This window comes from Thermogemmata fonticola (genome assembly GCF_013694095.1).
In the GTDB taxonomy this organism is placed as follows: domain Bacteria; phylum Planctomycetota; class Planctomycetia; order Gemmatales; family Gemmataceae; genus Thermogemmata; species Thermogemmata fonticola.
Map to the genome: position 1 here is coordinate 1 of NZ_JACEFB010000019.1, position 57671 is coordinate 57671.

The 57671-nt window shown below is 59.5% G+C and carries 40 protein-coding genes (1 of these 40 running past the window's edge); 16 read left to right on the top strand and 24 right to left on the bottom strand.

Translation table 11 applies throughout. The features are described from left to right. The first annotated feature begins 303 nt into the window (after positions 1-303). Complete coding sequence (locus tag H0921_RS16515) at positions 304-2271, top strand: hybrid sensor histidine kinase/response regulator (protein WP_194539632.1); 1968 nt, start codon at positions 304-306, stop codon at positions 2269-2271. Between the two features lie 185 nt (positions 2272-2456). Here H0921_RS16515 and H0921_RS16520 read toward each other — a convergent pair whose 3' ends face one another. Beyond that, positions 2457-3416 carry a DUF1571 domain-containing protein gene (locus tag H0921_RS16520; RefSeq protein ID WP_194539633.1) on the bottom strand — a complete coding sequence of 320 codons (960 nt, stop codon included), beginning with the start codon at positions 3414-3416 and terminating at the stop codon, positions 2457-2459. 449 nt (positions 3417-3865) lie between these two features. Here H0921_RS16520 and H0921_RS16525 point away from each other — a divergent pair, with 449 nt between their 5' ends. Next, a complete protein-coding gene (locus tag H0921_RS16525) occupies positions 3866-4717 on the top strand; it encodes a hypothetical protein (RefSeq protein ID WP_194539634.1) in 852 nt (283 codons plus the stop codon). 96 nt (positions 4718-4813) lie between these two features. Further along, complete coding sequence (locus tag H0921_RS16530) at positions 4814-6097, top strand: BBP7 family outer membrane beta-barrel protein (RefSeq protein WP_194539635.1); 1284 nt, start codon at positions 4814-4816, stop codon at positions 6095-6097. Between the two features lie 144 nt (positions 6098-6241). Here the strand turns inward: H0921_RS16530 and H0921_RS16535 are convergent, their stop codons facing one another. Continuing rightward, entirely contained in the window at positions 6242-7537 is a 1296-nt protein-coding gene (locus H0921_RS16535) for a serpin family protein (RefSeq protein ID WP_194539636.1), read from the bottom strand. Positions 7538-7931: 394 nt separating this feature from the next. After that, positions 7932-9374, bottom strand: coding sequence for a PDZ domain-containing protein (locus H0921_RS16540; protein WP_194539637.1), 1443 nt, complete (start codon positions 9372-9374; stop codon positions 7932-7934). 538 nt (positions 9375-9912) lie between these two features. On the opposite strand from H0921_RS16540, the gene H0921_RS16545 reads away from it, so the two are divergent. Together H0921_RS16545 and H0921_RS16550 are read left to right on the top strand one after the other, a co-directional pair. Beyond that, positions 9913-11823 (top strand): GAF domain-containing protein, encoded by a 1911-nt coding sequence (locus tag H0921_RS16545; RefSeq protein WP_194539638.1) that lies wholly within the window; start codon positions 9913-9915, stop codon positions 11821-11823. A 273-nt stretch (positions 11824-12096) separates the two neighbouring features. After that, positions 12097-12999 carry a RimK-like protein gene (locus H0921_RS16550; protein ID WP_194539639.1) on the top strand — a complete coding sequence of 301 codons (903 nt, stop codon included), beginning with the start codon at positions 12097-12099 and terminating at the stop codon, positions 12997-12999. 263 nt (positions 13000-13262) lie between these two features. Here H0921_RS16550 and H0921_RS16555 read toward each other — a convergent pair whose 3' ends face one another. Then, the gene (locus H0921_RS16555) at positions 13263-13817 is read right to left on the bottom strand and encodes a hypothetical protein (RefSeq protein ID WP_194539640.1); all 555 of its coding nucleotides are present in this window, start codon (positions 13815-13817) and stop codon (positions 13263-13265) included. Positions 13818-14584: 767 nt separating this feature from the next. Here H0921_RS16555 and H0921_RS16560 point away from each other — a divergent pair. Next, complete coding sequence (locus H0921_RS16560; protein WP_194539641.1) at positions 14585-15604, top strand: hypothetical protein; 1020 nt, start codon at positions 14585-14587, stop codon at positions 15602-15604. 251 nt (positions 15605-15855) lie between these two features. Here H0921_RS16560 and H0921_RS16565 read toward each other — a convergent pair whose 3' ends face one another. The 10 genes from H0921_RS16565 to H0921_RS16610 form a co-directional block, all read right to left on the bottom strand. Next, positions 15856-17655 carry a serine/threonine-protein kinase gene (locus H0921_RS16565; RefSeq protein WP_228499989.1) on the bottom strand — a complete coding sequence of 600 codons (1800 nt, stop codon included), beginning with the start codon at positions 17653-17655 and terminating at the stop codon, positions 15856-15858. Between the two features lie 156 nt (positions 17656-17811). Further along, on the bottom strand, positions 17812-18321 hold the full coding sequence (locus H0921_RS16570) for a hypothetical protein (protein ID WP_194539643.1): 510 nt from the start codon (positions 18319-18321) through the stop codon (positions 17812-17814). Between the two features lie 153 nt (positions 18322-18474). Further along, positions 18475-22068 (bottom strand): PVC-type heme-binding CxxCH protein, encoded by a 3594-nt coding sequence (locus H0921_RS16575; protein ID WP_228499992.1) that lies wholly within the window; start codon positions 22066-22068, stop codon positions 18475-18477. A 118-nt stretch (positions 22069-22186) separates the two neighbouring features. Then, positions 22187-23230 carry a GDSL-type esterase/lipase family protein gene (locus tag H0921_RS16580; RefSeq protein ID WP_194539644.1) on the bottom strand — a complete coding sequence of 348 codons (1044 nt, stop codon included), beginning with the start codon at positions 23228-23230 and terminating at the stop codon, positions 22187-22189. Between the two features lie 119 nt (positions 23231-23349). After that, positions 23350-24261 (bottom strand): signal recognition particle-docking protein FtsY, encoded by a 912-nt coding sequence (gene ftsY / locus H0921_RS16585; protein ID WP_194539645.1) that lies wholly within the window; start codon positions 24259-24261, stop codon positions 23350-23352. Between the two features lie 426 nt (positions 24262-24687). Further along, entirely contained in the window at positions 24688-25593 is a 906-nt protein-coding gene (locus H0921_RS16590; protein WP_194539646.1) for an N-formylglutamate amidohydrolase, read from the bottom strand. A 48-nt stretch (positions 25594-25641) separates the two neighbouring features. Next, positions 25642-26949, bottom strand: coding sequence for a 3-isopropylmalate dehydratase large subunit (locus tag H0921_RS16595; protein WP_194539647.1), 1308 nt, complete (start codon positions 26947-26949; stop codon positions 25642-25644). 204 nt (positions 26950-27153) lie between these two features. Continuing rightward, the gene (locus H0921_RS16600) at positions 27154-27888 is read right to left on the bottom strand and encodes a TVP38/TMEM64 family protein (protein ID WP_194539648.1); all 735 of its coding nucleotides are present in this window, start codon (positions 27886-27888) and stop codon (positions 27154-27156) included. Between the two features lie 312 nt (positions 27889-28200). Further along, a complete protein-coding gene (locus tag H0921_RS18260) occupies positions 28201-29820 on the bottom strand; it encodes an EF-hand domain-containing protein (RefSeq protein WP_194539649.1) in 1620 nt (539 codons plus the stop codon). Positions 29821-30201: 381 nt separating this feature from the next. Next, positions 30202-31674: a TIGR03000 domain-containing protein gene (locus H0921_RS16610; RefSeq protein WP_194539650.1), complete on the bottom strand. Its 1473-nt coding sequence runs from the start codon at positions 31672-31674 to the stop codon at positions 30202-30204. A gap of 335 nt (positions 31675-32009) precedes the next feature. Here H0921_RS16610 and H0921_RS16615 point away from each other — a divergent pair, with 335 nt between their 5' ends. The 4 genes from H0921_RS16615 to H0921_RS16630 all read left to right on the top strand — a co-directional run bounded on the left by H0921_RS16615 (position 32010) and on the right by H0921_RS16630 (position 37457). After that, complete coding sequence (locus H0921_RS16615) at positions 32010-33404, top strand: S41 family peptidase (protein WP_194539651.1); 1395 nt, start codon at positions 32010-32012, stop codon at positions 33402-33404. A 422-nt stretch (positions 33405-33826) separates the two neighbouring features. Further along, on the top strand, positions 33827-35002 hold the full coding sequence (locus H0921_RS16620) for a sugar phosphate isomerase/epimerase family protein (RefSeq protein ID WP_194539652.1): 1176 nt from the start codon (positions 33827-33829) through the stop codon (positions 35000-35002). A 59-nt stretch (positions 35003-35061) separates the two neighbouring features. Then, on the top strand, positions 35062-36612 hold the full coding sequence (locus tag H0921_RS16625; RefSeq protein ID WP_194539653.1) for an NADH-quinone oxidoreductase subunit N: 1551 nt from the start codon (positions 35062-35064) through the stop codon (positions 36610-36612). A 71-nt stretch (positions 36613-36683) separates the two neighbouring features. Next, positions 36684-37457, top strand: a complete 774-nt coding sequence (locus H0921_RS16630) for a TatD family hydrolase (RefSeq protein ID WP_194539654.1) — start codon at positions 36684-36686, stop codon at positions 37455-37457. 163 nt (positions 37458-37620) lie between these two features. On the opposite strand, the gene H0921_RS16635 is transcribed toward H0921_RS16630, so the two are convergent. Beyond that, positions 37621-37938, bottom strand: coding sequence for a hypothetical protein (locus H0921_RS16635; RefSeq protein WP_228499995.1), 318 nt, complete (start codon positions 37936-37938; stop codon positions 37621-37623). Between the two features lie 143 nt (positions 37939-38081). Between H0921_RS16635 and H0921_RS16640 the strand changes: the two genes are divergently transcribed. After that, positions 38082-39569, top strand: coding sequence for a ribonuclease D (locus tag H0921_RS16640; protein ID WP_194539655.1), 1488 nt, complete (start codon positions 38082-38084; stop codon positions 39567-39569). A gap of 146 nt (positions 39570-39715) precedes the next feature. Then, on the top strand, positions 39716-41188 hold the full coding sequence (locus H0921_RS16645) for a BRcat domain-containing protein (protein WP_194539656.1): 1473 nt from the start codon (positions 39716-39718) through the stop codon (positions 41186-41188). Positions 41189-41278: 90 nt separating this feature from the next. Here H0921_RS16645 and H0921_RS16650 read toward each other — a convergent pair whose 3' ends face one another. The 3 genes from H0921_RS16650 to H0921_RS16660 all read right to left on the bottom strand — a co-directional run bounded on the left by H0921_RS16650 (position 41279) and on the right by H0921_RS16660 (position 44999). Beyond that, the gene (locus H0921_RS16650; RefSeq protein ID WP_194539657.1) at positions 41279-42067 is read right to left on the bottom strand and encodes an MBL fold metallo-hydrolase; all 789 of its coding nucleotides are present in this window, start codon (positions 42065-42067) and stop codon (positions 41279-41281) included. Between the two features lie 243 nt (positions 42068-42310). After that, positions 42311-43519, bottom strand: a complete 1209-nt coding sequence (locus H0921_RS16655) for a M20 family metallopeptidase (RefSeq protein ID WP_315851927.1) — start codon at positions 43517-43519, stop codon at positions 42311-42313. A 283-nt stretch (positions 43520-43802) separates the two neighbouring features. Further along, positions 43803-44999, bottom strand: coding sequence for a prenyltransferase/squalene oxidase repeat-containing protein (locus tag H0921_RS16660; protein ID WP_194539658.1), 1197 nt, complete (start codon positions 44997-44999; stop codon positions 43803-43805). 364 nt (positions 45000-45363) lie between these two features. On the opposite strand from H0921_RS16660, the gene H0921_RS16665 reads away from it, so the two are divergent. The 4 genes from H0921_RS16665 to H0921_RS16680 all read left to right on the top strand — a co-directional run bounded on the left by H0921_RS16665 (position 45364) and on the right by H0921_RS16680 (position 49634). After that, positions 45364-46323 (top strand): DUF480 domain-containing protein, encoded by a 960-nt coding sequence (locus H0921_RS16665; RefSeq protein WP_194539659.1) that lies wholly within the window; start codon positions 45364-45366, stop codon positions 46321-46323. Positions 46324-46818: 495 nt separating this feature from the next. After that, positions 46819-47559: a hypothetical protein gene (locus tag H0921_RS18045; RefSeq protein ID WP_228499998.1), complete on the top strand. Its 741-nt coding sequence runs from the start codon at positions 46819-46821 to the stop codon at positions 47557-47559. 472 nt (positions 47560-48031) lie between these two features. Then, a complete protein-coding gene (locus H0921_RS16675; protein ID WP_194539660.1) occupies positions 48032-49138 on the top strand; it encodes a DUF1559 domain-containing protein in 1107 nt (368 codons plus the stop codon). Between the two features lie 46 nt (positions 49139-49184). Then, positions 49185-49634 (top strand): hypothetical protein, encoded by a 450-nt coding sequence (locus H0921_RS16680; protein WP_194539661.1) that lies wholly within the window; start codon positions 49185-49187, stop codon positions 49632-49634. Positions 49635-49781: 147 nt separating this feature from the next. Here the strand turns inward: H0921_RS16680 and H0921_RS16685 are convergent, their stop codons facing one another. From H0921_RS16685 to H0921_RS16710, 6 genes are all read right to left on the bottom strand, one after another. Next, positions 49782-50396, bottom strand: coding sequence for an NADH-quinone oxidoreductase subunit B (locus tag H0921_RS16685; RefSeq protein ID WP_194539662.1), 615 nt, complete (start codon positions 50394-50396; stop codon positions 49782-49784). A 109-nt stretch (positions 50397-50505) separates the two neighbouring features. Then, a complete protein-coding gene (locus H0921_RS16690; RefSeq protein WP_194539663.1) occupies positions 50506-51090 on the bottom strand; it encodes an NADH-quinone oxidoreductase subunit A in 585 nt (194 codons plus the stop codon). Positions 51091-51159: 69 nt separating this feature from the next. Next, positions 51160-51765, bottom strand: coding sequence for an NADH-quinone oxidoreductase subunit I (locus tag H0921_RS16695; RefSeq protein WP_194539664.1), 606 nt, complete (start codon positions 51763-51765; stop codon positions 51160-51162). 269 nt (positions 51766-52034) lie between these two features. Then, positions 52035-53318: a serine hydrolase domain-containing protein gene (locus tag H0921_RS16700; RefSeq protein WP_194539665.1), complete on the bottom strand. Its 1284-nt coding sequence runs from the start codon at positions 53316-53318 to the stop codon at positions 52035-52037. 227 nt (positions 53319-53545) lie between these two features. Continuing rightward, positions 53546-54646 (bottom strand): hypothetical protein, encoded by a 1101-nt coding sequence (locus H0921_RS16705; RefSeq protein WP_194539666.1) that lies wholly within the window; start codon positions 54644-54646, stop codon positions 53546-53548. Between the two features lie 144 nt (positions 54647-54790). Continuing rightward, positions 54791-57671, bottom strand: partial view of a hypothetical protein gene (locus H0921_RS16710; RefSeq protein ID WP_194539667.1) — the 3' portion only. The gene runs 764 nt beyond the window's last position; only the last 2881 of its 3645 coding nucleotides appear in the window; its start codon lies off the right edge, out of view; the stop codon is at positions 54791-54793.

A 57671-nucleotide genomic window follows, 5' to 3' on the forward strand; every position in this document is an offset into this window, starting at 1 on the left:
GTTTACCTGCCCAGGCAAACCTTGAGATCAAAGCATGCGATTATGGGATGATTCGAAAACAGGCAGAGGCTAAGGACAAGTTGCAATTTCGACGGTGAATCGAAAACTCTGCGGATAGGCCAAGGACAATCTCGTGCCAAAGCGCACTTTTTTCTGGGATGCGATCCGTGGATATTCTAGGATGATGGACAGCACGGCTTTGCTGTTTCTGAAAGAAAAGTCGATTTGCAGAACACGTTCGGGCATACTTGGAGTCAGAGGTGAGCCGATCGACGCATCCTGAGGAATCGATCAAGAGGCATTATGGCTGAGTTGGAGCGAACTCGAGTGACGCTACCCGCGGCGGTGGGCTGTCTTTATGAGCTGCGGCTGTATCCCGACGGCCGGCTGCATTATGACACCCTGTCCGGCAATTTAAAGGAGTTGACGGGGCTAAGCGATGCCGATGTGAACGCCTCATTTGCCAGCGGTCAATTTCCCCATATTCGCAATTTGTCTGAGGATTTTCTGCCGTCGATTTACGAATCAGCGCGGCAATTGACACCCTGGGTCAGGGATTTGAACATCGTCAACCCACACACTCAGCGGGAGTTGTGGTTGCGCATCCACGGGATACCGCGTCGTCTGGAGGATGGTAGCGTTGTCTGGTCCGGGCTGATGACGGACATCACGGACCTGAAACGCTCGGAGGCCCAACTGCGGCAGGTGGTGGAAGCGCTCACTTTGAGCGAGGCACACTTGAAGGTCGCCTTGGACAGTGCCCGGATGTTCGCCTGGGACCTGGACCTGCGCACCGGGCGTTGGGTAACTACCGCGCCACTGGAAGAGTTTTACGGAGTGCCGGCGGAGGAAATTGATTTTACTAGCGCAACAGGTTCGCTAGTAGCCGTACATCCGGACGATGTACCGGTGGTTGTGGCGGGGCGGCAGCGGGCCATCGAGACTGGAGAGCCGATGTGTTATGAGTTCCGGGGCCGCGTTCCAGCCGCCGACGGTTCGACTCGTTGGTTCGCCACGCGAGGAACGGTCATTTATGACGACGCGGGCCGGCCTGTGCGGATTGTTGCCGTGACCAGTGACATCACGGAGCGGAAGCGGGCGGAGGCAGAACGGGAAGCATTTTATCGCCAAATGCTCGAAGCGCAGAAGTGGGAAAGCCTCGGAGTCTTGGCGGGTGGCGTCGCCCATGATTTCAACAACCTCCTGACGGTTATCCTGGGAGGAGCCGGCTTGACACGCCGGGCGGTGGGAGCTTCCCCGGTGGTCAATATGTATCTGGATCAGATCGAACAAGCCTGCCATCGCGCTGCGGAACTCTGCCGCCAACTGTTGGCTTATGCGGGACGTAGCCAACTGGCACGCACGGACAACGATGTCAACGCTGTGATACAGGCGGTAGTTGAGATGCTGTCTGGGCATTGCCGAGCGGGGCAGCAGTTGCGTATGCAACTGGCGCCGGATCTGCCTCTGATTCGGGCGGACCCTGCGCTGGTGCGGCAGGTGATTTTCAATCTCCTCACCAATGGATTGGAAGCTCTGGAAGGCCAGGCGGGAGTGGTGACCATCAGCACGGAGCGGCGGCAAATCCAAAAAGGAGAAGCGACGAAGGGCTTTGTGCTCTTGCCACCACCGGGGGAGTATGTATGCGTCTGTGTCCAGGATACCGGGATCGGAATTCCGCCGGAGTTGCACAGCCGCGTCTTCGACCCCTTTTTCTCGACCAAATTTGCTGGCCGTGGTTTGGGGTTGGCCGCTGTATTGGGAATTCTGCGCTCGCACCAAGGAGGTATCCGTCTGGAATCCCAGATGGGTCAAGGCACGCTCCTGGAGATTTACTGGCCGATCACTCCGAGGGAAGTTGCTAAGCCGATGCAGATCGGCGAAGCCACGCCACTTGGCCCGCCCAAGGTTCTGGTGGTCGATGACGAGCTTTACATCCGAGAAGTTATCGCCTCGACGCTTCAGGAGATGGGTTACGAACCGTTGCTGGCCGCAGAAGCGGAAGGGGCATTGACACTCTGCCGCCAGTATTTGCCCCAGATTGTCCTCGCCGTGTTGGATGTGGTCATGCCCGGCATGTCCGGCGATCAACTGCTCAAATCCCTGCGCCAGTTGTCCCCCGCCTTGCCGGTGATTATGACCAGCGGGTATACAGATGGCCGCATTCTGCCCAGCGGAGCCGATCGTATCACTTTCTTGCAAAAACCGTTTCGTCCGGAAGAGCTGATGGCCTTGGTGCGTCAGTTGCTCGGTAGCAAGGAAGCCGCATAATTGGCACTCTCCGCACTGCCCTTGTCCAAGGGCGATGATATTCTCTTATGCCAGTGGGAGGCTGTTTTCGGTTCCTGCTTCTTCCAACAAAGCTGACTGTTAGGGAAAGGGAGGCAAAGGGAGCATCAGGCTTGCTGGATCCTGCCTGACCACCCCTGCTTCGTACAGAATAGATTTTGACGGCGCTATTTCCCCAGGGCGGCGACGCGGCGTTTGAGTCCTTCTGGAGTGAACTCATCCGGTGCGAAAGTTGGTTCAAGATTGACGTTGCGGAAGTAGTAGCTGGCAAGGAGGTGGCCATCAGCGCGGTACAATTCGCTTCCCAGTTGCAGCCAGCGTTCGGCATCGAGGTAGATGCGCACGCGAACGACGCCCAAATCGGCTGGCTGATCGCCGGGTCGGATGTTGGGCGTGCCGCCAATCTCAAAAGGATCGACTTCCGGTTCGGGACAACTCCGTTCCAGGATGTGGCAGACGCGTCCATCGAGAAAATCGACGGCTTCGGTGGCGAGGTAATGGACCTGGAGCCGGCCGGCTTGGTGGCGCTGCTTCCAGACGGTGTAGGTTCGCAGCATGCCGCGATAAAGACCCGCATCGCGCACGCAGTAGCGAGAGGAGGAGCGAGCGCTTACGTCATTGAGAGCAATGTAGTGTTCGGGTCTTAGCAGGGCCTGCGGCCGGTAAGTTAGGATTTTATCTTTTCCACCTCCTTGTTCTTCGACAAAGAGCACCCCGCGTACGGGACTACCAAGCACCTGGCGTGCACCTTCGCGCCAGATCATGCGGACCTGGATGTGAGTACGGCCCGATTCATCCGGCACATCGCCGCGAACAGCGAGGTCGATGACTTCCTGCACGGGTTCCTGCGGCGGCGCAGGTTGGCCGTATATCCGTTCCTTCTTGATCAGGGTGGCGGTCATGCCGTGTCGTACCTCCCGCTGGTAGCGTGCCAGGCACTTCTCCAGGGCTTCGACCGGCTGGTGATCGAGGAGCAGGCGCAGGAAGGCTTCCGCTTCGGGCAGGGGTTTCTGGTCGTCGTAAAACTCTTCGCCTTCTGCCAGGGGGGGAGCGGGACGGAACCAGGTCCAGCACGCCCACACCCCACCCGTTAGCACCAAAATGCTTCCAAGCAGTAAGTACCGCATCCTTCGTCCTTTCCTGGGGGGTGTCGAGCCGATGGCCTCGCCAACGGGGGCAGGAAACAGGGTGGCCGGTGGAGTCCAGTCCATCTTACCCATTTTGTCTCTCCGTGAAATGAATAAGGAATCTGCGGAAATTGTCCGCCCACTTCCCAATCCGACGCCGCTTACCCGGTCTGCATACTCGTGCTAGCTTGTCCCGCTGGGGCCGGACAAATGCAGTTGCATCCCGGACGGGCCGATAGTATCCAACATCGAGAAAAAAGCGAGAGGACTTGGACGACACCCCAAACACCTTTCGGAAACGCAGGGAACCGATTCGGTGGAACGGATTCGTGCCTGACTTGAGCTATCGAAGCGATTCCAGAGGATGTGCCGGCGAGAAACTGTCGCCCTGATCCGTTTGAAGATTTGGAATGCGGGCAGGCGCATGAGTGATGAGGAGTGAGACGGTTATGGGACGTTGGGTAATCGGGTCAGTGGGAATCGGTCTATTGGCGACGGCCATCGCTTGGGCGGGTCCCTTGCGCTGGCGGGGAGAGAAGCACCAAGTATCACTTCCGCCTTCTGCGGTTCCGATTGTGCATCAGACGTACTGCCTGGCTTGGTCAGCCGCCGCTGCGGAACCATCCCGCTTCCCAGCCGGCAAGCCTTTGGTGTGGGTGGTGGATGGTGCCGGAGACTTGAAAGGTTGCTCGACGGCTTTAGCGCATGCGAATGCCGTGGCAGGAAATCCGGTGGAATTGGCCGTATTTCCCTGGTCCCATGGCTATCGCCGCCTGCTGAAGGATCAGATAGACGGCGGACATGCACGGCGGCAGGGAGCGCGCCTAGCTGAGGCGATTTGGGACCAGCGGCAGCGGCAGCCGGACCGGCGAATGGTCCTGGTGGCTCATAGCGCGGGTTGTGCCGTAGCTTTGGGAGCGGGTGATGTTCTCCCACCGGATAGCCTGGATCGTATCTTGTTGCTGGCTCCCAGCGTGTCCGCGGGTTATGATCTGCGCCCGACTTTACTCTCCGCACGGGAAGGAGTAGACGTTTTCTGCAGCAAGCGAGATTGGGTAGCCTTAGGCTTCGTTGTGCGGGTGGTGGGAACAACTGACAATTTCTGGTCGGGGACCGCCGCCGGCCGATGGGGCTTTCGCCAAGCCCAGCAGGCCGCCCAAGATCCTTTGATTGCCCGCCGCTTGCGGCAGCACTTCTGGTCTCCGGAGGTGGCGTGGACGGGGCATCACGGCGGCCATCATGGCATGCACGCTCCAGGATTCATCCATACCTTTCTCATGCCGTTGATCCTGGGTCAATGACCCCTCCACCTCCGCCGTGCGTTTCATGGACCTGTCCGCTGTGAGGTTTGCAGGCGGATCACACGGTTCATCCGCTGCTTGCCAGGAGCCGAAGATATGCTGGTCAGAGCGAAACGGCGCAGTGATCGTGGGAACACGGTGGGAGTGCATCTGCTGCTAAGCCTGGGGGTATTGGGGGGTGTGGTGTTTTCGGGGACATTCCTCTGGGCTCAGGATACCTCGCCGCCTGGTGCTACGCCGCCGGCCAGCACGTTGGCTCCAACCCCGCCCTCTTCCGATGCTCCTCTGCCTCTAGTCCCTCCCCCAGCAACGACGGGTTCAGACGATCCCGCAACCGTTCCTGGCACGTCGTCTCCGCCGGGGCTGGAGTATGATCCCCGCTATCTCTATCTGCCACCGGTAGCACCGCGGCGTGGTCCCGACGTATGTTACCCGCCGGGCCGCTGGTGGGTTCGCCCGGCCCTGGAGTTGGCCTGGTGGCCGGTTCCGCCCCTGCAACAGAACCTGCGCTTGGCCATCCCTGACCAAGATGGCTCGGCTTTCCTCGGCCCGTATCTGTTGACAGCCGGCCGCGATGTACCCACGTTTCAAGCTGCGTTCTCTCTTAATGGGGGGTTCTGGCTGGATTCTCTCAACCGCTGGGGAGTGGAAGCGGGTTTGTTCGTGCTCGGCGGCAACGCCACGATTTTTCCAGGTTACGCCCCGGAAATGCTCGTGCTCTTCCCGGACGGAGTGCGAGGTGGTGCGCCTCAGTTACTCGTCTTTCCACCGGGAACCCCTCTGCTCGACGTCTTCCCGCTCACCTACACCTCCTGGTACATCACGGCGGATGTGAACTACCGCCACAATTTGCTCTGCACACCGCAGTACCGCCTGGACCTGCTGTTGGGTTACCGTCATGCCTTCGCTCAGGACGAGTTATACTTCGGCGAACCGCCAGATGGGAGCACGGTTGATCAGCATCGCTTTAATCGTTTGGCAGCGTCCAATCCGTTCCACGGGGGGCAAGTGGGACTGGCGGGGGAATATCGTGGCGGGCCATGGTTCGTCGCGGGAGCGGTGAAAGTGGCCTGGGGAGTGGTCACCCCGAAGATCGAAAGCACCGGCTTGTTCACCGGCACGTTCGCACCGGGACCGGCTGCCTGGCAACGCCCTGCGGGGCTAGATAGCCGCTGGGGAGAGCGTTTCGCCGTCCTGCCTGCGTTGGAGGTGACCGTGGGCCGGCAAGTGGGCAACCACCTCCGCTTGTATGCTGGCTATACCTTTCATTACCTGAGTCGCTCCATCCGCCTAGCCGACGCGTTGGATCCCCGGACCACTCCCCGACTGACAGACCTGTGGCTGCAATCCCTCAGCTTGGGTTTAGAGGCCCGCTTCTAACAGGAAATGAAAGCACCAAAAATGCTGTGCCGCCGGCGATGATACCAGCGGCGACGAGCAGGTTTGGTTCTCTAAAAGCGAACCGAGGGGTGCGGTCAGATCGCAGCGATTGAGTCTGCGGTACGATAGAGCGAGCGAACTCCCTCACTTCTGGCTGCTTGGGGGGTCCACCAATCGGCCTAGGAACAGGATACTCCCGGTTTGCTGGTCACGAATCAGGAACAAGAAAGGCCGATCGGCTCGGAAAATCTTTGGAGTAGGACGCGTAGCACTTAGGGCGAACACAATCGCTGTGGCTGCTGCGGCTTCTGTCCCTTCTTCGTTGACTTCGACGAAGGCTTTGTGCAGCACATGGGAAATGAACAGCTTCTCCGGACCGCTGTGCATACCGCTAAAGTCGGCCTCCTTCGTCGTGAAAGCCTTCTTGATGCCCAGTGCTTTCAGCGGCTCGTTCAGCAAATACGGTTGTTGCATTTCTAACCGGAAGTGCGGCAAGAAGACCTCAACTTTCCCGGCAGGCCTCAAAGCGCCCAGAATCTGCGTCAACTTTTCAGCACTGAGTTGCTTTTCCAAATCCGGCAACCCGTCGTGCTTCCTCGGCAAGAGTATGGTCATGCTCAACCGTTTGCCGACATAAGGCAGGTCCAGAACCTGCAAGTCAGGAGTTTCTGCATACAAGCAGTCCTTGGGATTGGATTGGTACATCAAAGGCACCTTGACCTGACTGCCGTCGAGGCGGGTGAACGGCTGCTCCTGGGTTTTCTTTTTGTCGAACTGTGATAGCCAATCCCCTTTGAAGTAGATGGCATTGGTCAGCACCGCCCTTGTGAGCGGTGTGATAGCTCTCGGGGGTATCAGGTCCTTGATCTTCTCACGGGTTTCATTTTCGACCCATTTGTTGATTGTGTTGCGCGCTTGTTCTGGCTCAGAGATGAAATCCACGTCGAACAGTCCGGCTCGGAAATCTTGTTGGAGGAGCTTCTTATACTCCGCCCGCCAGGGATAGCCCTGTTGAGCCCAAAGGGCGTTGGCAGTACTGAGGGTGAAACCTCGCTTGGCCGGGTCGCCTCCATTAAGGTCACGCAACAACGCACCAAAGGCGGCATAGGCCTGGTCGGGCAGATGCAAGGTGCGGATCATCTCGGCTTGTGTCTCACCGCGAGCACCGGCAGCGGCCATCGCCAACGCGGTGGAAATGCTAAACGGCGAGAGGAAGTGGTTGCCTTTCGGGTCTTTCGCTACGAGTTGGGCATAGAGATTGAAAGCAAAGCGGGTGTTGCCTTCCACCAAAGGCCTCAATTGTTGCTGAGGTACCGCACGGGGTTCCTCCGTCCAGCCGCGGGGCGACGCGATCACCGCCAGGCTCACGACCAATCCTGACACCACTCCAAAGCCCCAAGTTCGGGCACATGTTGGATACCACCCAGGTTTTCGCTGCATAACAGGTCCTCCGTCGAGTTGACTCCCCTCAGTGGAGGGAGCGGTGTTCCTGATGTGGCTCTCGTAACCTCCCGCTACAGTATTCGACGAAGACGGACCGGTTTGGTTTTGTCACGGATATTTTGGTTTTGTCAAGGATGCGTTACGAGGAGATGGGGTGGAAATACTTTGATCTAAAAGAAGCTCTGACTGCGGGAATAACTTTCTGTTTTAGAGCAGCGGGGCTTTTTTCCGCTTCGACCCGTGGCCTGTCCCCAAGGGGCAAAGATTGAAACATAAATAAAGAAGGCCGGGTGGCAGGCATCCCGTGAGCCTATCTTTGCCGCTCACGGCGCTCCCCGGCTCCCCCTGATTTTCGCTGTTGCAGTCGTAACCGATCCAAGGGCGGTGGGCTTTAGTCTTTCCTCTTTTCCCTGTCCTCCTTCGGAGCTGAATCTTTGTCACGGAGTCGAGGTTGTAATTGCTGGTTCTTCAAGCCCGGAAGCCCAATTTGCTGGAGCAATTCCTTGATCACGGGCCGGTATTTTTCGGGGACTTGGTCCAGCTTGTCCGCTTCCACTTTGTTGTCCCCATCGATGATGAGGATTTTTTCGATGGGTTTGGAGTCGTTCTGCGAGCCGGTGATGGTGTATTGAACGCCATCATCCACGGCCTTGATGGTGAACTGTCCGTTCAAATACGTGATGGAAACACTGCGGGCTTTGCCACCGCCTGGCAGGGGGAAAGCTGGGTCCGGGAAGAGGGGGAATCTCTCGAAATCGAAACCCGGCTCGATACCGCCCCGCCGTAGATCGGGAATGCGAGGACGCGGCCGATCTTCCCGCTTGATCTCTGGCAAGGTGATATCTTTCAGTTCCACGCGCTTGCCTTTGCGTAGGACTACCGCGGTGACTTTTTCCCCAGCCTTGATGGTTTGAACCAACCGGGCGAAGGCTTCGGGGTCATCCGGGACTGGCTTACCGGCGAATTCCAGCACAATGTCATGGACTTTGAAGCCCGCTTTTTCCGCCGGTGTGTCGGGGAGAACGTCCGTCACGAGAATGCCCCGGTCCGGCTCCAGCCCCAACTGCTCGGCCAAGGCTTCCGGAATCCGTTGCATGCGGATGCCCAGACGGGGGCGGTCTCCCGGCGCGGGGAAGAAGGGGAACAGGTCGTCTCCCAATCCTGGGCCGACAAGAACACGGGGTTGGCCGATGGCTTGGAGCATCAGTTGTGTCGCTTCTTCCAGTTTGCGGATCGCTTCGGGGTCATTGGGATTTTCCAAAAGTTGGCGGAAGGCTTCCTCCCGTAGTTTCTGCGCTTTGTCGAACAGCTCCCGATCAATGCCTGGGATGTTGCCCGGTAAACGAGGCAGGACCAAGCCTGGGGGCATTATCACCCCTCCGTCCCCTGGCGGGAACAGAGGTCGACCGGGGCGATCCCGCGGCGGATCCAGGGGACGCACGGACGGACGCTCGGCTTGTAAAGTCCGGCCAATGAGCTGCTTTTCGACAGCTTCCAACTCCTTGCGGATGGCATCGACATTTTCCCCTTTGCGAGCCGCTGCTTCCACAGCTTCCCGTAAAGCTAGTAACTCCTTCGGGGGATTGGTTTGATCCGGTGCAATCTTCAATCCTTGCTGTAACGCCTTTTCCAAGTTCTGAAGTGCCTCTTGAATCTCTGTGACATTCACGCCGCGCTTGTCCGCCATCTGCACGGCATCCCGCAAGTCTGCTAATACCGCTGCTTTCGGCTCGTCCGCGGTGGACCAGGCGACACCCCAGCCGAGCAGGAGCGCCGCGCAACTTACCACCATCATTGCCGCTAGCCAACGTTGGACGTATTGCCTGTTCATCATGTCCATGCCTCCTCTTCTACTGTTCCCACCGGTGCGATTCCCTTCGCCACTTGTATTAGATACGACGAGAGAATGCAACGTTTCGTTGGTCACAACTTCTAATTCTTGCGCAAAATCTTACCTTTTCCCTTATTGTCCATGTGGGGATACACTCGTGTCAACCGGAGGGATTGTGCAGGCAATAACATTATGCCAACTCCAGGTGTCCAAATAATCAGGTGCTGAGGGAGTGGGCCTGGATTGGGTGTGAGGATTCAGTGAGGACGAGCGTTCTTGAGTTATACGGATTGACTTTTCTCAGGAGGTGTGCTTGTGCGCTAGCTGAGGAGTCTTGACGCAAGGGCAGGGTATTTCCATGCTCGGAAGCGGACACCTGCGTTGAGTACTACTTATGGGCATGGGATTGATTGAGGGAAGCGATAGGATGGATTGGAAGAGGGAGCGAATGAGGCCGCTGGTTGGCGGATGCTTGTGACGAGAGCGACAAGGAAGCTATAATTGTCTGCACGATGAGGTAATAAAAGGCCAGGGAGGGAGCGTGTCAGACGCACCGCGGGTATTGCTGATTGGTCCTGCCCCTGGTTGGGAGCGGGAGATGTGGCCTCAGGCCGCCGTGGAACATGTACCGGCAGAAGCGGCGGTGGTGGCCCAGCGTTTGCACGCGGGAAAATATGATGCGGTCATCGCACGCCCGGAAATTCTGACTCCGCTTTTGGAACGCTTCCAGCGGGATGAACTGATCCTGCAGAATATCGATAAAGGTCTGGCCGTCCTTGATGCTGAGGGGCGCATCCTCTGGGCCAATCCCACTCTGCGGCTTTACACCCAAGGGGATCCGGTGGGTCGGCCGTTCTTGGAGGCCTTGCAGGCGCGCGTAGCCGCCGTTGGGGACTTTCTGGACCCGCAACGCCGGGCGGAAGCAGATTGGCATTCCCCCAGCACTTCCCGTTTAGAAGATCCGCTCGGTCCTGCTCGTCAAGGCCGTGTCGTGCATTTGCGGTTGTTCTGCCCCACCTGTAGCGACCAGCCGTATCTGGAAGCCGACATTCGGCCTGTATTGGGGCCAGATGGCCAGGTCACGCAGTTGGTCGTTCTGCTCCGCAATGTCACGCCGGAAATTGTCCAACAGCAGAAGCTCGACGCACTTCATCAAGCCGGACGGGAACTGGCGGGTCTGAGTCCAGAACAGTTGGCGGAAATGGATGTGCGCTCCCGGATTGAGCTACTCAAGCAGAATCTCCGCCATTGCATCCACGACCTGCTGCACTACGACACCATTGAGGTCCGCCTCTTGGATCGCAAGACGGGGGAACTGATTCCCCTTTTGCAAGACGGGATGCTTCCGGAAGCGGCCCATCGCAAACTGTACGCCCGGCCCACAGATAACGGCGTAACTGGTTACGTGGCCTATACAGGCCGGAGTTACCTTTGCCCGGATACCACCAAAGACCCGCTTTATCTTCAGGGTGCTCCTGGCGCGCGGAGTTCGATGACAGTGCCTTTGAAGTTTCACGATGAAGTCATCGGTACGCTCAATGTGGAAAGCCCGCGGGTCAACGGCTTTGGCCCAGAAGACTTGCAATTCACTGAGCTATTCAGTAAGGAGATCGCCGCAGCCCTCCATACCCTGGATTTACTCAGCGCCCAGCAGATTTGTACCGCCTCCCAATCCATCGACGCCGTCAACAAAGAGATCGCCTTGCCGCTGGATGAGGTGGTGGCAGGTGCGAGTGTGCTCCTGGAGCAATTCCAGCCGACCCATCCAGAAGTGGCAGAGCGGTTGCGTAAGATGCGGGCCGCGGCGCGGGCCGTCAAGGAAGGGGTTGCCCAGGTCGGAAAGAACTTGCTCCTCGGTCCCCTAGCTCCCACCGGCGAAAGCCCGCTGCGCGGACGGCGCTTCCTCGTCATCGACTCCGACGAACAGATGCGGCGGCAGGCCCATCTGGTGCTCAGCCGACTGGGAGCGATCGTGGAAACCGCTGCCACTGCGAGCGATGGCTTGGCAATGGCTGCCAGCTCGGATTACGACGTCATCTTGCAGGAAGTCAAACCTCCTGATTTGGGCGGCTACGAATGCTATCGCCGCCTTCGGAGCGCCTCACCCCGTGCCCTGATTGCCATGACCACGGGCTTCGGGTACGATACCGCTCACTCGATTCTCAAAGCCCGTGCCGATGGTATGAAGCACGTCCTCTACAAACCCTTCCGCCAGGATCAAATCCTGAAACTGCTGCCTGACTTGCCTCCACCACTCGCGCCAACCCCTATCTCGCCCGCTGCTCCGGCCTCAACAGAGACCGACACCCCTCCGGCCTCACCCGCTCCTCCAGCGACCGAAACTTCCATGACGGCATCGAACGCCTTGCCGACTCCCAATCCCAGCCACCTGCCCCCGGCGTCATCCGCTGAGCCACAACCTTCCCCGACCGTAACGGCTCCACCCAACTGAATCTGTTCTCTACTGCGGGACCAATCCATTCCACTTGTGCCCGGTACCGTGCCTTTTGGGCTCCCCGGTTTCATTCCGGAAAGTTTGTCGCAATTCCTTCCCCCGAAACAAATCGTCCCTCCTTTATCCCTCGAGAGACCGGAGCGGTTGTTCTGTATCAGTCCGTTAGGCTTCTGTAGAAAACGCTTGGGCAATCGGTTAGGGGTGGAAGGCATCATTCTCCGCTCCGACGAGACGTGATGAGGAACGGGCATCTTCGGCTGAGGTGATTCCATGGCGATCGTGATCCTGGGCAGTTATGACGACCAGCATGCCTGTCATATGTACCACTATCTCAAGGAGCGGTATGCAGCGGATGTGGAACTGGTGGATAGCCGCTGGTTCCCCACGCAGATGCACATCCACTACGTGCCGGTGAGTCGGGAGGGTTATCTGCGATTGCCGTCGGGCCGACGCTTGGCTTTGGCCGAAGTTCAAGCGGTCTATTGGCGTTGCTGTTACGGTGCGGCTGTACCTCCGTTGCCGGACCTGGATCAACGGTACATCGCGGAATACGATGCTCAAGGACTGCTCGACAGCATTCTCAAGGACCTGCCGGCTCGCTGGGTCAATAGTTGGCAGGCTCAACAACTTCATCGCACCAAGCCGGTGCAATTGGCGCGCGTGGCGCAGTTGGGGGTGGCCATTCCTGCTACGATTGTCACCAATGATCCCGCCCAAGTGAAGCAGTTCGCAGCAGAGCATCCCCGCAGTATTTTCAAGCCAGTGCAGGGGGGCGCCCATGCCCAGCGCCTGGAACCCCGCCATATGGACGAAGAGCATCTGGCCCATCTCCGTTTGGCCCCGGTAACCCTCCAAGAGGAAGTCCCTGGCACCAATGTTCGCGTCTTTGTGGCTGGGAAAGAGGTGCTGGCCTGTGAAATCCGCACCTCGCATCTGGATTACCGGGATGATCCCTGCCCCCTCCTGCTTGTTCACCAGCTTCCTCAAGAGATGATCAAGCAGTGCCGTCAGATTGCTGAAGCGCTGGAGTTGCTCTGGACCGGCATCGATTTTCGCCTAACACCGGAGGGACGATACGTCTTTCTCGAAGCTAATCCGAGTCCAATGTTTCTAGGATTCGAGCAAGCGACGGGTCTGCCGCTGTCCGAGGCCCTCGCCGCTTTACTTCTCTAACTTCAGTTCCCAACGGCAGACGCCTGGTTCCCCGTGCTGCTCGTAGTTCCGGAGGTGGAGGATCGCCTCGTAAAGCGCAAGAAAGCACAGGCTGGGTTACGTCCCTTGCTTGGCCTAAGAACGTCATACCGTGGGGGAGGAAGAGAAAACAGCGATGAAGGAGGTGCACGTATGTTTCCACCTCACCACGGCCATCGTAGGGCTAGCTCATGATGGCCGTCTGCCAGCCGGCGTGCTCCCTGGTTTATGACAGGAGTGTGGGATCAACCTTTGCGAGGCGCGGGCGGGTTGCCTTCCTCGCCGAGTGCTCGAGTCGTTGGTTTGGGAGGGCCATCTTTGGGTTTCGGCGGGGGATTGCCTTCTTCACCCAAGGCCAAGGTGGTACGGGGTGGATTCCCTTCTTCGCCCAAGGCTTTGGTAGTGGGTCGGCCAGGATCTTTGGGTTTCGGCGGGGGATTGCCTTCCTCACCCAAGGCCAGGGTGGTACGGGGTGGGTTGCCTTCCTCGCCGAGGGCTAGAGTCGTGGGCTTGGGTTCCGGTTGGGGGTCCGTCGGGTTGGGTTTCGGCGGTGGGTTCCCTTCTTCCTTGAGGGCTAAGGTGGTGGGAGCAGGTGCTGGTTCCTGCTGGCCCGGCGGATGAGCGGGAGGTGGAACCGCATTGCCAGCCAACGGTAATGCCAACATTCCGGCGGACGCCGCCAATAGGCGCTGGAGCCAATCCCGCCGGCTCACGGTTCCCTCAACGGGTCGATTCTCGCCGTTCGCCCCATCCTGACCTTCGCTTGGGGGAAGGATGATCCCATCAAACGGATGACGCATAGGCACTCCTCCTCGAACCTTCGTCGTTTTTCAGGGGTGATAGCAACGGCCCCTGTTGCTGCTCGCTGTCCGCCTCGTTCCCGCGAGTGTGGCCTCCCTGGATTTGGAGTAAATATCCAGGATTTCCCAGGGAAACCCCCAGTAGCAATGTTATGACGAACGACTCCCGGTGGCAGATTGGCCAATTCGTTCCCGTTGTTACAAAAGGGAACGCCGAGATTGGTTTCTTAAGTGAACCAATCATATTTAGAGTATGTCCTGATGCACGAGAGGGGAAGCGTAGTTTCCGCAGGCAGGGGCAGCTAGTCATCCCCGTGGAACTGAAGCTTGCGGACCAGCGCCGCTGAATTCAGATTGGATGCGGAGGGAAGTGCGGAACGCCCTCTGGTGATAAGGCCAGTAATCCAAACGTTGGGTTGGCGAAGTGGAAGAGTTCGCCTTGACAGGTTGAGGGTTTTTCCCTGATGCTGGGACACCCTGGGTAGGGCGGGGAAGAGCCGGGAGTGAAACCCGAGCTGCAGAGACGGACAGCGCTGCAAACAGCAGACCCAGCCCGGTAGCTCTTGGGCCAACGACTTCGGTCGGTGATGATCGTGGCGAACGACTTCGTTCGGTAACGGGAGAGAGAGCGAAGGTTCGCCTCAGGGGGTCTGAAACTTTCCTTCTCGGCTCAGGGTACACCTTGGCAAGCCGCCCGGTGTGGGGTGTCTGGCTATCCCCGGCGGACTTCTGGCTTGTGGGTCTCTATCAGGAAAGGAACCCGGACCATGCTGCGTATCTTTTCTCCTCACAGGTTATGCTTGCTCTTTGGCGTCCTTGGACTGATGGCTGGTCTGCCCTTGGCCGCCCATGCTGCGGAACCGGACAAGCTCTTGCCTCAGGAATCAGAGATTGTCATCCAGATCAATTTCAAGCAGATTCTGGAATCGGACCTGTTCAAAAAGTATGCCCTGGAGCAGCTTAAACAGGTGATGCAAAATCAGGATGCCAAGAAAATCCTGGATGAATTGGGGCTAGACCCTCTCAAGGACATTCACCGGATCATCGTCGCAGGAGAAATGAAAGGGCGCGATGACAGCCGCTATTTGATGATCGGTTACGGCAGCTTTGATCCTGAAAAGTTGTTTGCTACAGCGGAGGCTTACTCCAAAAAGAATCCGGATCGCTTCAGCCTGATTCGGGAAGGGGAGACGGTGATGTTCAAGTTCCAGCCGGACAATGGGCAGTTGCCCGTCTACACCACCGTGCTGGACGACAAAACAGTGATCGCCGGTTCGGATAAGAAGATCATTCTCGATGCCGTGAACGTATCTAAGTCGGGTAGAAAGCCCAAATCAGCAATCAAACCAGAGTTGGCTGCTCTGATCAAAAAGATGGATGAGAAAGCATCTATGTATGTGTGTGCTCTGGTCAAAGGGAAGTTTGACGATGTCAACATTCCCCAAGGGGCGCCGGTGGACCTCAGCAAGTTCCAGGATTTGCTCCCCAAGATGGAGACCATGAGCATGACCTTGCGTATCGGCAAGGACGTCAAGATGGAAATCAGCATGGGGATGAACAACGAGGACAGCGCTGACGACATGAGCAAGGCTGTCAAGAATCTGCTCAACGATGTCAAGCCGCTGTTGCAATTGGCCACGGCAGCGGACCCCCGGACCAAGCCGCTGACGGACGTGGTCAATTCCATCAAGGTGAATACCAAGAGCAAAGAAGTTACTCTGACCGGCGAAATCAGCGAAGCCAACATCCAGCGGATGATCAAGCCGGAGGACGACGGCGGACGGTAAGGCTAGCTCGCATCGGGTATTTACCCCTGAAGGAAAAAGGGCGGAGGGCCATTCTTCGCTTCCGCTCTTGATTCGTCTACGATAGATAGACCGTATCTGCTGGGACAACGCGCTTCCACTTGCAGGGGCAGGGAGTAACCTGTCCCTGTTTGATTTGGGATTGATAGTGCGCGGAGTGGAGTGATTCAGGGAGCCAAGGGTGGGAGTAGGTGAGGCGGAAGACCCAGCGTGGTGGAAGAGCGTGAGGAGTGTCAAGGGGGTAGGGATTCCGGGTGGCGGGCTTTGCGGAGGCGGTAGTATTTCCAGCCGGGGAGGAAAAACGAAAGGGCGGAGACAAAGCCAAAGAGAAGAACGCTGACCTGGGGAAGGAGGGTCATAGCGATGGCGGCGGCGAAATTGAGGGCGGCCCAGAGGTAGAAGCGGCCCGAGAGAATACCGGCTTTCATAATCAGAATCATACCCGCGGCGACGGCGACTGCTGGAGAGAGAGTGAGGGGCGGCCAGCCGCCGACCCATTCGATGACAAACATGGCGATGCTGGCACAGACGCCGGCCGCCCAAGCGTGGGCAATCTGCCGCTCGACAAACAGGACTGGTCCGGCCGCCTTGCGCAATTGCCACAAGACGGTGGCCCAGGTCACCAAGCCCACCGACCACCATCCCAGATACCACACGTGGTGGTGCCAGCCGCTCCAGGCCATCAGTTGCGTCACCAGGCACAGCAGCAGGATCATGAGGCTGTGCCACATCCAGAGCCGACCCCAGTTTTCCAGCACTTCGACATGATGGGTTTCGCGGAAAAAGCGTGCCAGGAAGTAACGCAGGCCGCTGGGGGCAGCGTGGAGAGGGGCGCCGCTGAGATAGGCTTCCAGGTCGGCAGCCAAAGCGGCGGCAGTGGGATAGCGTAACTCCGGCGGCTTCTGAAGGCACTTCAAACAAATCAGCTCCAGTTCTCGATCGACGGTCGGATTGAGGTCACGCGGAGGGACCGGCTCCTGTTCCAGCACCAGCAGCAAAGTGTCTACCGGATGGGAAGCCTGGAAGGGCGGCCGCCCGGTGAGCAGTTCGTAGAGGATGGCGCCGAGGGAGTAAACATCCGCGGCGGCGGTCAGTTCCTTACGCCCCGCCGCTTGTTCCGGGGCCATGTACGACGGTGTGCCCAGTACCATGCCGGTCCGTGTCAGGGATTCATCGGCGTCGATCCGTTTGGCTAGCCCGAAATCGGTGATCTTGGGGTGCCAGTGATCCAGTTCCCGCGGATCGAAGGACACTTCCGGAGAAGGAGCGGGAGGAGTGGCGAGCAAAATGTTCGAGGGTTTCAAATCCCGGTGCAGGACGTTTTGGTCATGGGCATGTTGCACAGCGCGTGCTACGGTGGCCAACAAGCGAGCGGCTGCATGGGGCGGAGCCGGGCCATAACGGCGGAGCCATTCCGCTAAGGTTATCCCTTCCAGATATTCCATGCATAGATAGGCTCGCCTTCCCACGAGACCCACTTCGTACAGGGTCACAATGTGGGGGTGTTGCAGGCGGGCCACCGCCTCGGCTTCCATCTGGAAGCGGGATTGTTCCGTGACGCTGGAGCTGCCTTCATCGGTCAGCATCTTCAGAGCGACAAGCCGGGATAGGCTCTTCTGCCGGGCCAGATAGACCACGCCCATCCCGCCCCGCCCCAGAACTCGGAGCAGTTCATAATCCCCAAAGGAACGAGGAAACGTTTCCTGCGTCTCTGACTCTGCGTCGGACGGAAATATCTCCGCGAGACTGGCCTTGTCCTGCCACAATTGTGTATTTGGGGGTGGTACCTGCGGGGTGGAGGAGAGAGAAGAGGGCGGGTATGGTCGGGAGACTGGCGGGTCCAGCGGAGGGGTGGAGAGACGCGAGTAGCAGTTCGCCACTTGAGCGACGGCCCAGAGTTGCTCCAATTCGCTTGCTAGCTCCGGGTGCCGGCGAGCCAAAGCCTGGACATCCGCAGTTTGACCTACCCGCGCCGCTGCGTGGAGCTGTTCGAGCAACTGGGCCAATAGTTCATCGCGCTCGGAGCTATCCATTCGAGGATGCATCCCGCTTGGTCCCGCTCTTCCTTGTGTCGCTTTTCCCCGTGGCCTCCCTTTATCATCCTTCACCATTATGGTAGTGGTTATGGGAGGGGGGATTGGTCCGGTTTTGCGTCGGCGTCAGATCAAGGCAGGGTGTCCGACGCTGGGTCAGGGCAGGGTTTCCTCCGGAGCCGAGATAGAATCCTGGAGAGCGGCTAGCTGTTCGGCGTAGTCTCGCAGGGCAGCTTGGGCCGCCGACGAGAACTCCGACGCTCCTTCGATGTCGAACCGCATGACACCGAACGGTTCCCGCGGATCGATGTAAACCCGCAGGTCCAGCCAGCGGCCTTGCAGCTCGTAGGTCAGCCAGCCGGCTTGGAGTGGTTCATAACGGCCTTCCGGAGGACCGACGAGGACAGTGGTGTCGGGACGCTCCGGAGTGACCAGGCGGCTGACTTGCCGGACAGTTTCCTTGAGTTGTTCGGCGACCAGGGGTGGAGGCGGGGCCAACTCCCAATCACGCTCTTCCAGCCGGTAGTAAGGAACAACTCCATCCAAGGTGTAACGTAACTCCAGGCGGCTTGCTCCGTCTTGCAAGGCGGTCAGAATCAATACATGTAAGTAGCGGTGAGCAGATGGTTCCGCCAGTAACTGCTCGGCTGAAACATAGCGGAGCATGTTGAAACCTCAGTAAGTTTGCGGGGGATGGGGTGAAGTTGCCAGCGGCTTGCCCCGATCCTTCATGGGCCTGGATTTGCTGGTCCCAGGGAAAGCAGAAGGCGGCATTACCCTAGAGGTCAGCATCCCCCCTTTCAAGATTGGGGCAGTCTTTCAACGTTCTGGGGGTAGGCTCCATTGAGCCGGGGAGTTTGGGGGAGTATGCAAAGTGATGCGCAGGGGAGTTTTCCGCTGGGAGCGGTCGATCACGAAGGCTAAGGTGACTGGTCCCTGCGCGAGCTTCAAATCCGTGACACTTTGCAGAGCGATCGGTTGACCCTGGACGAACAAGGTCAGGCCGGTGGTGTCGTTGCAGCGGAGATGGAGGTGCCCGGGGCTGGTGATCAACAGGTGGGTGCGGACGACACTTTGCGGGGCGCTCTTGTTCCAGACGGTGAATGTGGGCACTTCTTGCAGAGGCAAATCTCCTTGAACCAAGGTATAGAGCGTGGTCCAGCTCAAGCGGGACTGGGGTAGTGCGGCGATGGCGACCCGTTCGCGCCGCAATTGCTGCAAATTCGCAGGTGTGGCTTCTAGCACTTCCCACGTTCGGATGACCGGTTCGATCGAGGGGGCATAGGGTGTGCCGACCTTGCCTAACTGGGCCAGAAACGCGACTAGATCGAGCAATTCCTGTTGGCTGAGGGAGTCCACGAGTCCTTCCGGCATGAGGGAAGGAGCGGGCGTCCGTTCGAGGATGTCCGCCAGAGGTAGGGAGAGGATTTTGTCTTCTGGGGTCCGCAGGAAAAGCCGCCCTTCTGCCTGGCGGACGGGGATGCCCAAATAGACCTTTTCATCGGCTGTCACGATCCGTTGGGCGTGATACCCTTCCTTGACCGCTTTGTTGGGAATCAGCAAAGATTCGACCAGATAATCGACAGGGGCGCTGGCTCCGATACTGGACAGATCGGGGCCTACCTTTCCTCCGGCGCCAGCAATCGCATGGCAGGAGAAGCACTGTAACTCCTTGAGTCGGAAGATACGCTCGCCTTGGGCGGGGTTTCCCTGCCGGCTTGCAGCAGCGGCAAGAGCTTGGATTTGTTCGGGGGTTGGAGCAGGGCGGGGCTGATCCAGCCCTCCCGCACGCCGCAACGCTTCGCGCAGGGAAGGCAAGTCTTGGCCGGAGTTCCGGATAGCTTGCAGGCCGAGACGGGCGGCCTCGGGGGAAATTTTCGCTCCTTTCAACGCTTGGAGCAAAGCGGCGGGACCGCTGCGGCGCTGGAGAAAGGCAGTAAAGCCTCCGATTAGTTCCGGCGGCGGAGAGGTAAGTTGGCAAAGGGGAATTGCCCGTTGGGCGGCGGCTTGGAGGTCCAATTGCGACAAGGCGATGACAGCGTGGATGCGGATGGCGGGGGATGAACCGTGCTCGGCGATCCGTTCCAAGTCCTGCTTGGCTTGCGGATCGGCGAAGGCGGCGAGGGCCGTGAAAACGGCGGGCAGGGTTGCTGGGGAAGGCGGCCTCTCAGGGGCAGAACTGGGGAGGGAGGGTCGGTGGGCCGGTTCCACGGCCGCCATAGCCCAGGCGCGCAAAGTGGAACGCAGAGCCTGGACCCGCCAGTGCCCCACGAGGCGGTACACCGCAGGTTCCTCTTCACCCAGGGGTAACAGAGCTTGGAGCAACCGCGCGGCCTCCGCGGGAGCCGGAATTTTGCGGGAGAGCACGCTTTCCTCCACTTGGCGCATGAGGCGGGCGGCCCGCTCCCAGGATTCCCCGGATGACCTTTGGCCCGGCGGAGTCGAAATCAGCCCGGCGGCGACCTCCAATGCCCGCTGCACATCCTCTGCTTCTCCGATACCGATCAGGAGCAGCAGGAGTTCATCCGCTTGGCGCGGATCGAGAGACTCGCGGCGGAGCAGTTGCCGCAAGGGGGTAAGGACTTCTCGGCTTCCGACAGCTTGCAGGGCAAAACTCAGGTGGGCGGTTCGGCCGGCGAAGGTCAAGCGTCCGGCTTGGAAGGCGGGGAGCCAGGAAGGAGCCAATTCGCGGACGGTCAGCCAGAGGGCGTAATCAAGCACGGGGTCCATCGGCTGGTCCAGCGCGAGCAGGGCAATTTCCACAGCCTGGGGATCGGCTAGGCGAGACAAGGCGCGGATCGCTTCCAGACGGACGCGGGGGGACTCATCCGTCACAGCACGACGGAGCCGTTGTAACTGCTCGGCCAGCGGTGCGGTGCTCTCCCCTGCGATTCGCACCGCAGCGGCTCGGATTGCGGGCAGCGGGGAAGACAAGGCTCGCAACAACGTTTGCTCGGCCAGGCGGCGCTCCGCCTCCGTCCATCTGCCTTGAGCGTTCGCGGAAGGGGAGGTGCGGAACGCCCCGAGTCCCTGATAAAGCCACAGACATTCCAGAAGTTGCTGGGGGTACTCAGGGGCTTTGGGGTCGAGGCGGCGGACGTGTTCGCTCAGAGCAGGTAGAACGGCTTCCGCGCCGCGCTCGAAAAGAACACGGCGGGCTTGGTCGCGCGTCCACTGTTCCGGGTCGGATAGCCGTTGCAACAGGGCCGCGTTTGAGGCGGAGACCAGTTCGGGCCGGGGGACTAAGGGCCGGTTGGCCACCGTGACACGCCAGATGCGACCGTGGGTTTTGTCCCGGCGCGGATCGCGGAAATCCACCTCGCCATGTTGGATGATCGGGTTATACCAGTCGGCAATGTAGAGGGCGCCATCCGGTCCCATTTTGACATCCACAGGCCGAAAGGCGGGATGGCTGCTTTTGATCACTTCCGGCATCTCACGGCTGGCAAAAGTCGAGCCATTGTCAGAAACTTTGAACCGGCAGACCCGGTGGCCGCGGAAGTCGCAGGTAATGAGGTCGCCCTGCCAGTCGTCCGGGAAGTGCCGGCCGCTGATGATCTCCAAGCCGCAATGTTTTGGACTGCCCGGATTGAGGCCATGCAAGATACGCTGGGCATGGGGGCCTTGGGCGGTGGGATAATAGGCGCCGGGGATGCCGTGGGTGATCCCTTCCCCGTTGGCACCGTCCGTAAGGAACGATTGGCCGTAACGGTCGAATGCATGGCCCCAAGGGTTGATGAAGCCGCGCAGAAAGACTTCCAATTCACCCGTAGGGGGGCGGAAGCGCCAAGCACCGCCAGCATTGAGACGCTGGACGCCGTAGGGCGTCTCCACGTGCGAGTGGATGTAAATCGATTGGTGGAAAAAGAGACTGCCGTCCGGTCCCCAGCGGAAGGTGTGCAGAATATGGTGGGTGTCCTCCGTACCAAAGCCTGACAGCAGGACGCGGACGCGATCCGCTTTTCCCCCCGGCTTTGACGCGGAAAGATGGACCAACTCGGTGCTGTTAGCGACATAGGCCCCGCCGTCGCCTGGCAGAACCCCCGTAGGGATCAGCAATTTGTCGGCAAAAACGGTCGTTTTGTCAGCCCGGCCATCGCCGTTGGTGTCTTCCAAAATGATGATTTTGTCGTTGGCGGCTTCACCCGGTCGGAGTTGTGGATAGGTTTCGCTGGTGGCTACCCACAGCCGGCCTTGTGGATCGAAGTTCATCTGGATGGGCTTGGCCAGCATCGGGTCCGCGGCAAAAAGCTGGACTTCCAGTCCCGGCGGGAGGACGAAGGTCCGGCGCTCCAGCTCCGGGTCAGGGTCCGGTACCTGGGCGTTGGCTTGGGCCCAGACTGCTCCTGGCGACAGAATACCTGCGACGATGAAGCTGCTGATCCAAACGATGCGAAATCGGTACATTGTCATGGCGATGTCATCCAGCGGTATCATCCAATCGTAGCACCTCATCGAGGGGATAGAGGGCCGGTGTGCCAGTATTTCTAGCAAAGCCAGTGTGCCAGTATCTCCAGCAAAGGCAGAAGGTTCAGGGGCGTGCCAATTGCTGGCGAAGCTGGTCGATGCGGGTCTCGGCTTGTTCGATGAGCGGGTCGAACGCCGCTACCTCTTTGGCATTCTTGCCTTGCTCGTGCTTGCGGAAGCCGAAGAGGTAGGTTTCGTTCTGGGGGCGCCAGCGGTGGAAGAACAGCGTGTTTTTTGCGACGATGGCCTCACGGAGGGGTTCGCAGCGTTCGGGGGAATGTTGAGCCGGCGTTATGCCGAGAGCAGACAGGAACCAGGAGGCGGTGAGACGGTAACCGGTGGCGGTTAGATGCAGGCCATACTCGCTGACCGGTTCAGGGACATCAGAAAGTCGGGCGGCAGCAGCCTCCGCTTGCTCCAGGAGAGGATACAGATCCGCGCATACTAGACCTCGCCGGGCTGCAACCGCCTGAACGACTTGCCCGTAGCGGCGGCGGTGCGCGTTGATGGCAGTCGGATCAAACCCGGCAAAAGGCCGCTGAGCCTGGGGTGTCAGTAGCACCATTCGCGCTCCAGACGGCTGCAAGGCATCCAGCAGCTTTTCCAATCCTTTCTCGAAGTCGGCGAGTCCCGCCTCACCGGCGTAGGCTTCATTCCCGCCGTAGTGGAGCAGAATGACGGTCGGCTGTAACGCCAACGTTTGGTCTACGATTTGGCGGAGGCGGTAAGTCGGATTGGCGAACTCGAAGCGGCCTCGCGATTCGCCGGTGACCGTATCCCCGCTCCATCCCAGATTGCGGACCCGCAGTCGCAAGTGACTATGGGCTGCCACCAAGGCCGTTTCCCAATAACCCCAGCGCTGCTCCCGCTCGATGAGCGTCCCGCCCAAAAGTACGATGCGATCACCGTCTTTGAGACGTAGCCTCTTACCCTCCGGCTTCTCGCTGCTGGCAGCAGAAACCTTCGCAGCCTGAAGAAGCGGAGAAGCGACAGCAGGTCCTGCCACAGACGGCCAGGATAGGTTCCCAGCAGTACCACTCTGCATCGCCGCGATGCTGAAAGCCAGGAGAGCGATGAGTATACAAGCTCCGGTGATACGCCTACGCATGATCCGGTCTCTCCGCTAGGACCAGGGAGGCGGCTCTTCGATGAGCAAGTGCCCCGCGGTTGGCCTGTGCAGTCCTATTATGCGTCAACCTGGCAGGGGATGCCACCCTGCACGGACCGCTATTTCTCGAAGAGAGCGGCGACAAAAGCTTCCGGATCGAACGGCTCCAGATCATCAAGTTGCTCGCCGACTCCGACAAACTTGACTGGTAATCCCAATTTTTGCTTGATAGTGAAGATCGCGCCGCCTTTGGCTGTGCCATCCAGTTTGGTCAGTATGATGCCGGTGCAGTGGACGGATTTAGAGAATTGCTCGGCCTGAGCCAGGGCGTTCTGCCCCGTCGTGGCATCGAGCACCAGTAACACTTCATGGGGGGCACCCGGAATCTGCCGGGCGACGACGTTATGGATTTTTTCCAGTTCTTTCATCAGGTGAGTCTGGGTGTGAAGCCGGCCAGCAGTATCGACGATCAGGACATCGTAACCGCGGGCTTTGGCGCGCTCACAGGCATCGAACGCCACAGCGGCAGGGTTCGCTCCCTGTTGTTGCTTGACGATGTCGCAACCGAGGCGTTGAGCCCAGACTGTCAGTTGTTCCACGGCAGCAGCCCGGAAGGTGTCACAGGCAGCTAAAAGCACTTTCTTTCCTTGATCTTGCAGATATTTAGCCAGCTTGGCGATGGAGGTGGTCTTGCCCGAACCATTCACACCCGCGATCAGGATGACCGTGGGTCGAGTGGCGGACCAGCGAATCCCCCGATCCTCGTTCCCCAGAAGTTCCCGCAACTGCTGCTGGACGAAGGCTTCGACCTCTCCGGTGATCTCCTTGTCCCGGAAGGCCTGCCGCACGCGCTCCACGATCTGAGTGGTTGCCTGAGTTCCCACATCAGCTAAATACAAGCGTTTTTCCAGTTCATCGAGAAAAGCCTGATCGACCTTCCCCTTGCCCCGGAGCAGGTCGAAGACTCCGGCGAATACGCCTTTGGTCTTGGCCAATCCGGACCGGATTTTCTGCGAGAGCCAGCGTAACATGAATGCCCTTCCGCCTGAGGCGATGATCTTAAAATCCCGGAAAACGAAAGCGGTGCCACCTCTCCCATCGGCGATCCTATTAGCGATGACGGCAGCATTCCTCCATCCGGGACATCTGTATCAATTTCCGTCTCGACTCACCACTGTACAAACCGCTTCCTTCCTCGTTTCCTTCATTCCCCATTGTACTCCCTGGATCCGATTGCACTCTCTGATCCGCTCGTACTCCCCGGACCCTATTGTACTCTCGGCGGGATGTCTCATGATGGCAGAGCGTCGATAGCTGTGAGGCGAGGCGGGGTGTGGCTCAGGGGACCAAGAGAAGAGATTGGGGGAGAAGTGAGGGGAGAAGCCGACCGGTTGTACGAATGGCCGAGGTTGGATGGACGGCGGACTGGCATGATCCGGCGAGTGGACCGGCGGCGGTCAGGGGGAAAGAAACTCTTCCGTATAGAGGGCGATGGCGGTGGCCAGGTCGCGGGCTGTTTGCCGCCATCGTCCCTGTTCTCGCAGGCGCAAGCCGATTTCTACCTGAATGGCATCGATGCCGTAATCGGTGTGGCTGCCATAGGTGGCGACGATGTACCCTCCCTGATAGTTGGAGATTTCGCGCGTTTTCACGTCGGCGAGGCAGTCCGGCAGGATTTTGTATCCTTGTCGTTGCAGATAGCCGAAGAGGCCATGTTTGCCGACCAGGGCAGCCCAACCGTGGCAGTCGAGGAGCCGCCGCACTGTCCGGCCATTGAGGGTGCCGCGGCAGATGGCTTCGGGGTATTCGCCTTGGCCGTGGATGTCCAGAAGTAGTCCGCAATGCCAGCGCCGTCGCACTTGCTGGCACGCCGCCGCTACGGAACGATGATAGTATTCATAGACAACCTTGGCGCTGCGGGACTCGTAAGCCCGTTCAGCGGGCCGATTCACATCGAGGAACTTGCGGTCAAAGCGGGCCAGAATGAGCCAGGGCTTACCGCGGAGTTGCCGTTCCAGCTCGATGACGCAGGCCGCCGCGAGTTCTGCAGTCCAAGCGTCCCGCACAGTTTGGAAGTCGGACAAACCGCGCCCTTGCCGTTCCACAGCTTGAGGAATCGGCAAGGTGCCGCCATGGGGCACGGACAGAATGATGGGCAAGGTCCCGTGTTCTACGGTGACCAGTTCGCGAAGCGTTTCTGGAGGCAGAGGTGGTTCCGCGGGGTCTGGCTGGAAATGAGCGAAAGCGGTAGACGGAACCCTATTCTCCGAGCTGACGAGATTATGGAACGGAGCATCTCCGCGGGAAATGAGAGGAGGAACCATCAGAGCCAGGGTCAGAGCGCGTATACCAGCAATGCGCACAGGCAAAGCTCCACAAAGCTCAAGCGATAACGGGACCAGTGATGCCGGTCAGCTCAGCCAGTCGCGGGGATCAGCGATGGCACCGGCCAGGGCGCTTGCCGCAACCGTCAGGGGTGAAGCCAGGAAGACACGCGCCTCCTTGTGTCCCATCCGTCCGGGGAAATTGCGGTTGGTTGTGCTGATGCAGGAGAGGGGGGCGTTGAGCCGGCCGAAGGTGTCGGCAGGTCCTCCCAGGCACGCCGCGCAACTCGGATCGCCAATTTTCGCGCCGGCATTCAGGAAAATCTCCCGCAGGGTTTGGCCGTTGAGCCGCTCTCGGTCCAAACCTTGGGCCACCTCGGTCGTAGCCGGCACAACAAACGTATCAATCTTGACGCTCTTGCCTTGAAGCAGCCGGGCAGCCGCTCGGAAGTCGGTCAGCTTGCCACCCGTGCAACTGCCAATGTAGGCCCGGTCCAGCTTCGTTCCTTTGACCTGCGAAATCGGAGCCTTGTTGTCCGGGGAGTGAGGCTGAGCTACGAGAGGTTCCAATCGAGTGACATCGAAAACATACTCGGCGGCATAGCGAGCATCCGGGTCGGAATAGACCGGCGTAAAACTCTTACCGCTTTTATTGCGGCTGCGGACATAATCCAGGGTGACGGCATCCGGGGCAATGACGCCGTTTTTTCCGCCGGCCTCGATCACCATGTTACACAGGGTCATGCGCTCTTCAATGTTGAGGGCGAAGACCGCCTCACCGTCGAATTCCATCGCCTTGTAGGTTGCGCCATCACAGCCGATTTCGCCGATGACGGCGAGGATGAGGTCCTTGGCCATCAGGTAAGGGGGCAACTGTCCGTGGAAGATGAAGCGAAGTGTCGGCGGGACTTTCAGCCAAAGTTTGCCGGTACCCATGACGAAGCCCGCTTCGGTGTTGCCGATGCCCGTGGCAAACTCTCCAAATGCGCCGGCGGTACAAGTATGGCTATCCGTGCCCAGGAGCACTTCGCCGGGACGGGTGTGGCCTTCCTCCGGTAAGGCAATATGGCAGACCCCTTTGTACCGGGGCGTGCCGACATCGTAGAAGTATGGCAAGTCTTGTTCCCGTGCGAACTCCCGCAGAATATCCACATTCCGGTGGGCCATGGCATCCTGCGTGAAAATGTAATGGTCCGGTATAATGACCACTTTGTGGCGATCCCACACCTTGGCCTGCGGCCCGAAATGTTTTTTGAAGACTCCGATAGTTCCTGGCCCGCAGACATCATGGGTCATCAACACATCGACGTTCACCCAGACATTCTCGCCCGGCTGAACACCCTCTTTTCCGGCGGCACGGGCCAGAATCTTTTCTGTCATCGTCATCGCTGGCATAGACCGGACCCTTCCTTCGTGAACCGAGCTTGTCGGTGGGTTTGCGGGGTTCGTTGCCCCTTCGTGTTCTGCCGTTGTTGGCCTTTGCCGTCATTGTAGCAAGCGTTTGCCAGGGACGAGAGCAGGCTGTACTTACGCCTCGTGGTCAAGCCGCCGAAATTGGCTGCTATTTGGAACAACGTGGCGGATGGTCGCGGAGTCGCCTCAACCGGAAGAGGAGCCGGCGGAGGGGGATGGCGCTGGAGATTGTGGCGGGATGTGCTGCTGGAGAGCCTGACGGGCTAAACGTCCTAGGTAGATGGTCACTAAGACGGTTGCCGCCAAACCCAGCCCGAACAGGAACCATTCTCCGAGACTGCGTTGCTCGGTGGTGGCTCCTGCCCAGGTCCAGCGCCCCCAGTAGCCCAGATAGACGTAAAGGAAGGTTCCCGGCATCATCGCCAGGAAACTAGCGGCGGCACAAGGCCAGAAACGGATGGCCGTCAGGCCGTAGAGATAGTTCTGGAGGTTGAAAGGGATGGCCGGTGAAAGGCGGAGCAAGGCAACGAGGCGCCAGCCGCTTCGCCCCAAGGCACTATCCCAGTGCTGCCAAGCTGGCCGGTGCTTCAGGAAGCGTTCCACAGAGCCGCGCCCCAACCCACGGGCCAGGAGAAATGCGAGACTGGCCGACAGATTTGCCGCGATCGTACAGAGCACAAACCCCCACCCCAAGCCGAACCACGCTCCTCCTGCCACGGCCAGCGGCCAAGCTGGTAACAGTAACAGCACTGCCAGTATGTAGAACACCACAAAAAGCACCGCCGCGGCTGGACGATCCAGATTTTCCAACCCTCGATACGCCGCTAGCAACCAGCCGTTCTGCTCCAACCAGCGTCCTAGCAGGAGCGCCAGGAGGATTAGCAGCCCTACCAACGCGACTCGAAGATACCGCCGGAACACCGTTCTTGTGATCCTGATCTGACAATCCTAAGGGGGTGAGACTTCCCAGATGCTTCTTGCCATGGTCACGCTGGAAAGCTGCAAGGTAAAGCCTGCCCGCCTCTCAGTCGGCATCAAGCTAAGGGACCAAGAGGTAGAAGATTGGGGCCTTATCGTCTGAGGTACCTACCTCACCGGCCTATTGTAAGGATTGCAAGGAGGATTCCAGCGCGCTTGGGCGGGTTCGGTTCAAGCTTGGTGGGGTTCAGAGCGGCACGGGTTCAATTCAGGGTGGATGCCAATGGGGCCGTCTATCCCCCGTTTGCTCCCGGTTCAGCGCCGACCACCGTTCTGGAAGGGATTGGGCCGTCCACTGGTCCGCTCATTGCGCTCGTTGCCGCCGTTGCGGGAGGAGTTATTGTTGCTCGCGGAATCGTCCGGTGAGGAGCCAGGCAAGCGGACGGTCATGGCCGGTTCCTGCGGGGAAGTTGAACCGGGGCGGAAACCGCCAGTAGGAGGCCCGCCCCCTCGTCCACCGCGCCCGCCTCCGAAACTTCCGCCTCCGGCAAGCGACGGTGGTGTGCCTTCCATGATCGCCGTGATCCGGGCCTCTTCCTCTTTGAGGCGGCGATAGCGGAGCAGTTCATCGGCGGTCAACAGGCCATCCCGATTGAGGTCCATCTCCAGAAACTCTTCCATCGACTTGCCAGCTTTGATCCACTCGTGGAGGGACACTTGGCCGTCTTTGTTGGTATCATCGCTCTCGAACCAGTCCGGCAGTCCGTTGGGGAGCTTGCCGTAACGGAGGGCGACGGGTTTCGCTTCTTCCTGAGTCGCGCGGCCATCCCGATTGCGGTTGCGGGGGTCTTGGGGATTGTCGGGGTTGCCCCAGCTTGAGGAGCCACCCGCCCAAGGTGGGGGCCCGCCGCCGAAGCCGCCCCAGCCATTGCCGCCGCGATCGCCGCCGGAGTCACGCTCGCGTCCTCCGTTGCGTTCGCCCCAAGGAGGTGGTCCGCCGCCAAATCCGCTACCGCCTGGACCCGCCATTCCCATGCCTCCTCCAGCCATGCGCTGCATGTTCCGTTGGCTGAGGCTGATGAATTGCTCCTTAGTCATGATGCCGCTTTCGGGGAGCGGTTCGGTTCCGAAGCGTTCGGCCATCATCCGATTCATCCGGCGCACGGATTCGGGCAGCTTGCTCAAGTCAATCGTGTCTCCTGAGCTGCCGGTTTGCTGTTTGAGGACTTCCCAAAGCCGTTCGGGGTCCATTCCGCGCATCATGCCGCCAGGGGGTCCGCCTCCGAAGCTACCGGGAGGTCCGCCACCGAAGCCGCCAGCAGGTCCACCATTCCCCAAGCCGTTGGGTCCGCCTCCGAAGCTACCGGGAGGTCCGCCGCCAAAGCCGCCGGCCGGACCGCCAAACCCAGCGGGGGGACCGCCGCGGCCATCGGTGCCGCTCAGGGGGGCGGAGGGGCCAGCTCCTGGAGGAGTCGGAAAGCTGGTTGGGCCATTCCATGATGTGCTTGGGCCGCCGAAGGCACCCGGAGGTCCGCCTCCGAAGCTACCGGGAGGTCCGCTACCGAAGCTGCCGGGTTGGTAACCTCCACCGGAGGGGAAACCACTGCTCGAAGGAAAACCGCTGCCCCACGCGCCGCGATCACCCCCTTTGCCTTTTTTGCCTTTCCATTCCCCGGAGGGGAATCCGCTGCCCGGCTGGAACCCGTTGCCGGAGGGGAATCCGCTGCCTGGCTGGAATCCACCGCCGGAAGGAAATCCGCCGCCGGGCTGGAAACCACCGCCAGGTTGAAATCCCCCACCGCTGGGGGGAAAGGTACCTTTCTCCCAACGTCCTTTCCTGCCGCCGGGGAATTGGAATTGCGCGGCGGCCTCGGAGCTGATAAGCACCAGGCCTGTTGCCAGAGCGAAGATAGAAAACGCACTGATCCACCGCATGATGATTTCCCCAGCCGAAGGCACGGATAGCTCCCTCTTCCATAGATCATAACGGACCTGCGGCGAAGTTGTCACGCCCTTGTTGCGCAAGTCTCATGCCGTTCTCAGAAATTCGGAAATCATTTTATCAGTGATCATATTTTCATATCATGCTATTCCACTGGAGGGAGCAGTGGAACCCGCGGTGGCCGTTAGGGATGCGGTCGGGGGCAAGATGGGAGGAGGATGGGGTTCTCTAGGAGTAAATGCCCCAGTGATACTGCGAGCGTCTCCGGCAAGATCACGTCCTTTGTTACCGCGATCCGGGAGGACAGATCCAGGTGGATAGCCAGGAGCAGCCAGAAGGGCGGGAAAGATGGCCGTAGAGAGGCGGCGCACGGATCATGGACCGCTGTGGGTCAGGTCCAATTCGATTTGCTCGCCGGGGCGGAAGGGAACCTTTTGCGTGAGGGATTCACGTTGACCGTTGCGGACATATTCCACCCGGAGCAAATAGGCGTACTCTTGCCCGACCGGGAGCGGCGGAGTGCGGAAGCGGCGAACGGTTTGCGGACTGGAAGGCAGGGGTTGGTCGTTGACAAACAGTGTGGCACCCGCAGGCAGTTTGACGATCAGCGTGGCGGAGGCTGTGGTGGAATTTCGCGAGAGAGAGGTTGCCGGCTGCGAGAATGCCGCGGGCTGGCCGAAATGGGCCGTAGTACTGCTGGCAGGTGCGCCCGACGGCTGGCTGGCCGTCTTTCCCGGCTCCGGGCCGGATCGTTGCTGTTGGGAAGAGGGATCAGAGTGAGGCGAAGTGGCGGGTTGGGAATGAGCGGGCGGCTCCTTCTCTCCGCTGGTAGAAGTAGCAGTAGTCCCCTCCGAACGGGTAGGTGTGGGGCTACGAGGCTTGTCCGGTGCCGGGGGACTACCCGCTAGATGCTCGAGGGATCGAACCTCGCCCTCGGAAGCATTGCGGGCTGTCAGATCGGTGAAAGTGACTTGCACCGTCTCACCTGGGCGGACTTTGACGAGCCGGCTGATGCTGACTGTTTCCCCCTGTCGCTCATATTCCACACGGAAGCGATAAGTGTACTCGCGCTCCGGGGGAAGCGGCGGAGTGATAAAAGTACGCTCTGCACCGGTTTGCCGCAGTTGTCGATTTTCTGCAAAGAGCCGGGCATCGGCCGGCAGGCGAACGACCACTGTTCCGCGCTGGCCAGCAGAAGCCATTGCGGTGGGAACTGCCGGAAAACCAGCCGATGGGGAGATTGCGGGACCCCCGCGAGCAGAACCCGGAGGCGGAGCCGCCTCGGGCGGAGCATACGGGATCGTAGGAGGAGGAACACTCGGCAGTGGCGCGGCGCCGCCAGGCGTATCGAACTGGGGCGGTGGAGCCAACGGAATCAATCCTCCTTGGCAGGAGGTGCCGCCGTTGAACGTTGGAGTGTATTGCAAGCTCGGACTACCGTAACAAGCGAGAGCGGCGGAACCATAGCCTCCGGTAGGATAGGCTGATCCCCAGCAGCCGTAGCTGAACGAACCATAGCAACCGTAGCACGCAGCGGAGTAAGAAGCTCCCTGGCAACCGCTGCGGTCAAAGATACGACGCAGGCGTGCCAACAAGCCTTCACCCTGGCAGCCGTTGCAGCCGGCAGGGTATGAAGTTCCATAACAACCGACGCTATAGGCGGCACCGCTGCACCCCCCCGCAAAGACCCTGCCGCGACACCCTCCCTCACAGCCGTACCGTGGGGCCGCGGACATTCCCTGGCATCCTGCTGTACTCCAGCGTGCCCAAAGGTCGCGGAAAAAGCCGTGGAATCCCGGCGCCTCAGGAAGTGTTGCCCAAGCTGACATCAAAACCAGACTGTACATGGCTGCGTGCTCCAGGAAGTCTGGGTAAGTTGCAACGCCTCGCTATTGGCAAGGTAAAGGCGCCGCCAAAAGCGGTCAAAGTGGCTTGAGGAATTCTTTACAACTTGTTTCGATCGCCTTTGTGTCCTTTCCGTTTCTTAGGCGCCCTGGGTACAATCGGTAGAATCGTGACAACATCCGGGAGGGTGGTACCGCTCGGCTATTTCTGGCGGAAGGGCAGTACCGCTCTGGTATTTCTGGAGCGGTGTTGCTATGCCAGTCCCGGAGAATGTTCCGTGCTCTGGGAGAATGCTCCGCGTCTTGCTACAGTGGCCCAGTGACGAAGGGAACCAGCCATGCCCTTGCGCAATCTCTTCTGGGTTCTGGTGATTCCCGGTCTGGTGGTTCTGATGCTGGCTTTGGGAGCAACAGCACCGCCGCCGGATCGGGATTACCAGTTGATCCGCCAGATCGCCGCTGTCCTGGCCGAAGTCGACGCCCATTACGTGCGGGAGCTGTCAGACGACGAATGGCAGCAACTTGTCGAAAACATGATCAACGGCGGGTTGCACAGCCTCGATCCCAACTCCCAGTATTTCAACGCCCGCCAGTTGCAACTGTTCGAGTCTGAGAGTGAAGGAAGCTTCGGAGGGATTGGAGTTCGGTTCGTGCGGGATGAGAAGACGCAGTTGCCGCGCGTGGAGTACCCGATGCTCGGCACTCCGGCCTACGAGGCGGGATTGATGACGGGCGACCTGATTGTGGCGGTGGATGGGGAACCTACCGAGGGCTGGAGCAGCGAGCAGACGCAGAAGCGAATCATGGGAGAACCGGGCACTTCAGTTAGCTTGACCATTCGCCGGCCAGGGCGACAACCGCCGGAGTTCACTGTGACTTTGATCCGCCGGCGGGTAGAGCTGCATACGGTTGCGGGAGTGGCGCGCCGCCCGGAAGACCCCTTGAAATGGGAATGGTTCGTGGATGCCCCCCACAAAATTGCTTTGATCCGGGTGCAGCAGTTCAACGTCCGCACTGGCTCTGAGGTGCGGGCTGCCGTTGAAGAGATCGAAGCCGCGGGTGCGCGCGGGCTAATCCTGGACCTGCGCGACAATCCCGGCGGACTGCTCACCCAAGCCATTGAAGTCGCGGACCTGTTCCTCGAAGAAGGCGTGATCGTCACGACTCGTGATCGCCAGGGAGGAGAAAAGGTTTTCAAAGCCCGCAAGTCTGGCACCCTGTTTCTCCCTGCGGATCAGAAGCCGATCGTGGTCCTGATCAATAATCGTTCCGCCAGCGCCAGTGAAATCGTGGCCGCCGCCTTGCAGGACCATCATCGCGCTGCCATCTGTGGTGAACGGAGTTTCGGCAAAGGAAGTGTTCAAAGCGTTTTCCGTTTGCCTCCGGATCAGAAAACGGCTGTCAAACTGACCACGCAAACCTACTGGCGGCCCAGCGGCAAAAATATCGATCGTCCCTCGGCGCCTCGCGAGCGGCCCGATGAATGGGGCGTCCATCCTGACAAAGACCTGGAGGTGGCCACAACCACCGAGGAAAAAATCCGCTACGAATACGAAATGGAAAAACTCCGCTTTGTGCCTGGTCGGCCCGACGTCGTCGGTCCGCAGCCGCCGCCGTTTCCCGTTCCTGTGCCCCAGAAAAACGGCAAGCCGCTCTGGGATGAAAGCCAACCGTTCCAGGATCGCCCCCTGCTGCGCGCCTTGGAATATCTCCGCGCCCAGCTCCGCCGCTAAGACAATGCAGCGGACAGCTTCCAACATTCTCCGCCCAGACCCGCCGGGACCTGAACGAGCGGCACAGGAGGAGTGGAGCGGGTGCCGTTTGCACGTCGCGCTGTTTGCGGCATCGAGCGGATTCTCGCTAGGATGCGACGCCGGGGGTAGATCGGCAGAAAGAGGAGATGTGGCGGAAACCGGCAGTCGAGTCGAGAAGTTATCGCCGGTGTGCTCCCCGGTCTGGCCGGACGTGCGAAACTGGCCGCTTGCCTGCCATGCCGCGGGGTTGTAAAGTCTGCGATAGCTACAGGGTGTCCAGCTTAGCTGGACCAGGGTTGGGCCTGCGTGGGATCAACCGCGTCGTTCGGGGTGAGGCGCGGGCGGCTGCGAACCAGAACCCACTCTTGGAATCATTCCGTGACTTTCCCGGAGAATAAGCCATGGGTTTCCGCCAGACACCGCAACACAAGAACGGGAAGGGGAGCTATCACCAGATCGGCCTGGTCCGGGGTCAGTTCGGAAACATTCCGGAGCCGGAGTGGTTGAAGTTTATTGCGGAGACCGGCTTCGACGGTTGGGAAGAGGCGTCCTGGGAATTGGATTTGCGCCGCTGTGATACCGACGAGGGAGCGAAGGCGTATGCCGAGGAGCGGGTGGCTTTGGCCCGGCAGTATGGCTTGGAAATTTTTACTGTAGCGGTGCATCTGCAAGGCCAGGCGTTGGGGGATGAACCGAGCGTCAAAACGCTCAACTTCTGTTCCAGCAAGGGTCAGGCACGGGCGGCCTACCGGGCCTGGCGGCAGGCGGGAAATCAGCCCCCGCGTACCGATCCCTATTACGTGCCGCCGGAAGTGGGCAAGCTGATCCACGAGGAAGCCCAACGGGACTTGCTGGCCTGCGTGCGCTATGCCGGCCACCTCTCCCGCCTGCAAAATCGTAAGGTGGCCTTGCCGGGCTTTGTCGGTAGCCCCGCCCATTGTTGGAGCCATTGGTTCCTGTTCCCGCCTTTACCCACGGAGATGGAAGGGTACAAGATACCGGATGTCCGTCAGGTGTCTCTGGAATTGCTGGTGGAACGCTTCGGGCCGGTCTGGGATCTGTGCAAGCAGTACGGGGTGACCTTTGATTTGGAATGCCATCCCAGCGAGCGCGCCATGGGGGACCTGGAAAGCGCCAGTGATTACATCAACTACATGTGCAAGGCGGGGTATGAAGGCGTCGTCGGCTTCAACCTCGACGGCTCGCATATGGAATGGCAGAACGTGTCAGTAATTCAATTCATCCGGGAGTTTGCAGACTTCATCCATTGTGCCCATATCAAGGGAGTGTGGGTGGCGCGGGAGCATTGCCGGGCGGGGCTGTTGGGCGGCCATCGCCCGATGGGTCACTGGGCCAACGGCTGGAACTTTGTGACGGCAGGCAGTGCCCGCGATGCCAACAGCGTTGAGGAGATTTTCATCGAATTGAACCGTGTGGGCTACGATGGCGCAGTTTCGATCGAATGGGAAGACAACGATGCCCATCAGCTTGCGGGAGCCAAGGCAGCGCTAGCCAATTGCCGGCGGGCCGATCTTCCGCCTTCGGGCATGCGGCATGACGAAATGCTCAAAGGCTGATCCTGGCTCTTCTCTGTCGCAGCCGGTCTTCCGTTTCCCTCCTGCTGGCGGTGATCCCTATGTTCCCGACTCCGGCCCAGTTGGATGCCTTGACCTGGTCGCTCGGCAGCAGCTTGCTGCAGTTTGTGCCGGAGTTGGTGCTCTGCGCGGGGATCATCACACTCCTCTTTTTACGCCTTCTGCCGGGGGGAGAACGTCATACCAGTGCCACGACCGCCGCGGCTTTCGTGGTCGTGGCCTTGCTGCTGGCGGCATATCAGGTCAGCGAAGAAGCTTATGCAGGAAGCATATTCCAGGGGATGCTGCTGGCTGACCCCTTGGGCGGCGTCATGAGGCTGGTCCTACTGGGCGGCAGCCTGCTGGTGATCCTGCTCACCCGTTGGTCGAACTTAAGCGAACCGTGGGATGCTGTGGACCTGCAGGTGCTCTTGTTCGGCAGCACCCTGGGCTTGATGCTCATGGTCCAGGCCCATCATCTGCTGATGTTATTCATCGCGGTGGAGATGGCAGGGGTGCCTTCGTATGCCTTAGCGGGCTTTCCGAAGCTGTGGCGCCGGGGCAGTGAAGCAGCGCTCAAATTCGCCATCTTCGGAGCGGCGGCCAGCGGCCTGATGCTTTACGGAATCACCTTGCTGTGCGGTGTGTTCGGTACCGGCTATTTGCCCAACATTCTGGATGGGATCACGCGTCGCGGGATCGACTTGCCGGTTGCGGCGGGGGCGGCGCTGCTCTTCATCGGTTTGGGCTTTAAGCTGTCGGTGGTGCCGTTCCACTTCTGGTGTCCGGACGTGTTTGAGGGGGCAGCCGCCGAGGTGGCCGCCTTTCTGGGAACAGTGTCCAAGGCTGCCACAGCGACGGTGCTGCTCCGCCTGGTTCACTCTCTTCAGCAGTTACAACCGGATGCCAGCCAGCTTCCCATGACGGTGGGATTGCCTCTGGGAGTCGTCGCCGCCTTGAGCATGACCGTGGGCAACCTCGCCGCCTTCGGGCAGACCCATCTCCAGCGGCTGCTCGCCTACTCCACGATTGCCCATGCCGGCTACATTCTGCTGGGCATCGCTGTCATGACCCCAGTAGCGTTGCAAGCGGTGTTGTATTACCTGATGGCATATGTGCTGATGAATCTCGGCGCTTTCGCCAGTGTGGCCTGGGTCCGGCAAGCCACGGGCCGATTGGATTTGGAAGGAATCCGCGGCTTGGTCTTCCGCCATCCTCTGCCGGCTGTAGCGCTGGCGATTTTTGCCGCCTCGCTGTTGGGCTTGCCGCCGCTGGTGGGTTTCGCCGCAAAGTTCCAGCTCTTCTTGGCAGTTTACGAAGCGGGGCAGTCCGCCCCGGCCACCGCACCGTTCCTAGCAACTGGTTGGTATGTCCTCCTGGCTCTCGCCTTGGCCAACACCGTCTGTAGCGCCTATTACTACCTCCGCATTATCCGTTGGATGACTTTCGACGAACCGCTGCCTGTCCGAGGGGAAGCCAGTTCGGTTCAGCAGACACCCTCCTTCGCCGGAACCGTCTATCTGCTTTTGCTCGGTGCAGCGGTTTTCCTGCTGGGGGTTTACTGGTCTCCGCTGATCCGCTTGTGTCAGATAGCAGCCCAGATGTTTGTTTGACAAGGGGGTCTCTGGCTGGCCAAAAGGAAATGATGCCTCTGGCTAGCCGAATGATCGGGCCGTGAAGGATCATGTTTTTTGACACCCATACCCACCTGTTCGATGAGCGGTTTCAGCCGGATTTACCTACCGTTTTGGAACGGGCCAGCACCGCGGGGGTTAGCCGCATTCTCTGCCTGGGGATCGACCGGGAGAGCAATCATACGGCGGTCCAACTCGCCCAGAAATATCCGCAGGTTTGGGCTGCAGTAGGGCTGCATCCGAATTATTTGCAGGCGGTCCAGCCAGGAGATTGGGATGACGTCGTCCGGTTGGCCGAGCGGGAACCGCGCGTTGTGGCCATCGGGGAAACCGGGCTGGATCGTTACTGGAAGGATACTCCGCTTCCCGTTCAAGAAACTTACTTTCAATATCACCTGGATTTGGCCCGTCGCTTGGGTAAGCCTGTGGTGATCCATTGCCGGGAAGCTCAGGAACAGGTCGTGCGTCTCCTCCGTCAAGAGTATGACCGGCATGGTCCGATCCGCGGGATTATGCATGCCTTTAGTGGCGATCGCATCACCGCTCAAAACTGCTGGGAGATGGGACTGCATATCTCCTTCGCGGGGATGGTGACCTACCCGAAGGCGGACTCCTTGCGGCAGGTTGTACCAGAAGTACCGCTGGAGCGGTTGCTTTTGGAAACCGACTCCCCCTATTTGCCTCCCCAACCGGTGCGGGGGCGCCGGAATGAACCCGCCTTTCTGGTTCACACGGCCCAACAGATCGCCAGCCTGAGGGGACTGACCTGCGAACAACTCGCGGAGGTCACCACAGCCAATGCCCGTGCCCTCTTCGGCATCTGATGAGCAGGAGCGGCGTTTGACTGGGACCAGGGGAAGATGCGGCTGTGGCGCCGGAAACAAAGCAAAGGGATGGATCGACCTTCCCCAGACATTAGAGAGGTTAGACCCTCGCTCGTACCACTCAAGTTTCTCTGGGGGGGAAGTATCTGGCAAGGATGGACCGTCATTCATCGACGACATCTTCCAGGCGGGAGATGGCCACAACCTCACTGCGGCGGATCAACACGCGCTTGCGGTTGCGCTTGATCCCTGTGGCGACCGACTCCGCGATGTAATTTTCACGGGTGGTGTCCGTGTCCCGCAGATCGTGCAAGTCGGCATTTCGGACCTCGATGTAATACTCGTCGTAACGGACCAGGCGCCCGAGGCAGACGTAGGGACTGACCAGGTCGATCACGACTTTGGCATCGAGGAGTTCGTCGAGCATGGAAGCCATCGGAGGAACCGAGGGCGATTGGGGCCGAGGAATATCCGCGTTCATGGTGGTCCTTCGCGCCAACGCCAGGGAACGAAAAAGCTCAAAAGGCTGTATCGGCCAACGAACATTGGTTTACAATTATTATGGTAATGAGGGGGGTGTGGAAGGGGGCAGGAATCCTCAGCGAACCCAATGCGAGACGACCCGTGGCGCTGCAACTGAACCTCAAGCCGTCCGAAGTGATGGTTACCAATGCACGGGAGTGGTCGGCTTGTCGGGAGCATTTGGCTCAAGCCAGTGTCGTGGGTCTGGATACCGAGTTTGTTGGGGAAGGCCGGCATCGGCCGGAATTGTGTCTGGTTCAGATCGCCACGCCGGAAACCCTCTATGTAATCGACCCATACGCTGTGGGGCGGCTGGAGGGTCTGTGGGAGCTATTGCAGGACCCACGCCGTTTGGTGGTGGTTCACGCCGGCAAAGAAGACATACGCATCTGCCAGCATCATGCTCAGCAACCGCCGGCCCGTATTTTCGACATTCAGCTCGCTGCTGGCCTATCAGGTCTGGATTATCCTTTGGGCTATGGCAAGCTGGTCGAAGAACTCTTTGGGGTCGCGATGAATAAGGAGCTGACGCTGAGCAATTGGCGCCAGCGCCCGCTCACCCAGTCCCAATTGCGTTATGCCTTCGATGACGTGCGGTATTTGTTGCCGGCGTATGTTCTGTTGCAGGGACGGCTTCAGCAGCAGCAGCGGGAAAGCTGGGCGGAGGAGGAGTTTGCCGCGTTGGTTCAGCGCGCCTTGGCCGAGGATCAGGGAGCGGAGAACTGGCGGCGGGTCAAAGGGCTGGGCCGCTTGGATCGGCAGGGCTTGGCCATCGTGAAAGAGCTGTACCAGTGGCGGGAGGAGTGGAGCCAGCGATGGAATCGTCCCTCCCGGCACGTGTTATCGGATCATTTGCTCGTGCGGATCGCTCGGCTCAAACCCCGCTGCCGCAAGGAACTCGCTTCGTTGCGAGGCGTGCCGCAGAATGCCGTGGCGGAGATTCTGGAAGTGATTCAGCAGGCTTTGGCTCTGCCACCGGCGGCTTGTCCTGCACCCACGCCGCGCATCCATGAAACCGCCGAAGTGGTTGCCGTCAGTCAGCTTTTGCAGATTGTCCTGCATGAATGGTGCTCCCGCCACCAGGTGGCCAGCAATCTGGCAGCCACGCCTGCGGACCTGAAAGCCTTCGCTTACTATCAACTGGCGCGGCGGCCAGCTCCAGAAATGCCTTTATTCCGCGGTTGGCGTGCCCAAGCCCTTCTGCCCGAACTCCAGGCCGTGCTGGAAGGGCGGCGCTGGGTGGCGGTCAATCCGCATCGCTCCCACGGCTTTCCCTTGCGAATCATCGCTTGGGACGATCCCACTGGTCTCCCCTTTCCTCACCCTGCCCCTACTCCCCAGCATTCACTCGCGCCTCTAGCGGATGCTGATGGTCCAGGGTTTCCCTCTTCGGACGCGGCGGCAGATACGACACCCATCCCGGTCCATCGTTGTTCGACATCGCCGGATGCTTCTACGCCAGAGGACGATATCCGACTCCCCCTGACGTCGGTGCCGGGGGATGGGGTATCTTCCTCTCTTCCCGTTGGTTCTGTAGCATCCTCTGAGGAAGTTACCGTTTCTCCATCATCACGTAGAACACCGAGCTGAGCCAGGACGCGGGAGAGACGAGTTTTGTTCCGGTGTAGCTACATACTACGGACTCCCCGAAACAAAGGAGGGAATGCTAGCCCGGATGGCTCTAAGAGAGTCTGCATTGCCATAAGTCCGCCGCTTGCTGTTCCGCGGAGTCGCATATGAGTCAGTTGCTCAAATGTCCCAATCCGAGTTGCTCGTATGTCTTTGATGCCACTGGCTTGCCAGCCGGGATGGTACTGGTTTGTCCGCGATGTACTATGCGTTTTGCCCTGGGGCCTTTGCCGTCGACCGCTCCGCAGACGGGAGTCAATCCTGCGGTACCTGGCGGCGGTCCTTCGTCGGCGAATTTTCCCGCCCCTGCTCCAGGGGGATCGCCTGTTATCGCTCCGCCACCAGCGGCCGTTTCTTCGGGGCCGGTGCCTGCAAATGTGATCGTTTCGCCTCTTGATGCGGCAAACACACCCCGCCGTTCCGTGGATTGGCTGAAAACATCCCTTCTAACTCTGCTGGTGTTGGGGGCCATCGGCCTGGCAGGTTACGCCGTTTATTACAATCTCAATTTGAATCAGACGCGCCGGACGGACAGCGCCTTGCATTACCGCGATTTCAATCTCGCTCTGACACCCCTGGGCGAGCCTTGGGTACCGGCCGACGATCTGCGTGCTCAGTTGGGATCGCCCGTGTTTGCGGCGTATCAACGGGAGGAACCCGCAGCGGTTGTCCTCCTGGCAGCCCGCAACTTCGACAAGCGCAATCCGCGTTTCGATGAGCTGGAGGAGATTTTGCGGCGCTTGCTCCGTCGAATTGTGGAAGCCGACACACTCACGCTGATGCCTCCGGAAGAACAGGATCAGAAGTGGATGGGTTTGGATCTGAAAGGCTATCGTTTCCGTGCCCAAGCACGGGATGATCAGTCGGTCATCAGCGGTCAAGCCTATTATGCAGCACACCAAGGAGTCGCATACTGGTTCATCGGCTGGACCAGCGAGGCCGCTTACGAACAAGTGAAGCCGGAATTTGCTCACTGGCGATCCCGGTGCCGCTCCCTCGGACTGCGGGACAACTGGCAACCCACCTTACCCTCTGCTGTGCCTTACAAAAATCTCGAAGTGGGCTACAGTTTCTCCGACCTGGCTCAGATGTGGAAGGAAGAAACCGATGAGGAAACGATCAAAGCCCGCGATCCCCAAGCGGACAAATATCTGAGCCTCAAGCTGCATGCTCCTGGCCAGCGCCGCGATCTGCCCAAGGAGGCGTTCCTCCTGGTTTATGTATTGCCGGGAGGCGGAGAACCGCTTCAGGTGGCCCGCGAGTACGTCGAAGACAGCCGGAGGCAGGAGCTACGCGCCGCCAATCCGGACTTGAAGGTGGAGTTTCAGGAACGGACCGAACCACCCGAAGGCGAACCCCCCGTTGGCGGCATTGAGACTGCTGCTCCCATCCTGCGATTACGCAGCACGGTGAAGAATGCTCTCGATCAGAACCGTTTACATGTACTTTCCGCAGTGCGAGTGGCGGATGGCCGGGTCGTGGCGATGCACGTCTGGTGCAACTGGAATGACCGTCTCGCCTTGGAACAGATGATGATCCAGATCGCCAGTACCCTCCGGGCCGAAGGCGGCGGCCAATAGAGACGCCCATCTTCGGAACGTGGAGGGCAAAGGCCAACAGAGCGAGCAAGTTCCGATAAGCTGGGCGGTCTCGTGTAGGAATGAACCGAGCTACCATTGCGGCGGCCACTGCCCGGAAAGAATGATTTGTTCCCATTCTTCTTGCAGCGGCCAGCGGACGGCACAGGTGCCGAAATCGGCCATGTACTGGTATTGCTGGAGGCGATCGATGGCCCGCTGGATAATAGCCCGATCTTTACGGAAGATGGGGCCGTGACTGGGGAGCAGGAACTCGGCGTCGTCGTCTCGAATGCGTTCCAGAGAGCGGATGAAATCGGGAATGTGGGAGCCATGATGGGCATCGATGACTCCCACGCAGCTATCCCTGTAGATGTTATCTCCGCTGAAGAGCAGGGAACCGAGTTTGAAGCTGAGTTGTCCTGGTGTGTGGCCGGGGGTGTGCCACACATGCAGACGGAGCTTGCCCACCCGGATCACGTCTCCCTCCTGAAGTTTGATGTCGATCTTGCACGGGGGCATGGGCACATGGAAATTCTGGGCCGAGATATGGGCATAGGTTTCAACAGCATCCCCGGCTTCGATGGCCGCCGCCGCACGGGGATGGGCTGCCGTTCGAGTCCGCAGGCGCTCCCGCGCCCGGGCCAACGCCTGGACGTGATCCACATCGGCATGCGTCGCCACGATCATCTTGCACTTTGACAGTGGGAAATCCAAGGCTCGGATCAGTTCGATCACCTCATCGAGGGTTTCTTCTTCCCCGATGTCGAGCAAAAGCCACTCCTGACCTCCATCCAGCAAATAAAGGTTGACGCCGAACGACCGCCCAGCTTGCAAGTTCAGCTCGATAACACCTGGAAAAATATACTTGCGTTCCAGCATACCGGACCGACTCCCCCTGCCGAGATGACAGCTATAGTGATGTTAGGTACCTGACCGTTGGCTTCAACCACATTTCCGCCTCAACCTCATCGGCTGCTACTGCGTTGCTCCGCCTGGTCCTCGACCCTGCTGGAGCCAAAGATCGGCTAGCACGTCCACCCTCGCTGGAATCGAATCCGAACCTCGATTATCTTTCAGGAGGAATGACAGCGTCGGATCATGGTGGTCCTATGTCAACGGGTTTTATGTTCGGGCGGCGGATAGGGTTTTAGATAGGGCCTCGGCCTGAGTGGCGAAGCGGTACAGTATCTCGGCGGCAGGTTCGAGTTGGTCCAGGTCGATCCACTCGTCGCGCGTATGGGCCTGGGCAATATCGCCGGGTCCGAAAACGATGGCAGGGATGCCAGCTTGAGACAATGTGGCGGCATCGGTGCCGAAAGGGACCGCCTGGACCGTATGATGTCCGACCACCGCGTCGATGATCTGTCCGAAGCGCTCCACCCATTCCATCGAGGCTTGCGGCGACAGCGGCGGGCAAGGAGAATGAGCGGTTTGTAAAGTGAACGGAACATCCGTTCCGACTGCGTGTCGCAGCCAGGCGAGCAGGTCGGCTTCGGCTTCGGCCACCGTCTCGCCGGGAATGAGCCGCCGATCAATCTCGATGCGGCAGAAGTCCGGGATGGTATTGGGCGAGACTCCGCCTTGGATCCGTCCCACGGCCAAGGTTCGTGGTCCCAGCAGCGGGTCGGCAGGACGCTGGCGCAATCGCTCGGCGTATTGTTCCAGGGCTAGCAGGATGCGACTCATCCGATAAATGGCATTGATGCCGTCTTCCGGGCGCGAGCTATGGCAGGCCCGGCCTGTTGTCTCCAAGGTCCAGCGGATCACGCCTTTGTGAGCCGAGACGATGTGGAGCCGGGTTGGTTCGGCGACGATCGCCACGTGTGGCCGGCCTTGCCGGAAACCGGAACGGACCAGGGCTTGGACTCCCAGAAAGCTGTGCTCCTCATCGACGGTCAAGGCCAGGGTGACGCGGGCTGACCCTGCGGGACGTTCCCGGACCAGTCGGACAAACGCGGCCAGCATAACGGCCAGCCCTGCCTTGACATCACACGCCCCGCGTCCATACAGCCGGTTGCCCTCTCGCTGGGCGGCAAATGGCTCAATCGTCATCCCATCGACAGGCACGGTGTCCTGATGGGCCTCGAACAGGAGATGGCAGGGAGCGGGATGCCCCGGATCGTAGTGGGCCAGCAAGTTATCCCGGCCCGGTTGCACGGTTTGCCGTTCTACGATGCAATTCAGCCCTTGGAGCAGATGAGCTACATAGTCTGTCACTCGATGCTCATAGAGAATATCCGCAGGCAAATCTGAGCGGCCCATCGGATTGACCGAGGGTCGACGCACGAGTTCCGCGAGCAGTTCCGGCAAGGGAGGCAACGTCAAAATCACGCAAATACCCCCGACAGGCTCATCCTGCTAAGTTGCCCGGACGCCCGGCAGCAAGGCTATGCGGGCGACAGCGGCAAGGTACATAAAGGGTAGCAGGACTTGGGGGTGTTTTCCATAGGCTTGCAGTCAAGGAAAATAATCGGCCAACCCAGTCCAGCGAATGCAGAGGGTTCCCAAAATCAGAGGCAGCCCGCCGCCGGGCTATCGCCGCTTGGGGTATTTCTCCACCCTAACTTGGAAAAACCGCTGTGCCCTGGGGTCAAGGCCTGTCCCTGCCTCGACCTCAACGTTGGTAGAGAGGCAAGATGCCTTTTTCCAGTTGCAGAATGGCCAGATTGACGGAAGTGGTAAAGACGGGGCCAATGTAGCCGCTGGTCCAGGAGCCATCGTTCGATTGCTGTTCGAGGAGATAGGGGAAGACCGCTTTCTTGTATTTGCTCCAGGTCAGCCAGTTTTCTTTCGGCTCGTTGGGGAAGAGTTGCCCGTAGCGGTCATCTCCGAGGATATAGACCATCTGCGCGAAGTAGTAGCTTTGGTATTCGTCATGGGCTTGGCGGCCTTGGGCGATGGGAATGTGATCTTTGCAGAACTTGATCCATTTTTTCGCCAGTTCGCTATTGTATTGGCCCGCGCTGAAACCGCAGGTGACGGCGGCGCAGGTCAGCGGGGGCCGCTCCTGGCCGGCCATCGCCACGCCGCCGGAGTTGGCGTAGCTGTAGATGATGCCCCCCTTGGGTGTAGTACAGGCTTCCAGATAAGCCACGGCTTTATCGATCGCTTCTTTGGGAACCGCAATGCCGGCGTTGCGGGCGGCGCGCAGAGCCTGCAATTGCGTCACGGTGACGGAGCCTTCGTCGAAATTATTGCGTTCCGTGGCGCTGACGTAGCCCCAGCCGCCGACCTCGACCTCTTTCCCCTCCGGCTTGCGATGCCGCTTGCTGGTTTGGGCCTTACAGGTGAAATCGACCGCCTTTTTGATGGCCCGCTCAAGCCGCGCCCGCTGTTCTGGGTCTTCTTCTTCCCCATATAAGCAAGCCAGGAACATTAGAGCGTATCCGTGGCCGTGCATGTAACTGCCGAAGTTTCCGCCCGCTGCATCACCGATCAGGCCATTGGCTTGGAGCCGGGCGGGGGAGAGGAACCACTCCATCGCCTTTTGCAACTGGTCGGAATACTTCCCTTCCTTGAGGTTGCTTCCCTCCATCAGGAAGGCCATTCCCGCCAGTGCGGTCATGGCGACGCGGTATTGTCCCCCTTGAGCGGACCAGGAGCCATCGCGCGCTTGGGTGCGCTTGAGCCATTCCAGGCCGCGCTCCACAGCGGCTTCCACCCGTTTGTCCAGGTCGGCCTCCTTGTCCTTGGTCGCAGGTTGCGGTTGTGCCGCCACAGGGCCTAAGCTCAGCCCGACTAATGCTGCCAAACCGACCCACGCCCATCTCTTGCCTCGACCCCTCACACTGGTCCCGGACTGCCCACGCATGTCCTTGCCCTCCTCGGGTGTTTCAAGCGCCCCACTTGGCCGGCTCGGACGAACATCACAGGCAGAACCAACCGGCTAAACGGGGCCAGCCGCCTTTCACCCGCTCAGCGTTCGGAATATATAACGACTCACTGCCAGTTGCTATAACAACCTTGTTCAGGCGGGAAGGTAACAACTCCACTCCGGAGAACGGTTCCCGTTGAGTCCGGAGAGCGGTTCTTAATGAGGCGGTACTACCGAAAGATATTGTATCGCCTAAACTATCCGATGCGGAATATGGGGGAATAAGACCACTGCGAGAGGGTAAGCGTGGCGGCACCCAGGGGCAAACTAGATCGATGCAAACACGGTAGGAGTATCCCAAATGACAGAACCGAATCGCCTCCCCCTGGAATGGAGCGAGCCTGATCCAACGGCTGAACCGTCCCCGTCGGCGGGGTCATCCGGGCACTCATCGGCCGCTTCCCCAGCGGGGTCAGAGGGCCAGTCGGCGGCGGAAGCTTCACATCCAGCCTCCACTGAAGCAGAGGCAGCGGCGCCGGCTTCAACTGTCCCGGCTCCGCCTTCCTGGGAGCCACTCACTCCCCTGGAACGGCGTATTCTCGGCGTTCTCGTCGAGAAGCAGAAAACACTTTCCTATGCTTATCCCCTGTCATTGAACAGCCTGGTGCTGGGTTGCAATCAAAAGGACAACCGCGACCCAGTGATGCATGTGACGGAAGAGGAAGTGGAAGCGACCCTGGAAGAACTCATCCGCAAGGACCTCGTGGAAGCGGTGCAGGGTGGACGAGTCACGCACTACCGCCACAAGCTCTATGAGAAATGGACACCCGATGGCAAGGAACTCGCCGTTTTGGCAGAATTGCTGCTGCGGGGAGCACAAAGCCGGGGTTTATTGCGAGCGCGGGCTTCCCGGATGGACCGAATCTCCAATGCAGAAGAGCTGGATGGGATATTGCAACGACTGGCTCAACGGCGGCTGGTCGTGTTCCTGACCCCTCCGCAACGCCGTGGCGCAGTGGTCACTCACGGCTTTCACACGCCGGAGGAGTTGGCTCGACTGTCTCAAACCGTGGCAGCCGAGGAAGCGGACCAGGAAGGCGGGCCGCCGGACCGTACCGTGCCATCCCCGGCTGCATCCGAACTTGCTAGCACCGTCGGAAAAACACGCATGGCGCGGCCTGCGCTCCAGGAGCAATTGGAAACTTTGACGGCGGCAGTCCAGGAATTGCAACGCCGGGTCGAACGCCTCGAAGCGCTATTGGGCCAAAGTGGCGGGGCAGCCGCTCCAGATACCGCTTCTCACTCCACTTCCTCCGTCTGAACTGAACGGCTTTCTCACTCGACTTTCTCCGTCGGAAGAGTGCGGTCGGGATAGTGCGGTGGAAACGCCGGACAGTGCCGCCCGCCCGTTACTGCCTTCGTCGCCAGTGCGCAGTTGCGTGAAGATGACGAGACAGGACGAGGTTGCTGGTCCTATCGTTTTTTCTGCCAAAAGAGTGAATGCATCGAGTCTGAGCTGCGGAGAGGCCAAGTCGGATGGAGTTGCTCCGTCATGTCCAGATTTTCAATGCTAAGGTTTTGTTAGCTTGATCCTGTGTTTTCGGTGTGATGGAAAGGCATCATGCCGGGTGAGGGGGCGCGGCTAGTTGCTGAGAAGGGAGCGGAGCTGAGGAATTGCGGCAGGCAACTGAGATTGTCTCGTGTGGCCTGGAGAGGTGAAATAGAAAATTGATTGAGGTTCTGAGACACGGTAAAACAGGGATTGGAGCGTAGGTGCAGTTTCTGGTATTCGGGCACATGCCGGGGATGCGGCATCATGGATAGCCAGCGATGGAATCGGTCCACGGATCCCTACGAATTGTTGGAATACCTCTTCCCGATGCGCGGGATGGATAGTACGGAACCCCAGCCGCGCTCATCACGGCTGTATTATCTGGCCTGTGGCCGTCGAGCATGGTATGTCCTGCCGGGAGTGTGCCAGGCGCTCCTCGTGTTAGGCGAGCGGCTCTATCATCCGTGGAACGTCGACACGGCTCTCCGCGACCAGCTTTATCCGTTGGCCGAAGAGTTGATTCATGCCCGTGGGGAGGCGGAACGTGTCAATCGGTTGGCCCAGCGGCTAGTGGGGGGAGGATGGAGCCTGCCTAACCATCTCTTCCTGACCCGCGATATTCCTCATGAGGAATGGCAGATTTATGCGGAGTTGATCTTTGCCCCTTACAATCCCCGGACTCCGCCCTTCCGGCGAATTCCCGCCGAGTATCATTCGGTCGAGTTGCTCCGGGATGTCTTTGCACCGCCTGATGTCGCTGCCCGCCGCTGGATTCCTGTCCCATGGCGAACGGAGACTGTCCGGCGACTGGCTCAGAAAGCCTACGATTCCTGCGATCGCCTTGACTTCCTCATTCTCGCCGACGCTCTGGAGGAAGCGGGATGCCAGTGTGCCGTCACTTTGCAGCACCTGCGCGGCAAACACCCTCACATTCGGGGATGCTGGGTCTTGGAGTGGCTCCTGGAGCCGGAAAGGCGTAAAGGGCGTCCACCCACCCGCTCCTGAAGGCGGAGCGTTCTCCCTTCCGATCCGAACGGTCGGTCCACATTCCATCGGCGAGCGTCAGACTATTCCCCCTCTACCCGATCATCGCCTGGTTCTGGTTTCAAACAATCACAACGCTATTCCAGTCCCAGACATCGGAATGCCAGAGTAGTTCCCGATTTACGGTGGTCAGAACCCCCGTGTTGATCCAAGGAGTTCCACGTGGAGCAGTACCGAGTGATGAATTTTTTGTGTTATTACTGTGAAATTACTATCAGAGAAAGTGAAGATAAAGCTCTTGGTAATTTCACATGAATTTCACTTCAGACATTTGCCTGTGCAGTAAATAAACAAAGTCAAGATTACTGGGCGGTATTGCTGTTGGAGTGACGTTCCAGCGAATACCAGCCTAACTTGATGGGGCTACTCCAATCCAGGGTGGTCCTGGAGAAGGTAAGTGGCCTGAGTGGTTCGCTTTTAGGGGGAGACAGACGTGCAGAGTCGCCGTGGTTTTACCCTGATCGAGTTGCTGGTGGTGATTGCGATTATCGCAATCCTGATCGGCCTGTTGCTGCCGGCGGTGCAAAAAGTGCGGGAAGCCGCCGCACGCATGACGTGCCAGAACAATCTCAAGCAGATCGGTTTGGCGATCCACAATTTCCACTCGGCTCAAGGACGGTTCCCCCGTTCGGGCGAGCATCTGGTAACCATCGGAGGTGTGGTTTACAAAACACAATGTTTACACAGTCCGTTAACAATGATTCTGCCGTACATTGAGCAGGAGAATGTGTATCGTCAGTTCAATTTGCAATTTCGTTACAATGAAGGTCCCAATGCCTTGCTGGCGGCGGGGGGTCAAGGTCCTGGAGCGGTCATTAAGACTTACTTGTGCCCCAGCCAGAGTTTGCGGCAGAACGATCGCGATGCGGAGGGATATGCCGCTTCAGATTATGCAATCCTGCCGTACGTGGAGATCAGTACGGCGGCGTCCACTCTGACGGGCTTGCCGGCGGGACGATTCAACTCGGCTATGTCCTCCTCAGCCTATCCGAGTAACTTTTACCAGTTTTATACCCCGGCCGCTGCCGACGTGTCCCCCTCAAAATCGTTGCAACTGCTGCCCTCGACTGCACTGGCAGCCATGGGATTCGATCCTTTCCGTGGCGGGGCGACGCTCAATATGTGTATCGACGGAACAAGCAATTCGATTCTCGTTTACGAGGATGCCGGCCGCAATGAGACCATGCACCCGGATTACAATCCGAGTTGGTACACTCTGGCGGGCAGCTTTCCGCCCAACTCTTATCTGGACCCTGTAGATGGCCATGGGCGGCGGCACTGGCGTTGGGCTGAGCCAGACAACACCTCCGGCTGCTCCAAAACCATCAATAACAATCCTTCACCCCGTGGCGGTCCGCCCACTTGTCCCTGGATTTATCACGACTGTGGTCCCAATAACGAGTGGTTCAGCTTCCACAGCGGCGGGGCCAATGCTTGCATGGCCGATGGCAGTGTGCGCTTCTTCCGCGATACAATCTCCCTGCGGACCGTATACTCTCTGAGCACTCGCGACGGCGGTGAAATCTTCAACGAAGAATGAACTTCCCTTCCCAGAGATGGCCTTGGACACTGGCGGAGGACAGAGCATGACGAACAGAGCCATGACGGACAAGCGACCCCTTCCGAAGGCGCTGGGTCGAATGCTGGGAATGGGACTGCTGGCAGGATTGCTCGCAGCAGTGGGATGTGCGGGAGAACGCAAGCCGATTGTTCCGGTGCGTGGTACGATCCGCTTTTCTGACGGCCAACCCCTACCCGCAGGGACGACCCTGAAGTTTGAGCCAGCCGAGGGACGAACGGGAACGGCCACGGCGACAGTGGAGGCGGGCGGCAGCTTTCAAGCCATTCATGTCTCCGGTCGTTCCGGCGTTGAAATTGGCAAATACATGGTTCAGGTCTTCCCCCCTCGCGAGGCGGAAAAAGAGTTCTACAAGTATGTCAGTCGAGAAGCCGCGGAAGGGTCGCTGATTGCCGAAGTGCGCGAAGGGACGGAAAACCTACAACTGACCTTACCAAAAACAGGCCGTTCTCCGTGACCCCGCGTAGCGTAGGGTTGTAGCGGCTGGCAATGCCCTTGTTGCTCAGAAGGAAAGTCTGCTGGGCAGGAAGGGTTTTTAGCTGGCCAATGTTTCCTCAAGCTCCTGCGTTCGGAGGAAGAGAGGCCGAGTTCAGGGAAGGGAAGATCACTTTACAGGAACGGCTCGCTCCTTATTGGCCTTGAGGAATTCAACTGCTTTGGCAGGTTCTGCTAGTTCTGGGGGCAACTGCGGGCGGCCCGTCCGCTGAGGGATCAGTTCCTCTCCTGTTTGGCCTTTTTTGTGAAACTCTTTCATGCGGCGGATTTTGTCTTGCACCCGCATCAGTCCTTCCAACAGGGCCTCCGGTCGTGGGGGGCAGCCCGGCACATAAACGTCCACGGGAACGACCAGATCGACGCCTTTGACCACGTTGTAACCGTACTTGTAATACGGTCCCCCGCCGCAGGTGCACGCTCCCATAGCGATGACGAACTTCGGGTCCGGCATCTGCTCGTAGAGGCGGCGGACCCGCTCGGCCATCTTCATGTTGACGGTTCCCGCCACGATCATCAGGTCCGCTTGCCGGGGAGTGGCTCGGAAAGCTCCTGCACCGAAACGGTCGATGTCATACCGCGGGGCGCCCGTGGCCATCATCTCAATCGCGCAGCAGGCCAGGCCGAAGGTCAACGGCCAGAGACTCGACTCACGCGCCCAATTGATGGCGTACTCCAGACTGGTAACGACCAAGCCGTCTTCCAGACGTCCTTCAAGCAAGCCCATGATGGCGGACTCCGGTTAAGGTCGGTGCAGGCCGGGATTTCCAGAACATCGTGGATTCAACCGTTAGCAGTTACGATTAATTGTAGGTAGGAACAGTTGGGATGTTTCTTCAGGCAGCGGTAGTACTAACCTCCTGAGGAGAAGCGGCTGAGGTAGCGACAACAGGCGGGGAGGCGGGGGACAAGGTCGGCTCCGGTGTTTGCTGGGCCGCTGTACTGCGAACCCAGTACAGATCGCCGCGTCTCCACAGGTAGGCATAACCCACGAGGAGCACGCCGAAAAAGACGGCCAGATCCGCCAGGGCGAGGGTGGCAAACCGCTGCAAGGCATCCGCCGTGGGCAAGACGGCCTCTGGCTCAGGAGGGTGAAGCTGCAACTGACGGGCGGCTGCCTGACGTTCGGCCAGGGGGAGCGTTGGGTCTGCCGCGCGCTGCGCACTGCCAAAGATCACTGCCCAGGGGAAAAAGAAGGCGATCTCGACATCAAACACGACAAACAGCAGGGCCACGACGTAAAAACGCAGATCAAACTGCACCCAGGCGCTGCCCACAGGTTGCTCCCCGCATTCGTACACCTGCGTCTTCATGGGATTGGGGCGATCGGGGCGAATCAATCGGCCTAGGAGCAGATTCAACCCCAAGAGGGCCGCCCCAACGCTGACGAAGATGAGAACGACCAGCACCACCTCCGGCATGGCAGATTCCTCCGCTCCATCATACTTTGGCGTGGATGGATGCCGCCTCGCTATCTTGATCCGCCACCCTCAGGAGCGTCCCTCGCTTGGTGCTCCCGGCTTTCCTCCCGACCCCTCGGAAGTGGAACCGTCCGCAGGGGTGCCGCTGGCTGCCGGCGCTTGCTTCGTCCACACCGGCAAGGTGATCCGCTTGGATTCCTGCACTGCGGTCGGGTTGAGCGTATCCTGGCCCCAAGCCACATCCAGCGGTAATTTGGCAAAATCGACAATGCAACCGTCCCGGCTGTACGTGCTCAGATCGTACGTGGAACTCATGAACAAGCAGTCGACGGGGCAAGGGTCCACACACAGGGCGCAGAACATGCACTTGGTGTAATCGATCTTGAACCCTTTGATCACGAAGCCTTTCAGAGGGGGTGGGGCTTTTTCCTTTTCAATATAGATGCAGTCGACGGGACAGGCTCGTGCACACTTGTCACAACCGATGCAGGTTGTCAAATCGAAGCGATGAAAGCCCCGATAGCGCGGGCGAATGGGAACCGGGCGTTCGGGGTACTGAAAATAAGCCGTGAAAGGGCGGCGGACATAGGACTGCACAAAGGTGTGCAACGTGACATACATGCTGCGGGCAATGGTGCTGACGGCCAGGCCGACATTGCGGAACCAGGTACGCATAGAACCTCTCCAAGGGTAGTCCGGGCTGGACCCAAGCAGGGCATGCTCCTTCGCCGGAACTGCTGGCCGTTGGCCTTGTCCTTACGCGGAGCGAGACCCGCCCTAATGTCATCATAGCCCCTTGGACCGGCTCTGTCGTCAGCATGAGGCAAAACTCGCGGCGGGATCACAGGAAGCCGGGGGGTATCAAGCGGGTGGTTCCGAGGATGAAAATCCGCATTCCTCCAGGGAAGGAATCGGCGACGCATCGGCTGGTCTTTGGGCGGTGCTCAGGGTGACACAGCAGCGACGGCGAGTTCCTGGAGCACTTGCCGCATCGGGGAAGCATCGGCGTTGGGCAAACCCGTTCGCTGAATGAGCAGGATGATGAACAAGTCCCGCTGAGGGTCGATCCACCCTTGGGTGCCAAAAGCGCCGCCGTGGCCGTAGCTGCCGGCTGAGAGCATGCTCGTGACTCCTTGCGGTTGGCGCACAACGGCCCAGCCGTAGCCGAAGCCCATGCCCTCCACAAAACCGGTTTTCAACTCACCTGTTTGGAGCCGGGTCATTTCGGCGACTGCTTTGGGACTGAGAATGCGGGTACCATCGAGTTCCCCCTGGCGCAGCATCATACGGTAGAAGCGAGCCAAGTCCGCTCCGCTGCTGACCAAGCCGCCCGCGGGCACGGGATGGCGAGGTTGTGGTACCAAGGCGATGAGGGTATTCGGATTGGGTACAAGCCGCCCATTTTTGTCCAGACCGTAGGTCACCGCCAGGCGGCGCATCTGTTCAGAAGTGGGTGCGAAGGTCGTGTCATACATTCCTAAGGGCAGAAAGATCCGCTGACGGAGGAACTCTTCGTAACGTTGACCGCTGACCACTTCAATCAGCCGGCCCAGGGTGTCAATGCCGGGGTTGGAGTAGCTCCAGCGCGTGCCGGGATCGAATTGCAGAGGGGAAAGGGCGGCGGCTAAAGTAGTCTCGGCCAGGGTTCGGTGCCGCCGCACATAAACATCATTGACGCCGGGGGGATAGGGGGCCAAACCCGCCGTATGGGTGAGGAGGTCCCGGACCTTAATCGGTCGCTGAGGGGGGCGGAGTACCACACGCTGGGGGGACTGTTCGACCAAGACCATCGAGCGGCTGAATTCCGGCAGATATTTGGCCACGTCGTCGTCCGGGTGCAGTTTCCCTTCATCGACGAGGATCATGACCGCAACGGCGGTGATGGGCTTGGTCATGGAGGCGATGCGGAAGAGGGCATCTTTGGGCATCGGCGCGCGGGCTTCCCGATCGCGCCAGCCGACCGCTTCGTGATGGATAATTCCCCCGGAGCGCCCCACCACGGTGACAGCCCCGGCGATCTCCCCTTGCTGGACGAACCGTTGCAGAGCCGGCGCAATGGCCGCGAGCTTCTCCGGATGGAGCACCGCCTTCGGAGCCGGTAACGGCTGTTGGGCCGGAATCCCCTGCGCTTGGGGAGGCTGTCCTGAGGAGGAGGCCGCCGCCGCTGCGAGTACGCAAACCAGCAGAGCTAGCCCCACAAATCGCCGAAGCCAAAACCACGATGTCATGATCCCATCTCCCCGAAAGTTCTGAAAGTTAGAGTGCCGTGAAACCATTTGCTACTGCACATCAAACCCATCCTGTGGCTTTCCCACCCAGTGCTGAAGCAGTTGTTCCCTTCGGTCCATCAACCGAGGCGGCCGAGTGCGGCGTTGCAGTTGTTGCTACTGTGGGGATGGCGTGGGATGATGGCCACAGGGAAGAAAGTTTTTGCTCGTCAGAGACTTTCCCGCTCTTAAAGGCTTTCCCGGAGTTGACGGAGGCGATCCCGCTGGGAGAGGAGGCGTTCCTCATCTTTGAGGGTCTGGAAGATGTCTAGCAGCCGGACCGCCGCTTTGTGGGCCTCGTATTTATCCGTGTTATAAACTGTTTCCACCCACAAATAGGCCCACATGGCGTCGCGCAAGCGCTGGGGGTCCTGGCGATAGAGTTCGCCCAAGATGTTGAAAGCAGTCGCTCGCACCTGGGGATCAGTCAGTTTATCCAGACGCTGCTCGATCTGCTTGGCCAGTTTGTCGATGGCGGCGGGAGATAGTCCTTGTCGGGCTTCCTGGATGGCCAGGTCATACAGTTCCAGGCGGTCGCGGGCGCTTCCCAGCTTGGCATCTTTGAGGGCAGCGCTCAGGGCACTGGCGGCGGCAGCATAATTTTTGCTGCGGAAGAGCGCGTCAACTTGCTGAATGGCCGCTTCGAGCCGCAAATCCGCGGGCAGATCGCTGAGTTTGGAAATACTCGACCAGAGGCGGGCGGCTGCGTCATACTGGCCGAGTTCGACCTGAAGGCGGCTGGCCGTTCGGGCCGCGAGCCAGACTTCCCAGCCGCTGGTATGCGTCGTCAGAAAACTGTCCCACTCCTTGAGGGCGGCTTCGGCTAGCTCTTTCCAGCGGGGGCTGTCCGCTTCGAGATCAGCTAGGCGGGTCGCAATGAGCGCCAGGCGGTATTCCAAGTGGCGCCGGGCGGCCGGGTCCTTGGCCTTTTTCAGCAGATCTGCGTAAGTCGTTCGCGCTGCATCGTAATCCTTTTTCGTCTTCTTGTCCTCATTGTTGAAGGCAGCCTTGAAAGAGATGCGGTCCACATCGGGTAGATCGCCAGGTTCGATGCGGAGAATCTCTTCAAAGTTGAGCAGGGTGGCTTTCTTGTCGCTGGAGACCAGTTGCAGGCCGTTCTTGGTCAACATCAGTTTGCCCGTGAGGGTGCGGGTGCTGCCATCCTTTCGGTCCCGGATTTCCACCCGATCCAGGGTCGGAGCTTGAGCCAGCACTACCGAGCCGGAGAGTAAGGCGAGGCACCCGCCGCACGTGAGCATCAACCGCAGCAGCCACGGGGAATGTCGCATCGGAGATTCTCCTAGGAGAAGGACCATCATAACACCGTATCAGCCGTGGAATGAGCTTATTTTATTTCGGTGACGCCATTGTAGGGCCATGCTGCTCAGCCGCTCTTCCTGACGAGTGAGGGAAGTGGAAGCGGTGAGCGCCGCTTACTGGGGTGGGGGTTGCAAGAAAAGTTTCCCCCCGTTGTCCTGGTAGGCCTTTTTGACGATCGGTTCATTCGAAAGGAGTTCGTAGTAGCGGTTCCAGGTTTCGGGGAGGATGATGCTGTGGCCCTGGGCTTCCTGCTCGGCGATTTTGTTGGTGATTTCCATTTCGGCGATGCGCCGGCCCACCGTTTCCAGACTGCGCTGGAGAGCCTGATCTTTCTGAAGCTGTTTATTAGCGGCGATGAGGACGCGCTGCACTTCGTAGAAGGCGTCGAAGAAGGCGCTTTTGACGCGGCGGACTTGTTCCGCGGGGGTATCCTCGTTGAGTCGCTGTACTTCTGCGCGAGCGTACTGGAAAAGGGTGGTCCATTCATTGAGGGCGTTGCGCCACAGGAGATTGGCCTTTTTCAGGTCGCCTTCGCTAGCAGCCTTCGCCGCTTGGGCTTCGTAGGTGTAGGCCAACTCGCGGCGCAGGTCCAGACTGGTAAAGCCCCAGCCGCGGTTCTTCTGATCCCCGATGGCCTTGACGAGGAGCGCTTCGGCCTCTTGAAGTTTGCCTGATTGCCGCAAGCAGCGGGCCTGGATCAACGTAGCCACGCGGTAGTCGCGGCAGGCATCCTGGAAGCGAGTGCGGACCTGATTGTCGGCAATTTTTGTGACATCGACCTGCCACCACTCCGTGTTGCTCTCGATTCCCGGCAGGTCCGCCACTTTCGGGACTTCGATTTTTCGAGCTTCTTGCAAGGCGTTGTCGTAGTCTCCGATGGTGGCGAGGGTTTGGGCGATAAACAGGATTGTGCGGGGTGATAAGTTTTGGCTGCTGCGCAGTTCTTGAAGGACGAGTTGGACTCCTTTTGACAGGACTTCCGCTTCAGCCTCGCGCTTCTGGCTCTGGAGTCGGGAGAGGCGGACGGCGAGTTGCCGGGCCAACTGTTCGTACATGTCCTGGCTGGTTTCGATGGTCAGGCCGAATTTTTTGAGAGCCTCGAGGCGTCGCTTGGCTTCGTCGATATTCCCTTGCTGCACGGCGAGGCGGAAGCCGAGCAGGCCGATCTCCCGCCGGGTCCGGTCGCAGGTGGCGGCTAAATTGGCGATTTGGGCCTTTTGCCGTTTGACAGCTTCATCGTCTCCGGGATCGCCTTCGCCTGTGCTCCACTGTTTGAGCTGATCGGTTAGGAGAGGCCCGAGGCGGAGCAGCTCGTCCACGATGGGGCGGAGGGTTTTTTCCGCTTCATCCAGTTGGGGCGGTTCCTGATCCAACAGTCGGGCGATGCGGATGAGGCTAGCACGCAACTGGAGGTCGCGGGCGAGCAGTTGTGCTTCCCGACCGTCAAGGTTGAGGGTTCCTTTCTTGTCCGGTGGGTTGGTTTGTAATCCTTTGAAGGTCGTCAAGTCTTTGAGGAGTTTATCCGCCAGGGCCAAGGCGCGTTCGTAGCCGGGTTGCTTTTTCTCGGCTTGGGGCTGGAAACGATCTTGGAGGAGATAGAGTTGGCCGAGTCGGGCCTGGACCTGGTAGTATTCGCGCACCTGTTCACCGCTGGCAGCCGCCACAGGAACGGGAAGCTGACTGAGGTCCTTCACGGTGCGCTGGTACACTTCCTGTTTGTCTTTATCGGAAAGTGGAGACTGTTCGTTAGTCAGGAGGTTGACAGCGAGAAAGGCCTGGATGAGACGGGCTTGAGAGATTTGAGAAAAGCCGGGGCGGACGCGGATGATGAGCTTGTAGGCTTCGCGTTCCTGGTGGTCATCGATGAGCAGAAGGGCCAGACGCAGGCGGATCGCATCGGTAATCGGTTCATCCGGGAAACGCTGGTCGAGATACTGGGCCAGGCGCAGGGCATGGCTACGGTCAATTTGGCGGAGCCGTTGCAGTTGTTCCTGGAATTGCTGGGCCGCGGTCGGGTCAGACAGATCAGGCTTGAGATGGGCCGTGGCAGCGAGATAACCATTGATAGCGAGCAGGCCGGCAGCAGCCAGTTTATGGCTGGGTGCTCGCATATGGCGGGCGATGTGTTCGCCTAGAACTGCAGCCCGCTGAGGTTCGCCGCTGGTGAGATAGAAGAAGACCAGGCGCAGCATGTTATCCATGACATCATTCGGGTTGTCCTGGAGTGTGGCGAGTTGGTGGGCACGTTCCAGGAGGGTCACCACGATCCGGCGTTGAGCCGTGAGCCGGAGAGCGGCGGCGCGCCGCTGGAGTTCCGCACCCAACAAGGCCCAGGCACGCCCTTGGTCCTTCAGCTCCCGGACTCGTTCTTGCCAGCGAGACTCGGAGCCAGCGCTTTGTTCTTCCAGCTCACGCAAGCGGGCCAGTTGGACGATGGCGGCCACATGGGCTTCCTCGAAGGTCTGGTATTGTTGGATCGGCCGCACCGTTTCGCCGATGAGCCTCCGCAGGACATAGAGGCGGTAGCGCTCGGCCCGGCCCTGGTAGTCGTTGGGTTGCTGGCTGAGGAGGCGGTAATGTTTTTCGGCTTCCTGGTACAGGGCGCGGGCGCGGGGTGGCAATTCCGGCATTTTGCCGCCCCCTTTGGGCGGAGCAGGCAGGAGCAAGTCGGCACGGACTTGGAGGGTGAAGGCCAAATAGAAACGGACGGCCCACTGTTCATCCTGGGACGAGACGCGGCGACGCTGCCCATAACGCTCCAGCCACTGCCGCAGGCGTGAGGCCACCGTTTCCAATTGTGTAGGATTGCGTTCCCGCAAGGCGTTCAGATAATCCCTGCGCAACTGGAAGAACTCGGCCAACCGCTTCCCATCCAAGGCCTCTGCCAGATTGGTCTTGAGGATGGCGGCGAATTCGGCTTCCGCTTCCTTAGGCTTGCCCATTTCAAAGAGGGTTTCCGCTTTCCAGGCGCGCGCAATCCAGGCGCTTCGGCCA

What these genes read in the sequence shown, in the direction of transcription:
- H0921_RS16515 (WP_194539632.1), top strand. Translation starts at nt 304, where the DNA reads ATGGCTGAGTTGGAGCGAACTCGAGTGACGCTACCCGCGGCGGTGGGC.
- H0921_RS16520 (WP_194539633.1), bottom strand. Translation starts at nt 3,416, where the DNA reads ATGCGGTACTTACTGCTTGGAAGCATTTTGGTGCTAACGGGTGGGGTG.
- H0921_RS16525 (WP_194539634.1), top strand. Translation starts at nt 3,866, where the DNA reads ATGGGACGTTGGGTAATCGGGTCAGTGGGAATCGGTCTATTGGCGACG.
- H0921_RS16530 (WP_194539635.1), top strand. Translation starts at nt 4,814, where the DNA reads ATGCTGGTCAGAGCGAAACGGCGCAGTGATCGTGGGAACACGGTGGGA.
- H0921_RS16535 (WP_194539636.1), bottom strand. Translation starts at nt 7,537, where the DNA reads ATGCAGCGAAAACCTGGGTGGTATCCAACATGTGCCCGAACTTGGGGC.
- H0921_RS16540 (WP_194539637.1), bottom strand. Translation starts at nt 9,374, where the DNA reads ATGATGAACAGGCAATACGTCCAACGTTGGCTAGCGGCAATGATGGTG.
- H0921_RS16550 (WP_194539639.1), top strand. Translation starts at nt 12,097, where the DNA reads ATGGCGATCGTGATCCTGGGCAGTTATGACGACCAGCATGCCTGTCAT.
- H0921_RS16555 (WP_194539640.1), bottom strand. Translation starts at nt 13,817, where the DNA reads ATGCGTCATCCGTTTGATGGGATCATCCTTCCCCCAAGCGAAGGTCAG.
- H0921_RS16560 (WP_194539641.1), top strand. Translation starts at nt 14,585, where the DNA reads ATGCTGCGTATCTTTTCTCCTCACAGGTTATGCTTGCTCTTTGGCGTC.
- H0921_RS16565 (WP_228499989.1), bottom strand. Translation starts at nt 17,655, where the DNA reads ATGGATAGCTCCGAGCGCGATGAACTATTGGCCCAGTTGCTCGAACAG.
- H0921_RS16570 (WP_194539643.1), bottom strand. Translation starts at nt 18,321, where the DNA reads ATGCTCCGCTATGTTTCAGCCGAGCAGTTACTGGCGGAACCATCTGCT.
- H0921_RS16575 (WP_228499992.1), bottom strand. Translation starts at nt 22,068, where the DNA reads ATGACAATGTACCGATTTCGCATCGTTTGGATCAGCAGCTTCATCGTC.
- H0921_RS16580 (WP_194539644.1), bottom strand. Translation starts at nt 23,230, where the DNA reads ATGCGTAGGCGTATCACCGGAGCTTGTATACTCATCGCTCTCCTGGCT.
- ftsY (WP_194539645.1), bottom strand. Translation starts at nt 24,261, where the DNA reads ATGTTACGCTGGCTCTCGCAGAAAATCCGGTCCGGATTGGCCAAGACC.
- H0921_RS16595 (WP_194539647.1), bottom strand. Translation starts at nt 26,949, where the DNA reads ATGCCAGCGATGACGATGACAGAAAAGATTCTGGCCCGTGCCGCCGGA.
- H0921_RS18260 (WP_194539649.1), bottom strand. Translation starts at nt 29,820, where the DNA reads ATGCGGTGGATCAGTGCGTTTTCTATCTTCGCTCTGGCAACAGGCCTG.
- H0921_RS16610 (WP_194539650.1), bottom strand. Translation starts at nt 31,674, where the DNA reads ATGTACAGTCTGGTTTTGATGTCAGCTTGGGCAACACTTCCTGAGGCG.
- H0921_RS16615 (WP_194539651.1), top strand. Translation starts at nt 32,010, where the DNA reads ATGCCCTTGCGCAATCTCTTCTGGGTTCTGGTGATTCCCGGTCTGGTG.
- H0921_RS16620 (WP_194539652.1), top strand. Translation starts at nt 33,827, where the DNA reads ATGGGTTTCCGCCAGACACCGCAACACAAGAACGGGAAGGGGAGCTAT.
- H0921_RS16625 (WP_194539653.1), top strand. Translation starts at nt 35,062, where the DNA reads ATGTTCCCGACTCCGGCCCAGTTGGATGCCTTGACCTGGTCGCTCGGC.
- H0921_RS16630 (WP_194539654.1), top strand. Translation starts at nt 36,684, where the DNA reads ATGTTTTTTGACACCCATACCCACCTGTTCGATGAGCGGTTTCAGCCG.
- H0921_RS16635 (WP_228499995.1), bottom strand. Translation starts at nt 37,938, where the DNA reads ATGAACGCGGATATTCCTCGGCCCCAATCGCCCTCGGTTCCTCCGATG.
- H0921_RS16645 (WP_194539656.1), top strand. Translation starts at nt 39,716, where the DNA reads ATGAGTCAGTTGCTCAAATGTCCCAATCCGAGTTGCTCGTATGTCTTT.
- H0921_RS16650 (WP_194539657.1), bottom strand. Translation starts at nt 42,067, where the DNA reads ATGCTGGAACGCAAGTATATTTTTCCAGGTGTTATCGAGCTGAACTTG.
- H0921_RS16660 (WP_194539658.1), bottom strand. Translation starts at nt 44,999, where the DNA reads ATGCGTGGGCAGTCCGGGACCAGTGTGAGGGGTCGAGGCAAGAGATGG.
- H0921_RS16665 (WP_194539659.1), top strand. Translation starts at nt 45,364, where the DNA reads ATGACAGAACCGAATCGCCTCCCCCTGGAATGGAGCGAGCCTGATCCA.
- H0921_RS18045 (WP_228499998.1), top strand. Translation starts at nt 46,819, where the DNA reads ATGGATAGCCAGCGATGGAATCGGTCCACGGATCCCTACGAATTGTTG.
- H0921_RS16680 (WP_194539661.1), top strand. Translation starts at nt 49,185, where the DNA reads ATGACGAACAGAGCCATGACGGACAAGCGACCCCTTCCGAAGGCGCTG.
- H0921_RS16685 (WP_194539662.1), bottom strand. Translation starts at nt 50,396, where the DNA reads ATGGGCTTGCTTGAAGGACGTCTGGAAGACGGCTTGGTCGTTACCAGT.
- H0921_RS16690 (WP_194539663.1), bottom strand. Translation starts at nt 51,090, where the DNA reads ATGCCGGAGGTGGTGCTGGTCGTTCTCATCTTCGTCAGCGTTGGGGCG.
- H0921_RS16695 (WP_194539664.1), bottom strand. Translation starts at nt 51,765, where the DNA reads ATGCGTACCTGGTTCCGCAATGTCGGCCTGGCCGTCAGCACCATTGCC.
- H0921_RS16700 (WP_194539665.1), bottom strand. Translation starts at nt 53,318, where the DNA reads ATGACATCGTGGTTTTGGCTTCGGCGATTTGTGGGGCTAGCTCTGCTG.
- H0921_RS16705 (WP_194539666.1), bottom strand. Translation starts at nt 54,646, where the DNA reads ATGCGACATTCCCCGTGGCTGCTGCGGTTGATGCTCACGTGCGGCGGG.